This is a genomic window from Arthrobacter sp. Y3221157, assembly GCF_059089865.1.
Map to the genome: position 1 here is coordinate 1 of NZ_JBNHFD010000019.1, position 49,759 is coordinate 49,759.

Here is a 49,759-nt window from a genome sequence, read left to right on the forward strand (position 1 = left end):
ACCGCGGTGGGTGCGGCCTGCCGGCCTGCGAGCTCGACGACGGCGTACCCGCGGTCGAGCGTCTTCTGCGGCGACAGCGCCCGCACCTGCGCCTTGAGATGTTCCAACTGGTCCGCGGCCCGGACAACCGTGGAGTTCACGGCAGCCGACGACCGCCGCAGCAGCCGTTCGATCTCCTCGGCCCGGACGGTGACCAGTCCTTCCGGAGATGCCAGGACGGGGCGGGAGCGCAACGAGGCCAGCCTGTCCGATTCCCGGTCCACCAGGCGTTCCATGCAGCGGCGCAGCTGTTCCCGTGCCTGCCGGACGCCTGCCAGCTCCTCGGAGACCTCGGGAACAATCCGCTTGGCTGCGTCCGTGGGCGTGGAGGCACGCAGATCGGCGACGTCATCCAGCAGCGGCCGGTCCGCCTCATGCCCGATGGCACTCACCACAGGGGTGGCCGCCGCCGCCACGGCGCGGATCAGTTCCTCGCTGTTGAACGGGAGCAGGTCCTCGAGCGCGCCACCGCCGCGTGCGATCACAATGACATCCACCACGGGGTGGGCATCGAGCTCGCGGAGGGCACGGACCACCTGAGAGACAGCGGCGTTGCCCTGGACGGCCACTTCCCTGATTTCAAACTCCACCGCAGGCCAGCGCAGCGCAGCGTTCTGCAGGACGTCCTTCTTGGCGTCCGAGTCTCGGCCGGTGATCAGGCCGATCCGGTGCGGCAGCAGGGGGAGGGGTTTTTTGCGGGAATCGGCGAAAAGCCCCTCGGCGGAGAGGGCCTGCCGGAGCCGTTCGATCCGGGCCAGCAAGTCTCCGAGGCCCACCGGCCGGATATCCCGGACCAGCATGTTGAGCCGGCCGGTCTTCATCCAGAATTCGGGCTTCAGCAGGGCCACCACGCGGGAGCCGCGTTCAAGGGGCAGGTTCTGGCGTTCCAGTATTTTGGTCCAGACCGAGGCGGGCAGGGAAACCTCCGCATCAACATCCCGCAGCGTCAGGTAAGCGTTGCTTCCGCGCCGGTTCAGCTCGATGACCTGGCCTTCCACCCACGCGGACGGGGTCCTGTCGATGTGGGCTTTGAGCTTTTGCGAGAGCAACTGCAGCGGCCAGGGGTTGTCCGGGGTGGTTTCAGCAGCCGTCGCGGGCAGCGTCGAGGGTGCGGTGCCGGGAAGGGAAGCCTGGTCAGACATGCAAACGCCCTTGCGGGGCTGGAGCTGCGGGCATGGGGTCCTTCGTCTGTCGTACGGCGGTCATTCAACCTTATCCATAAGCTGTAGCATGCGGGACTGACAGAATCCCGCCGGGATCGTTGCCTAGGATGGGTCTACCGCCAACAACGACGAAGGACCTGCTGTGCGCACTTTTGTTTCCGCCGTTGCCACCGTGCTGGGTGTCCTGCTGGCAGCCGTGGCCGTCCCGGCCATCTGGCTTGACCGCAACCTCGTCCAGGAGGACGGTTTCGTGGAACTGGCGGCTCCGCTGGGAAGGAACTCGGAGTTCCAGCAGCAGCTGGCCACGGCGGCCGTAGGAACCATTGACACCAGCGCAGTCCCCGGGTTCCTCGCTGACCTTGTCCAGCCGGTGCTGGAGGACGCCGCCACATCACTGGCCGGCCTGCCGGGGTATCCGGCGGCCTGGGAAGAGACCCTTCGCAAGAGCCACCGGCTAAGTTTTCCGCAGGCTCCTGCTGACCCCGGCGCTACCGGATCCGTGTCCTCCCTGACCCTGGACGTAGCACCGCTGGTGGCACTGGGGGTTGAGGAGATCTCGCGCGCCACCAGGCTGCCGCTGGATCCGCCGGGGGAGACGCTGATCAACGTTGGCCAGCCCGAACAGCGGGAATGGACGGAGCGGCTGGCTACGTACACCCCCATGGGCTACCTGCTTGCAGCAGGCTCGGGCATCGCCTTCCTCCTTGCCCTTGTCGCGGCCCGCCGGCGCTGGACAGTACTGGTGGGCGCCGGGCTCGGCGGGTTGGTGCTCGCGGGGCTGTGGGCCCTCGGTGCGCAGATAGGTTCGGCGCGGGCACTGGCCACGGACACCGGCAACGACGTGGCCAACATGTTCCGGAACGAATTCGTGGCCGCGGCCACCGCAGACTTCACGGGCTGGACCGTTGCTGCAGCCCTCGCCGGCGGCGTGCTGGTGCTGCTTGGCGCTGTGGCCGGGATCGCATCGCGGAGCCGCTCGGGGGCAACCCGGTAGCATGGAGAAATGACCTCCTCAGCTGTTTCCCTTTCGATGCCCACCATCCCGCGTCGGCGCCGCTCCCCGGAGGAAGTAGCAGCTGCAGCCCCCGTGCTCGGAAACAAGAAGGTGCTGCTGGCCGCGCCCCGCGGTTACTGCGCGGGGGTGGACCGCGCGGTCATCGCCGTCGAAAAGGCCTTGGAACACTACGGCCCGCCGGTGTACGTGCGGAAGCAGATTGTGCACAATGTCCACGTTGTCAGCTCCCTGGAGGAAAAGGGCGCCATCTTCGTGGATGAAACCGATGAGGTGCCTGAGGGCGCCCTGGTCATCTTCTCGGCGCACGGTGTTTCTCCCGCGGTGGTCGAGTCAGCCGAGGAGCGCGGGCTGCGCACCATCGATGCCACCTGCCCGCTGGTGACCAAGGTCCATAAGGAAGCCGTGCGGTTTGCCAAGGATGACTTCGACATCCTCCTGATTGGCCACGACGGGCATGAGGAAGTGGAAGGCACGGCGGGCGAAGCGCCGGAGCACATCCAGATCATCAATGGCCCGCACGAGGTGGACAAGGTCACCGTGCGGGATCCGGAAAAAGTCATCTGGCTCTCGCAGACCACCCTCAGTGTGGACGAGACCATGGAGACGGTCCGGTTGCTCAAGGAGCGCTTCCCCACGCTCCAGGATCCGCCCAGCGACGACATCTGCTACGCCACCACCAACCGGCAGGTGGCCATCAAGAAGATCTCGCCGCAGGCGGATCTGGTGATCGTTGTCGGCTCCGCCAATTCCTCCAACTCCGTCCGGCTCGTGGAGGTGGCCCTCGAATACGGTGCCAAGGCTTCCTACCGGGTGGATTTCGCCAACGAGGTTGACGAGGCCTGGTTCGAGGGCGTGGCTACCGTGGGCGTAACCTCCGGGGCATCCGTTCCCGAAGTCCTGGTGCAGGACGTGCTCCGGCTGCTGGCCGAGTACGGCTACGGCACAGTGGAGGAAGTAGTCACCGCTGAAGAGGACCTCTTGTTCTCGCTGCCCAAGGAACTCCGCGCAACACTCAAGCAGGCCGGGGATGTCAGCCGTGCGCTGGGCGGGCGCAGGCCGCGCAGCTGAACAACGGCGCTTGAAAGAATAGAGCGGGCTCCGCAGCTTACAGCTGCGGGGCCCGCTCCGGTTCTTTTGCCTTTCCCAGGCTGCCTTGCCCTTTCCTAGGCTGCAGCCTCATCCTGCTGAAGCTCAGGAGCCGAGAGGGCACGCGGCGTGGCTTCCACCGCCGGCGGAGCAGCCAGGCCGGACTCCTCCAGGGAGTTCAGCTTCCGTGCTGTAGGCAGCACCCGCGCCTCGAGGGTTCCCACCATCGCGTTGTAGCGGTCCACCGACGATTTCAGGGATGAGCCCAGCTTGCTGACGTTTTCGCCGAGCGTTCCCATCCGGTCGTAGAGCTGCCGGGCAAGGTCGAACAGTTCCCGGGCGCTGTCCGTCAGGACATCCTGCCGCCACGTGAAGGCAACTGATTTCAGGACAGCCAGAAGGGTGCTGGGGGAGGCCAGAACCACGTTCCTGGACAAGGCATGGTCCAGGAGTTCCGCGTCCGCGGCCAGGGCAGCTGCCAGGATGGATTCAGCCGGGATAAAGCAAATCACCAGTTCGGGCGAGTTGCCCGGGATATCCCAGTACTTCTTGTTGCTAAGGGCATCCACGTGCGCACGGAGGGCCTTCGCGTGGGCAGCCAGCAGCGCCTGCTGCGACCGGCCATCCGCCTGCACCGTCCGCCCCTGTTGCCCGGGCCGGGAATCCACGGCACCCAGCTGCTGGGCCTCCAGGTAGGACGACAGCGGAACCTTGGCGTCCACCACCAGCTGCTTTTCGCCGGGAAGCTGGACCACAAGGTCAGGGCGGACAGACGAATCGCTGCCGGCGCTGTGAAGCTGCTCAACGAAGTCGACATGGCGGAGCATCCCCGATGCTTCCACCACCCGCCGCAGCTGCACCTCGCCCCATTGTCCGCGGGCGCTGTTTGAGCGCAATGCCGACTCGAGCGCGTGCGTGGACCTGATCAGCTGTTCATCCGAGTGCCGGGCCTCCCGCAGCTGCTGCGCAAGCTGGCCGTACTGTTCCACCCGGTCGCGCTCCAACAGGGCCACCTGCTGCTGTACCGCCGACAGCTTCTCCGCCACCGGCGCAAGCGCGCGCAGCACGCTGCCGTCCTGCGTCCGTGCCTCGCCAAGCTCCCGGTTCTGTGCCGCCAAAAGCCGGCGCTCGGCGTCGGCCGCTGCGAACTGCGCGCTGACCTCTGAGAGCCTGGACGAGACAGCGTCGAAGTCCGCCTCCAGGGCATGGGAGCTTTTCCGCAGCACAAAGTAGGTGGCAGCAGCACCGGCAAGGGCGCCGAGCAGCAGCATGAACAAGGCCAGAATCAACGCAAAAACATCCATGCCCTCACTGTGGCATGGGGGTCGGACAATCGAGGGCAGTGACATCCGCGGGTACAGGCGGGGGACGCCCTGCGGGTAGAATCAATGCTCGTGGCTCTTACTATTGGCATCGTCGGACTGCCCAACGTCGGCAAATCAACCCTCTTCAACGCACTTACCCGCAACCAGGTCCTGGCCGCGAACTATCCGTTCGCCACCATCGAACCGAACGTCGGCGTCGTGAACCTGCCCGACCCCCGCCTCGACAAGCTGGCCGGCATCTTCGGTTCGCAGCGTATCCTGCCCGCAGCAGTCTCCTTCGTGGACATCGCCGGCATCGTCAAGGGCGCGTCCGAAGGCGAAGGCCTCGGCAACCAGTTCCTGGCCAACATCCGTGAAGCCGAAGCAATCGCCGAAGTAGTCCGCGTCTTCGACGATCCCGACGTCGTCCACGTCGACGGCAAGGTGGACCCGCGCTCGGACATGGAAACCATCAACACCGAGCTCATCCTCGCCGACCTGCAGACCATCGAGAAGGCCATCCCCCGGATCGAAAAAGAGGTCAAGATCAAGAAGCGGGAGGCCGCAGAGCTCGCGGCAATAAAGGCTGCCCAGGCAGTCCTTGAACGCGGCGACACCATCTACTCCTCGATCAAGAGCGACAAGCTGGAGATGGAACACCTCAAGGAGCTCGGCCTGCTGACGGCCAAGCCCTTCATCTACGTATTCAACGCGGACGAGGCAATCCTGGGCAGCCCGGAAAAGCAGGAGGAACTCCGTGCTTTGGTTGCCCCAGCAGACTGCATCTTCCTGGACGCCAAGCTCGAGGCCGACCTTGTGGAACTGGACGAGGAAGAAGCCCGGGAAATGCTGGAAATGAACGGCCAGGACGAGTCCGGCCTCGATCAGCTGGCACGGGTGGGTTTCCACACACTGGGCCTGCAGACCTACCTCACGGCGGGCCCCAAGGAAGCACGCGCCTGGACCATCAAGCAGGGGGACACCGCGCCGCAGGCAGCGGGCGTCATCCATTCGGACTTCCAGCGCGGCTTCATCAAGGCCGAAGTGGTCTCCTTCGAGGACCTCGTCGAGGCGGGTTCCATGGCCGAGGCCAAGTCCCGCGGCAAGGTGCGCATCGAAGGCAAGGAATATGTCATGGCCGACGGCGACGTGGTGGAGTTCCGCTTCAACGTCTGAGCCGGTCCGGCGTCTGCCTGGGCGGACACCTTATCCTGACTATGTAGGGCGTGATCCTGGCAGCTCCAGGTCCCCTTCCCCCGGAGGGAAAACACAAGGAGGCGGCATGCCGGTCGGGCGTCTGATGCGTTATGTCACTTCAGCCCTTGCGGCTGTGGTGGTGCTTTCGGGCTGCTCCGGCGGCGGCGGCACTGCCCCTGTGATCGTGGGGGAGGCGAAGCGGGGCGGCGTTGCCACGGTGGCCGAAGTCAACGCGTTCTCTTCCTTCAACCCGTACAGCGCCGACGGCAACACGGACATCAATTCCAAGATCGGCTACATCACCCACTCCGGGTTCTACTACCTGGACGACAAGGCCGCGGTGGTGCGCAATGACAAGTTCGGCCGGTTCGAGAAGGTGTCGGACGAGCCCCTCAAGGTGAAGTACACCGTAAACGAGGGCGTCAAATGGTCCGACGGCGAGGCCATCGATGCCGGTGACCTCCTTCTCAGCTGGGCGGCAGGTTCGGGCTACTTCGACGACGCCGACCCCATATCGGGCACCGGCACCAGGTACTTTTCCACTGCATCGGACACCAGCGGGCTGGCCGGCACGGTCTTTCCCGAACTGGGGGGAGACGGGCGGTCGATCACCCTCGAGTACGCCACCCCCTACGCTGACTGGGAAGTAGCCTTCGACGTCGGCCTCCCGGCTCACGTCGTTGCCGCCAAGAGCGGGCTGAACGATGAGGAAGACCTTGTTGAACTGATTCGCGACTCACCGCGGGGGGATCCCAAAAAGCCCGCGGTCAACACGGAACTGAAGGCGGTCAGCGATTTCTGGAACTCGGGCTTCGACACCAAGGCCCTTCCCGAAGATCCCGCCCTGTACCTCTCCAGTGGCCCGTACATCGTGGTGGACATCGTTCCCGAAGCCTCCATGAGGCTTGTCCGCAACCGGGATTACGTCTGGGGATCAGAACCGTGGCTGGATGAGATCAATGTCCGGTTCACGGGTGCCCTCCCGGCGGCGGTCGACGCCCTGCGAAACGGGCAAGCGGACATTATCTCGCCTCAGCCCTCAGCCGGAAACGAGGATGTGTTCGCAGGCCTGGCGGAGCAGGGCAATACCCTCGAACGGTACGACCAGTCCGGCTATGACCACCTGGACCTCAACTTCTCCGGCCCGTTTGCCAGGCGGGAGGTCCGTGAGGCATTCCTCAAGACCGTCCCGCGCCAGGCCATCGTCGAAGCCGTGGTGGGGAACCTGCAGCCGGACGCAAAGCCGCTCGACTCCCATGTCTTCCTGCCGGTGCAGCCCAAGTATGAGGACACCGCCAGGAACAACGGCTCCTCGGAATTCGCCGAAGTGGACATCGAGGCCGCAAAGGACCTTCTGGACGGGGAAACACCCACCGTTCGGATCCTCTACAACCGGGACAACCCCAACCGCGCCCAGGCATTCGCATTGATCCGGGACTCGGCGGCGCTTGCAGGATTCCGGGTGGAGGACGGCGGGCAAAGCAGCGCCGACTGGGCCCGGTCCTTGGGCGAGGACGGCCACGACGCCGCACTGCTGGGCTGGATCGGCAGCAGCGCCGGTGTGAGCCGCGTGCCACAAATCTTTCGGACGGGCGCAGGGAGTAACTTCAACGGCTTCTCGGACGCCGACGCCGACAAGGCCATGGCAGAGCTCGCACGGACCACTGACCTCGGCAAGCAGGACGAACTGCTCGCAGAGATCGACAAGCAGATCTGGGAGAACGCCTACGGGCTCCCGCTCTACCAAACCATCGGCACCACCGCCTTCGGCCCCCGAATCACCGGCGTGAAATCAAGCTCCGGCCCGCTGGGCGTCTGGTGGAATGTGTGGGACTGGCGCCTGGCCGGATAGTTGCGGCGAGTTGGATAGCCTTTCCTCGCCGCCTAGTTGTGAGCGCTCACTAAACCGATTAGCCGGAAGGGCTACTCGCGAGTAGCATGTGACTTGCACAACTTCCGTTTACCGGGCACCGCACTGGAGCGCCCCGGTCACGGTTTGGCAACGGAGTACCAGTATTTGGACTTCGTGCAGTTAGGCTAATCGTCATATGTAGGCTGCGTCACAGTGTGAAAGCTGCGTCCGACCTGCGGGGAAGCACAAGAATTCCCTCGACATCTCCCACAACTCATAGGAGGCGGAATGCGTTTCACGCGCACTTCCAAAGCACTGGGCATCATGGCAATCGCCGCTCTTGCCCTGACCGGGTGCGGCGCTGGAGGCGGCACCACTGAAGGTGGCGGCGACTCAACCGGCGATCCCAACAAGGTGATCACCGCCTACAGCAACGAACCACAGAACCCGTTGCTGCCGGCAAACACCAACGAAGTGTATGGCGGCCGCGTGGTCGAGCTGCTCTTCGAAGGCCTGCGGACCTACGACGCCGAAGGCAAGCCGGTCAACGCCCTGGCGGAATCCATCGAATCCGATGACGCCCAGAACTGGACCATCAAGGTCAAGCAGGGCCAGAAGTTCACTAACGGCGAGGAAATTACTGCCAAGACCTTCGTGGACTCCTGGAACTACGCCGCAAACTCGAAGAACCTGCAGAACAACGGCTTCTTCTTCGAGTCCATCGAGGGCTACGAGGAAGTCTCCGCCGTCACCCAGGAAACCAGTGCGGACGGCAAGACCACTACCACCCCGGCCCCCACCGCCGAGACCATGTCCGGGCTGGTGGCAAAGGACGACTCCACCATCACGGTGAAGTTGGCCCAGCCTGAGGCTGACTGGTCGCTGCGCCTTGGCTACTCGGCATTCTTCCCGCTTCCCTCTGCCGCCCTTGCCGACCCGAAGGCTTTTGGTGAAAACCCGGTGGGCAACGGTCCGTACAAGATGGAAAAGGAAGGCGCCTGGGTTCACGACCAGTCCATCTCGCTGGTGAAGAACCCTGACTACAGCGGTCCCCGCGAAGCGAAGAACGGCGGCGTCACCTTCAAGTTCTACACGGATCCGGGCCCGGCCTACACCGACCTGCAGTCCGACAACCTGGATGTCACCGACGTTCTTCCGTCCAACGCGCTGAAGACCTACGTCACCGACTTCCCGGACCGAAACGCCACCAAGCCCGTGGCCACCAACTCCACACTGAACATCCCGCCGTACAACCCGAACTTCCAGGGTGAAGCCGGCAAGCTCCGCCGCCAGGCACTGTCCTACGCCATCAACCGTGAGGAAATTGCCAAGGTAATCTTCAACGGCACCCGCACCCCGGCCAAGGCTTTTGTTCCGCCGGTGATCGAAGGTTTTGAAGAAGGAATCAAGGGCAGCGAAGTGCTGAAGTTCGACGCTGCCAAGGCCAAGGACCTGTGGGCACAGGCCGAGAAGATCCAGCCGTACGACGATTCCAAGCCGCTCCAGATTGCCTCCAACACCGACGGCGGCAACAAGGAATGGATCGACGCTGTAGCCAACGGCTTCAAGAACAACCTGGGCATCCAGGCTGAAATCCAGCCCTTCGCGAAGTTCGCAGAGGTGCTGAACCTGCGCAAGTCCCAGCAGCTTCCCGGCCTGACCCGCGCCGGCTGGCAGGGCGACTACCCGTCGCTGTACAACTTCCTGGGACCCGTGTGGGCCACGAACGCCTCCTCCAACTACGAGAAGTACTCGAACCCCGAGTTCGACAAGCTGCTCAAGGACGGCCTCGCCGCCAAGACCACGGAAGAAGCAAACGCCAAGTTCAACGAGGCACAGGCGATCCTCTTTGAGGATCTTCCGGGCCTGCCGCTCTGGGACCAGGCACGGCCGATCGTATGGAGCAACAACGTTGTGAAGGCCGAGACCGGTTGGAACGGCGGTATCCGCTACTTCGATATCACGGCTAAGTAGTTCCAGAACTCACTTGCCGCCAGGCAGATGGGGGTCCGGTCACGGCCGGGCCCCCATTGGCTTGCACGGCAGGAAGGCACCCATGAACTTGTTTACTTCCCTTCCCGAAGGCTGGTGATCCCGTGGTCCGCTTTATCCTGCGCCGACTGCTCCAGGTGATCCCCGTCTTCCTCGGCACCACACTTCTCGTTTACTACATGGTGTTCGCACTGCCCGGCGACCCCATCGCGGCGCTCTTCGGCGACCGCCAGCCACCGCAGGCAGTCATTGATACCCTGCGCAGCCAGTACCACCTGGACGAACCCTTCTGGGTCCAGTACGGCCTCTTCCTGAAAAACCTCTTCACCTTCAACCTGGGCAACGACTTCACCGGCCAGCCCATTGCGGCAAGCCTCGCCAGGGTCTTTCCTGTCACGGCGATGCTCGCCATCGAGGCCCTGGCGATCCAGGCGATCTTCGGCGTCGCCTTTGGTGTTTTCGCAGGCCTCCGCCGCGGCGGCTGGTTCGATTCCACCGTCCTGGTGGCGTCCCTGGTTGTCATTGCAGTTCCCACCTTCGTGCTGGGCTTCGTCTTCCAGCTCGTTTTCGGTGTCCAGCTGGGCTGGGCCAAACCGACAGTCGGGGCGAATGCGGACTGGGGCAGCCTGCTGCTGCCCGCCGTCGTCCTGGGCCTCGTGTCCTTTGCCTACGTCCTCCGCCTGACCCGCGCTTCCGTTAGTGAAAACATGAACGCGGACTATGTCCGGACTGCCACCGCCAAGGGCCTTTCCCGGCCGCGGGTGGTCATGGCCCATATCCTGCGCAACTCGCTGATCCCTGTCGTCACCTACCTCGGCGCCAACCTTGGCGGCCTGATGGGCGGCGCTATCGTCACTGAAGGCATCTTTAACGTTCCGGGTGTCGGCAACAAGCTCTACCAGGCAGTCCTGCGCAGTGAAGGACCCACCATCGTCTCCATTGTCAGCGTGCTGGTGCTGGTGTTCGTGGTGGCCAACCTGCTCGTCGACCTCCTGTACGCCTGGCTTGACCCGAGGATCCGCTATGACCAGTAACAACAGCCACTTCGTGGCTCCCATCGATGAAACGCCGCTCCTGGCAACTGACGCCGTCAAGACTGACCAGGCACCGCTCAGCCTGTGGGCGGATGCATGGCGCAAGCTCCGCCGTCGTCCGCTCTTCATCATCTCGGTGCTGCTCATCCTGGCACTGACCGTGGTGGCCCTTTTCCCCGGTCTCTTCACTTCAGTGCCGCCCAACGAGGGCTGTGAACTGGCCAACTCGGAGGGCGGTCCCACCGCCGGACACCCGTTCGGCTTCACCTTCCAGGGCTGCGACGTCTATTCACGGGTCATCCACGGAACGCAGGCGTCCCTGTCCGTTGGCATCCTTTCAGTGCTGTGCGTGCTGGTCATCGGCGTCACCATCGGTGCGCTGGCCGGGTACTACGGCGGCTGGCTGGATTCGGTCCTTGCCCGCCTGGGTGACATCTTCTTCGCGCTGCCGCTGATTCTGGGCGCGCTGGTGATCACGCAGCTGCCCTTCTTCCGCGAGAACAAGAGCGTCTGGACGGTGGTGTTCGTTATCTCCCTCCTGGCATGGCCGCAGATGGCCCGCATCACCCGCGGCGCTGTCATCGAAGTGCGCAACGCGGACTTCGTCACCGCCGCCCAGGCGCTGGGGGTCTCCAGGTTCGGAGCGCTGGTGCGGCACGTGCTGCCCAACGCCCTGGCCCCGATCATCGTGCTGGCAACGCTCGAACTGGGTGTCTTCATCGTGGCCGAGGCAACCCTGTCCTTCCTGGGCATCGGCCTGCCGCAGAGCATCATGTCCTGGGGTAATGACATTGCAGGGGCGCAGGCCTCTATCCGGACCAGTCCGGAGATCATGCTGTATCCGGCAGCGGCCTTGTCCATCACGGTGCTCAGCTTCATCATGCTCGGTGACGCCGTCCGTGACGCCCTCGATCCCAAGAGCCGCCAGCGATGAGAGATAAAGAGATGACTACTCCAGACGTCCGCATCGAAGAGGCCGCCACCACGGGGACTAAACCGCTGCTGGAAATCCGCGACCTCGCCATCACATTCAAGACCAGCGGCGGCGACGTCCAGGCTGTCCGCGACGCGCACCTGACCATCATGCCGGGCGAGACAGTTGCGATCGTGGGGGAGTCCGGCTCCGGCAAGTCGACCACTGCACTGGCCGCCATCGGGCTGTTGCCCAACAACGGCCGGGTCTCCGGCGGCCAGATCCTGCTCGACGGTGAGGACATTGCCCACGCCAGCGAGCAGCGCATGATCGAACTTCGCGGCAACACCATCGGCATGGTTCCGCAGGACCCCATGTCCAACCTGAACCCCGTGTGGAAGATCGGCTACCAGGTCCGCGAAACGCTCCGTGCCAACGGACGGCCCAGCGGACCGGAGGACATCGCCAAGGTGCTGTCCGAGGCCGGCCTGCCGGACGCCAAGCGGCGTGCGAACCAGTACCCGCACGAGTTCTCCGGCGGCATGCGGCAGCGCGCCCTGATTGCCATCGGTCTGTCGTGCCAGCCGCGCCTGCTGATCGCCGACGAGCCGACGTCCGCGTTGGACGTCACGGTGCAGCGCCAGATCCTCGACCACCTTGAAACCATGACCACCGAACTGGGCACGTCGGTGCTGCTCATCACCCACGACCTGGGCCTGGCGGCAGAACGGGCGGACAAGGTGGTGGTGATGTACCAGGGCCGGGTAGTGGAGGCAGGTCCGTCGCTGGAACTGCTCCGCAACCCGCGGCATCCCTACACCAAGAGACTGGTGGAGTCCGCTCCGTCGCTGGCCAGCCGCCGCATCCAGGCGGCGAAGGAACAGGGTGTGGAGGCATCGGACCTGCTGGCTCCTGCTGCAGAGCCAGCGGCAGCGGACAACGTCCTGGAGATCCAGGACCTGCGCAAGGTCTACAAACTCCGCCAGGGGTTGGGGAAGTCCACGGACTTCGCGGCCGTGGATGGGGTCAGCTTCGACGTCCAGCGTGGAACCACGACGGCGATCGTGGGGGAGTCCGGATCCGGCAAGTCCACTGTGGCCAAAATGGTGCTGCAGCTGGAAAAGCCCACGGATGGGCGGATCCTGTTTGACGGCGTGGACACCTCGAAGCTCAAGGCGGCAGAGCTGTTCAAGTTCCGCCGCCGGGTTCAGCCGATCTTCCAGGACCCCTACGGCTCCCTGGATCCGATGTACAACATCTTCCGTACCATCGAGGAGCCGCTGCGGGTCCACAAGATCGGCACCAGTGCGAGCCGGGAGAAGAAGGTCCGGGAGTTGCTGGACCAGGTGGCGCTGCCACAGTCAGCCATGCAGCGGTATCCGAACGAACTCTCGGGCGGGCAGCGGCAGCGTGTCGCCATTGCCCGCGCCCTGGCGCTGGACCCTGACGTCATCATCTGCGACGAAGCGGTGTCCGCCCTGGACGTGCTGGTCCAGGCGCAGGTCCTGAACCTGCTCGCGGACCTCCAGTCGAACCTCGGGCTGACCTATCTCTTTATCACCCACGACCTCGCCGTGGTCCGCCAGATCGCAGACCATGTGTGCGTCATGGAAAAGGGACGCCTGGTGGAGACCGGTTCCACCGACGAGGTCTTCGAATCGCCGCGGGAGGACTACACCAAGGCCCTCCTCAACGCCATCCCGGGCGCGAAGCTGATGCTGCCGCCCGAAGTGGCGTAGCGGTCGGATTGACTGGGCTGATGCCGCCGTTTCCAAGCGGCATCAGCCCATCGGTTCAGGGTCGCCCGAACGGGCGGACACGGTGCCCTTGGTTGCCGCAAGGTCCCGGATTTTTAGTTCCCTCAGCCGCTGTGCCAGGAGGACTCCAAGGGCGTTGTGTCCCTCGACGCTCATGTGTACTGCATCTGCCAGGCGACTGGTCAACTTGTACCTGCTCACCCAGTCGCCCACACTGACAAATGTGAGGCCGTGCTGGGCAGCAATGGTTCCCAGCAGCGCATCGACCTGGGTTCGTCGCCCGCCGCCGTTGCCCGCGCCGCGCCCCAGCGTCCCTATTACGACGATTTGCGTGGCCGGATACCTGGACTTCAAGGCGTGGAGAAGCCTGTTGGCGTTGCCGGTAATCTGGGCGTCCGTTGCCCCGCTCCCGGCATCGTTCCCGCCGCCTTGGACAACCACCAGGGCCGGCGTGCCCACCGGGAGCAGCCAGTCACCACGCTCGAGGGCGTCGATATAGTTGCCGACGCCGCCATTTGCCTTGACGTAACCTGTCCCGCCTAATCCGGCAAAGTGGACCTGGTAGCCCAACGCCGCGAGTGCCTGCCTTGGCCATCCGTGCGCCGGCGCCGACTGGGAGTCGCCTATGAGCACAGCAGTCCTGCTGATGTTCGGCACAACCACCTCGTTGCGGCCACTGATGGGATTCCGGTAGATGGAGCCGGGCAGCGGGATCGCCATTCCTTCGACGAACTTGGGCAAGTCCAGATGCGGCCGGTATGGAGCGGCGGCCGGCTGGCCGGGAACCGGCACGGCCCTAAGCAGTCGGGGCGGCGTGCCCTCGGGCATTGCACCGGTTTGAACTGCGACCCGCACACCGCCGGGGATTGCGGGGACGGGCATCGACGGCTGTCCCGGTGCAACGAGGACAATCGTGGCGGCCAGTCCGAGGACTACAGAGCGCCCCAGCGCCCGGCGCAGGAGGGACCTGCCTCTCCCGGGACTCTCGTTGCTCATCAACAGTAATCATGCGGCATGTACGCGGGTTAATCCAATCACTTTTGATGCCGCGGCCGGTAAGGCATCCGGTACGTGTTTGGATACTGTTCCGGTTGGCCAGCTTTCCCTTTTAGGCCAATAAATGCTGGTGCCGGTAAGATAGGGGAAGGCGCCCTGTGCAAAGGGCCTGATCCGTCGTGCGTTCCGGTTAGGAATTGGCGCGATACAACAGCTGACTCCACTGAATCGAGCCATTACGCATGTCTGAAACCACCACCAACACCGCGGTAGCCACTGCATCGCGCAGTGACCTGCGCAACGTCGCGATTGTGGCCCACGTTGACCACGGCAAGACCACCTTGGTCGACGCCATGCTCAAGCAGACCAACTCCTTTGCCGAGCACAACCACCTTGAAGACCGCGTGATGGACTCCGGTGACCTGGAGCGCGAAAAGGGCATCACCATCCTGGCCAAGAACACCACCGTGGCCTACAACGGTCCGTCCTCCAACGGTGAGACCATCACCATCAACGTCATTGACACCCCGGGCCACGCCGACTTCGGCGGCGAAGTGGAGCGTGGGCTGTCCATGGTCGACGGCGTTGTGCTGCTCGTGGACTCCTCCGAGGGCCCGCTGCCCCAGACCCGCTTCGTGCTCCGCAAGGCCCTTGCCGCGCACCTGCCGGTCATCCTCCTGGTCAACAAGACCGACCGCCCCGACGCCCGCATCGACGAAGTGGTCCACGAATCCATGGACCTGCTCCTGGGCCTGGCATCGGATCTCGCCGATGAAGTTCCTGACCTGGACCTGGACAAGGTCCTTGAAGTTCCCGTGGTCTACGCCGCTGCCAAGGTTGGCCGCGCTTCCCTCGAGCAGCCCGCCAATGGTTCCGCTCCGGACAATGAGGACCTGGAACCGCTGTTCAAAACCATCATTGAGCACATCCCGGCCCCCACCTACAACCCGGAAGGTGTCCTGCAGGCGCACGTCACCAACCTGGACGCCTCGCCGTTCCTGGGCCGCCTCGCCCTGCTTCGCATCTACAACGGCACCCTCCGCAAGGGCCAGCAGGTTGCCTGGGCCCGCCAGAACGGCGAGCTGAAGACCGTCAAGATCACCGAGCTCCTGGCCACCAAGGCGCTTGAGCGCGTCCCGACTGAATCCGCAGGCCCCGGTGAGATCGTCGCCGTCGCAGGCATCGAGGACATCACCATCGGTGAAACCCTGACCGACGTCGAGAACCCGCAGCCGCTGCCGCTGATCACCGTGGATGATCCCGCGATCTCCATGACCATCGGTATCAACACCTCCCCGCTGGCCGGCAAGGTCAAGGGTGCCAAGGTCACCGCCCGCCAGGTGAAGGACCGCCTGGACAAGGAACTGATCGGTAACGTCTCCATCAAGGTGCTCCCCACCGAGCGCCCCGACGCGTGGGAAGTCCAGGGCCGTGGCGAGCTCGCGCTCGCCATCCTGGTTGAGCAGATGCGCCGCGAAGGCTTTGAGCTGACCGTCGGCAAGCCGCAGGTTGTCACCAAGACCATCGACGGCAAGATCCACGAGCCGATGGAGCACATGACCATCGACGTGCCCGAAGAGTACCTCGGCGCAGTCACCCAGCTCATGGCAGCCCGCAAGGGCCGCATGACCAACATGGCCAACCACGGCACCGGCTGGTGCCGCATGGAGTTCATTGTTCCGGCCCGTGGCCTGATCGGCTTCCGCACCAAGTTCCTCACGGACACCCGCGGTGCCGGCATCGCGGCGTCCATTTCCGAGGGCTACGAGCCGTGGGCCGGCCCCATCGAGTACCGTACGAACGGCTCCATGGTTGCTGACCGCGCCGGCGTGGTCACCCCGTTCGCCATGATCAACCTGCAGGAGCGCGGCTCGTTCTTCGTCAAGCCCACCTCCGAGGTGTACGAGGGCATGATCGTGGGCGAGAACTCCCGCGCCGACGACATGGACGTCAACATCACCAAGGAAAAGAAGCTCACCAACATGCGTGCCGCTTCCTCCGACACCTTCGAGAACCTGACCCCGCCGCGTGACCTGACCCTCGAAGAGTCGCTGGAATTCGCCCGCGAGGACGAGTGCGTTGAGGTAACCCCGGAGGCCATCCGCATCCGCAAGGTCATCCTGGACACCAACGAGCGCGCCAAGGCCAACCGCGCCCGCGCCAAGGCCTAAGGAGTTTTGTCCAGATACGGCGACCCGGCGGTTTAGTCCGCCATATCTGGACAAAAACTCTGTAACGGAAATGCCGGGACGGCAGGCGGTAATACCGCCGCACGTCCCGGCTTTTCCGTTTTAATCCGGTCACCCCGCCATCCCAGCACGACGGCGGCGTGAGGATGCCTTAGGCGCGGGGCTTGCGGCGTTCAGGCGCCGGGGGCACCTGCTTGGCAGCCACCACAAGGTCAAGGGGAATCACGACGTCGGCCTGCCGGGTACGGACTGTACAGGCGCCGGCGTCGCAGGAGACCAGGTGACCCAGGGCGTCCGTCAGGCCGTCCTCGACCCGGTAGCGGACCACCACCCGTGTTCCGGGTTCGGCTGCGGCAAGGAACCCTGCAGGGGTAGGCGGCTGACTCACCAGTTCATACTAGGGGTCCCGGCTAGGTTCGCGGGAACGGGCTGGGAGATAATAGGCTCAGATGTCAAGAGTCCGGCCGCAGCTGCCGGATGCAAGAACCGGCGGGTTGCCGGAACCAACGTGGAGAGGCCAGGGACGTGACGTACGTAATCGCGCAGCCGTGTGTAGATGTCAAAGACAAGGCATGTATTGAAGAATGCCCCGTCGACTGCATCTATGAGGGTGAGCGTTCGCTGTACATCCATCCGGACGAATGCGTCGACTGCGGCGCCTGCGAACCCGTATGCCCCGTTGAGGCAATTTACTACGAGGACGACACTCCGGACGAGTGGGCCGACTACTACAAGGCCAACGTGGAGTTTTTCGACGACCTCGGTTCCCCAGGCGGTGCCGCCAAGATCGGCAACACCGGCAAGGACCACCCGATGATCGCCGCCCTGCCGCCGCAGAACCAAGACCACTGACGCCCGCGGGAAGGTGACTGCAGCAGTGAATTCGTTCGGCCTTGACCTGCCCGATTATCCGTGGGAGGCCATGGCGCCGTACCTCGCGAAGGCTTCGGAGCACCCTGGCGGAGTGGTGAACCTGTCCATCGGGACGCCGGTGGACCCCACTCCGGCACTTATCCAGGATGCGCTGAAGGCTGCTGCTGACGCACCGGGATACCCCACCGTCCACGGCACGCCCGCGCTGCGGGAAGCCATCGCGGGCTGGTTCGAGCGCCGCCGCGGAGTGGCCGGGCTGGACCCCCGCAACGTCATGCCCACGGTCGGTTCCAAGGAACTCGTCGCGTGGCTGCCGCTGCTGCTTGGCCTGAAGCAGGGGGACGTCGTCGTGCGCCCCAGGGTGGCATACCCGACGTACGATATTGGTGCAACGCTGGCAGGGGCGTCCTCTGTGGCGTCGGACAACCTGGACGAGCTTGACGACGCCACCCGCTCGCGGGTGCGCCTGGTCTGGGTCAATTCCCCCGGAAATCCCACCGGCAGTGTACGCGACGCCGACTCCCTGAAGGCGCTCGTGGCGCAGGCGCGCGAACTGGGCGCCGTGGTGGCGTCGGACGAATGCTACGCCGAACTGGGCTGGGGAACCTGGGACGTCCAGCGCGGCGGCCAGCCGGTGCCCAGCATCCTGGACCCGCGCGTGGCAGGGGGCTCGCACCAGGGCCTCCTCGCCGTCTACTCGCTCAGCAAACAGTCCAACCTTGCAGGCTACCGCGCCGCCTTTGTGGCCGGCGATTCGGACTTGATGCCCAACCTCGTCAACAGCCGCAAGCACGCTGGCATGATCGTTCCCTATCCCGTGCAGGAAGCCATGCGGGTGGCGCTTGGCGACGACGCCCACGTCGAGGCCCAGAAAGACCTGTACCGCGGACGCCGGGAGCGGCTGGTTCCTGCGCTCCTGGACTTCGGCCTGGAGATCAAGGATTCCGACGCCGGGCTGTACCTCTGGTCCACGGCGGGGGAGAACACGTGGGATACCGTGGCAAGGCTGGCTGAGCGCGGCATTGTGGTGGGGCCCGGGGTCTTCTACGGCGATGCCGGTAACGGCTATGTACGGGTTGCACTGACCGGAACCGATGAACGGATCGACGCTGCGGTGGACCGCCTCCGCTAGGCGGGAGCGCATCCAGTCCCCGTAACAATCGTGTGACTCGCGCCACATCGTGGGCATTTTAGGGGAAATCGGGTTGTCTCGGATTAGTGACACCCGCCAAGGGGCGGTACTTTTTAACTGATCAATGGTGGCTTTCTACAAGAAGGCAGCCCGGGTGTTGGAACCTGTGTCCTCAGGGTCAGTGCGCGGCTCACCTGATATTGGATCAAGCTTTCGACAGAGGCCCAGAAGCCTCATGAAGGGGACTCCATGACTGAGACCAACAACGCTGCGACCCTGCTGCACGCAGGTGGAGAGCTTAAGCTCCCGCGCATCCCGGTTATTGAAGGAAACGAAGGATACGACGTTTCCAAGCTGCTGAAGCAGACGGGTGCAGTCACCTTTGACCCCGGCTTCATGAACACCGCGGCAACCACCTCGGCCATCACCTACATCGATGGCGACGCGGGCATCCTGCGCTACCGCGGATACCCCATCGAGCAGTTGGCGGCGCACTCCAGCTTCCTCGAGGTGTCCTACCTCCTGATCTACGGCAACCTGCCCACCCCCACGGAGCTGGAAGAGTTCGACCAGAAGATCCGCCGCCACACCCTGCTGCATGAGGAATTGAAGGGCTTCTTCGGCGGATTCCCGCGCGACGCCCACCCGATGCCCGTCCTGTCCTCCGCCGTGTCCGCGCTGTCCACGTTCTACCAGGACTCGCTGGATCCGTTCAACGCCGAGCAGGTGGAAGTATCCACCATCCGGCTCATGGCCAAGCTGCCGGTCATCGCCGCCTACGCGCACAAGAAGTCCATCGGCCAGCCCATGCTGTATCCGGACAACTCCCACAACCTGGTGGAGAACTTCCTGCGCCTGAGCTTTGGCCTGCCGGCCGAGCAGTACGAAGTTGATCCAATTGTGGCCAAGGCCCTGGACCTGCTCCTGATCCTGCATGCGGACCACGAGCAGAATTGCTCCACCTCCACCGTTCGCCTGGTGGGCTCGTCCAACGCCAACCTTTTTGCCTCCGTCTCCGCAGGCATCAACGCCCTCTTCGGTCCGGCCCACGGCGGTGCCAACGAAGCCGTACTGAAGATGCTCCGCCAGATCCAGGCCGAGGGGCTCAAGCCCGAGGACTACATGGAGAAGGTCAAGAACAAGGAAGACGGCGTCCGCCTTATGGGCTTCGGGCACCGTGTCTACAAGAACTACGATCCGCGCGCCAAGATCGTCAAGGCCACCGCGCACGAGATCCTCAGCAAGCTCGGCGGCAATGACGAACTGCTGGACATCGCCCTCCGCCTGGAAGAGAAGGCGCTCAACGATGATTACTTCATCCAGCGCAAGCTCTACCCGAACGTGGACTTCTACACCGGCCTGATCTACAAGGCCATGGGCTTCCCGGAGAAGATGTTCACCGTTCTGTTCGCCATCGGACGCCTGCCCGGCTGGATCGCCCAGTGGCGGGAAATGATCAGCGATCCCAACACCAAGATCGGCCGGCCGCGCCAGCTGTACATCGGCGAACCGGCCCGGGACTACCCGGCACGCTAGTCCCCACCGGCTCCCAAACCTCGCAAGCTCGGTTCGGGTCCCGCGCCGGTGTGGGCCCATCCACCGGCTCCCAAACCTCGCAAGCTCGGTTCGGGTCCCGCGCCGGTGTGGGCCCATCCACCGGCTCCCAAACCTCGCAAGCTCGGTTCGGGTCCCTCGCCGGCGTGGACCCATTAAGACGGCGGCCGCCCACCTCTCCAGGTGGGCGGCCGTTTCGTTGTGCTGCGGTAAGTCGGGCTGCGAAATCAGGACATGTAGCCGTTGGGGTTGTTCTTTTGCCAGCGCCAGTGGTCTTCGCACATTTCGTCGACGGTTTTGGTGGTGGACCAGCTGAGGTCGGCCAGTGCCGAGGTGGCGTCTGCCCAGAAGGCGGGCAGGTCCCCGGCGCGGCGGGCGGTGATTTCGTAGGGGATGGGCTTGCCGACTGCCTTCTCGAAGGAACGCAGGACTTCCAGGACGGAGGAGCCCTTGCCGGAACCCAGGTTCCAGCGGAAGACGCCGGCGCGGTCTGCGACGTGGTTCAGGGCTGCGACGTGGCCTTGGGCGAGGTCCACCACGTGGATGTAGTCGCGCAGGCAGGTGCCGTCCGGGGTGTCGTAGTCGCCGCCGAAGACCATCAGCTTCTCGCGCCGGCCGACAGCGACCTGGGCGATGAACGGGACGAGGTTGTTGGGGATGCCCTGCGGGTCTTCGCCGATACGGCCGGAGGGATGGGCGCCGACGGGGTTGAAGTAGCGCAGCAGTGCTATGTGCCAGCGCGGGTCCGCGGCGCCGAGGTCGGAGAGGATGTCCTCGATCTGTTCTTTGGTGCGGCCGTAGGGGTTGTTGGCGCCGATTTCCATTTTCTCGACGTAGGGGATGGGGTTGTGTTCGCCGTAGACGGTCGCGGAGGAGCTGAACACGAAGGAGCGAACGTCGTGCCGGTCCATGACCCGGATCAGGTTCAGGGTGCCCACCAGGTTGTTGTAGTAGTACTTCAGCGGTTCCTGGACTGATTCCCCCACGGCTTTCAGGCCGGCGAAGTGGATGACGGCGTCGATGGCGCTGCCGGCGAAGACACGTTCCACGGCGGCTTCGTCCACCAGGTCGACGTGGTGGAATTCGGCGGCCTTGCCGCTGAGTTCGGCCACCCGGCGCAGGGACTCTTCGCTGGAGTTGACCAGGTTGTCGATGACCACCACGTCATGGCCGGCTTCCTGCAGGGAAAGAACAGTGTGGGAACCGATGTAACCGGTTCCCCCGGTAACCAGAATTTTCATGCCTCCACGCTATCCCACGGGGCATGCTGCCGGCGTCGCGTTCCGGATTCGGGCAGGCCAGGTCCCGCCGGTCATCTTGGAAGCACAAGTGTGCTACATAAGAGGGATGCCTAAACTTGTGGACGCCCATGCCCGCCGCCAGGATGTTGTGGAAGCGGTCCTGCGGATCATCGCAGTGGACGGGCTGGAACGGGCATCGCTTCGAGAAGTTGCGGACGAGGCCGGCCTGGCCGTCGGCTCGGTGCGGCACTACTTCGCTAACAGTGACGAACTGCTCGCGTACTCCTTCGGCACGGTGGTGGACCGCATCGTGGGGCGGCTGCGAAACGGCCAGGCCCACCTCGCGGCTGCGGCCCATGGCAGCAGCGGGCAGCGTGCGGCGGTACTGGCCCTGCTTGGCGGCGCCCTGCCCCTTGACGAGGCACGGGCACTCGACGCCTGTGCCTGGCTTGCCTTCCGCAACGCCGCCAGGATCAGGCCTTTCCTCGCCCCGGTTGCGGACCGGAGCCACCGGGAAGTGGCCGCCATCATTGGCCAAGTGGTGGCCACTCTGGTGCCGGAGGGGGAAGCGGAGGACAGCCTGGTGCTGGAAGCCGAGCGCCTGCTGGCCACCCTTGACGGGCTGTGCCTGCACGCCCTGCTCCACCCCGGGTGGATGACCGCGCAGATGGTCGGCGGCGTTTTGGAGCGGCACCTTGACGGGTTGGAAGCCCAGGGGCGTTAACGTGGGCAGGGAGCGGGAATAGACTGATAGCCGGGAGAGGGCGCAGAACCGGATCACCAGACCCGGCAGAGGCGCGTCAGGGAAGGGATTTGGGATGCATCAGGCAACGGGTACAGGCTGGCGGATCACCACGGACACGTCCGGGCCCATGATGATCGCACTGTACGTCCGCGATACCGCTGGACTGAACGGCGCCGGCCACCCGGCACTGTCGCATGCCTCGCCCAAGATCCGTCCCGCTGACCATACACACCTGACGGCTGACGTGGGTGGCATCAGTGCGCTCAAGACGGAGTGGGAGGCATGGTGGGAGCAGCTCCTCAAGGCCTACCCCCAGACTTCGCCCGAACTCACGCCGCCCGACTTCGCCGCGTTTGGCAACTCACCGGCACTCCAGCGCGTCCTGCAGGCACATTTTGGCGCAGCCCTCACCTGGGCCCGCGAACGGCGGAGCGAATACGCGGAGCTGGAGGCGGAACGGGTTGCCAGCGGAACCAACCAGCTGCTGGAGGACATGGTGGACGACCGACTCCTGGAGGTGGGCCGGGATTCACGTGACTTCACGCTGAGCATCATTGAGCTGCCGCTCAACGAGGACCGCGCGTGGTACCTGGAACCGGACAAGATCATCATGAGCCGCAAGCTCATGAGCCAGCCGGAGCTCTTCCGGAGCTACGTGCAGCCCGTGGTCGAAATTCTCGTTTAGCCGGGGTGGCCGAAGTTTAGCCGGAGCGGCTGGAGCTTCACGCGTCCTGCGCCGCCACGGTGATCCGGACCTCGCCCTCGGAGGCCGCAGATTCCTGCCAGCCGTTGCGTTCCGCGCGGTCCCAGCTGCGTCCTGCCACTTCCACTTGGGTTACCTCCAGGCCCTTGGCGTTTGCCACCGCCCAGTGTGCCACGGACCAGGCCTGGCTGCCGGTGGCTTCTACCACCACGGTTTGCCCCTCAACCTTGCTGCCCAGGAAACCATAGGCACGGTCCAGTTCGGCGGAGACAGCTGTGGCGTCACCGGCTGATTCGGTGGAACGCAGCGTGCAGTGCACAGCCTGCGGTGTCTGGCCGGACAGGCCCGAGGCGAAAAACCTGCCCATGTCCTCGTGCTGGGCGTAGGCGGTGGGGTACGCGGAACGCTGGACCTGCTGCGCGGCGTCGGTGATTTCCATGGTTTCGTAGCCCGGAATCCGGACCAGCGCGTCATAGAAGGCGTTGACGGCGTAGTAGGGGTCCATGACTTGTTCCTCAGTGCCCCAGCCCTGCGACGGCCGCTGCTGGAATAGCCCCCGTGAATCCGGACCGGCCTGGTCGCCGTGGCCGATGTTCCGCAGCTTGGACTCCTGCATGGCCGCGGCCAGGGCAATGCTTGCCGCCCGCGGCGGCAGCCCGCGCTGGACCGCGACGGCGGTGATCAGCGAGGCATAGACAGCCTGGTCGGGAGCCAGCTCAGCCCTCCGCTCGCCCACCACGGCAGTGCAGCGCTCCGAGACGAGGGTCTCGGAGCGCTGCACGAAGAACACAGCCGAGTAGATGCCGCCGGCCACCAGGGCGAGGACCAGCAGGAGTACCGCAAGGCGGTGCAGGCCGCGTCTGCGTGCCACCGGGATGTCAGTTGGCGTGGAGTGCGTCGTTCAGTTCCACCGTCTGGCCCTTGCGGGGAAGGACCTCCACGGCACCGGTGGTGGAGTTGCGGCGGAACAGCAGGTTAGGGACCCCGGAGAGTTCCGCGGCCTTCACGATCTTGGTGGTGTCCTCACCCACCTCGTCCTTGGGACCCGGTACCCGGACGCGGGTTCCTGCCGTCACGTACAGTCCGGCCTCCACCACGGAGTCGTCACCAATGCTGATTCCGACGCCGGAGTTGGCGCCCAGCAGCACCCGCTCGCCAATGGTGATCTTTTCCTTGCCGCCGCCTGAGAGCGTGCCCATGATGGAGGCACCGCCGCCCACGTCGCTGCCGTCACCGGTGACAACGCCTGCGGAAATGCGGCCCTCCACCATGGAGGTGCCCAGTGTTCCGGCGTTGAAGTTCACGAAGCCCTCGTGCATGACCGTGGTGCCAGCGGCGAGGTGGGCGCCGAGGCGGACGCGGTCGGCGTCGGCGATGCGGACACCCGCGGGGACCACGTAGTCCACCATGCGCGGGAATTTGTCGATGCCGTAGACCGTGACGGGGCCGCGGCGGCGGAGCCGGGCGCGGGTCAGTTCGAAGCCCTCCACTGCGGCGGGGCCGAAGTTGGTCCAGACGACGTTGGGCAGCTTGCCGAAGATGCCGTCCAGGTTGATGGTGTTGGGCCGGACGAGGCGGTGTGAGAGCAGGTGGAGCCGGAGGTAGGCGTCGGCTGTGTCGGCAGGAGCCTCGTCGAGGTTGACCTGGACGAAGACCACTTTCTGCTCTGTGCCGCGGTCCTCGTCGGCGCCGTTTTCCGCGATCTGCGTCAGGGCCTCGTCGGCGTTCTCCACTGAACGCAGGTTTTCGGCGGCAACGCCGAGGGCCGGTGCGGGGAACCAGACGTCCAGCACCGTTGCCTCGCCGTTGGCGGTGGCGACGGTGGCCACGCCGAAGCCATAGGCGGAGCGTTCGTCGGTGGGGGAGTTCAGGGTTTCGGGCACGGCGGAAGAAGCGGTCTCAGTCATGTGCTCCAGTCTATCGAGGGCCGGGCTCCGGGTTCGAACTAGACTGGCTTCGTGACTGCCGAAACCGCTCCGGACCCCGCTTCCACCCTCTCCACCAAGGAATCCCGCCGGCAAGTTGTGCCACCCCGGCTGGATCTGCGGCAGGACGTGGCGCTGCTGACCGCGGCCATCATGGACATAGACAGCGTCTCCGGGAACGAGAAAGAACTCGCGGACGCTGTCGAAGCGGCCCTCCTGCAGGTCCCCCAGCTCACCGTTGTCCGCGACGGTGATGCCATCATCGCCCGCACCGAGCTGGGGCATTCCGAGCGGGTCATCCTTGCCGGGCACCTGGACACCGTCCCGCTGCCGCTTGCCGAGGGCGCGAAAGGCACGGTGCCTTCCACCTGGGAGTCCGGCGTCCCGGGGGTGGGGGTCCTGTACGGCCGCGGTGCCACCGACATGAAGGGCGGCGTTGCGGTGCAGCTTGCACTGGCAGCAACCATGTTCGACGGCGGCGCTCAGCCCGGGCGGGACGTCACCTTCGTCTTTTACGACAACGAGGAAGTGGAAGCAGTGAAGAGCGGCCTGGGCCGCCTGGTCCGCAATCACGGACCGCTGCTGCACGGTGACTTTGCCATCCTGCTGGAACCCACAGACGGCACGGTAGAAGGCGGCTGCAACGGTACCAGCCGCTTCGAAGCAACAACCGTGGGGGAGGCGGCGCACTCGGCCCGGGCGTGGATGGGCAGCAACGCCATCCACGCCGCGGCGCCCATCCTGGCCCGGCTGGCAGCTTACGAGCCGCAGACCATCACCGTTGACGGGCTTGACTACCGCGAAAGCCTCAACGCCGTGAGGATCAACGGGGGAACCGCCGGCAACGTCATCCCGGACCGGTGCGTGGTGGAGATCAACTACCGGTTTGCCCCGGACAAGACGCCCGACCAGGCGGAAGCGGTGGTGCGCAGCCTGCTGGAGGGCTTCAACGTTGTCCGTACCGATGCCGCGGCAGGCGCCCGGCCGGGACTCCAGCATCCGGCCGCGGCCTCCTTCATTGCCGCCGTGGGAGGCGAACCCAAGCCCAAATACGGCTGGACCGACGTCGCACGCTTCAGCGAGCTGGGCATCCCGGCCGTGAACTTCGGCCCGGGGGATGCGCTGCTGGCGCACAAGGACAATGAACACGTCCATGCCGACGCCATCCGCAAGTGCCTCGCGGCGTTGCAGGATTGGCTGGCGGGGCCAAGCGCGCGATAGAAGCCTTCCGGGTTAAACGGGAATGGCCCGGACCTGCTGGTCCGGGCCATTTCGTTTGGAACTGTCAGGGAACCGGGGCTTCGGCCTTTTCAGGTTCAGCCTTGGCCACACCTCCGGCTGCCTTCTTGGAGCCGCGGCGCTCGATCCAGACGGCAAGCCTGGAGACGAGGATGTTGATGGCGATATAGATCGCCGCGGCAACAAAGAAGATGGGGAACAGGAACTGCGTGCCCAGGAAGTCCGCCATCACCTGCACGGCGCGCAGCAGCTCGCCGTATGCCACGATATAGCCGAGCGAGGTGTCCTTCAGGAGCACCACCATCTGTGCCACCAGGGATGGCATCATCCGGCGGATGGCCTGCGGAAGCTCAATGAGCATGCGCGACTTGAAGCTGGTCAGGCCGATGGCCAGGCCTGCTTCCCGCTGCCCCCGCGGCAGGGACTGGACGCCCGCACGGATGATTTCGGCGAAGACCGCTGCGTTGTACAGCACCAGTCCGGTGACCACTGCGATGAATGGTGACGTGCCAAAACCCAGCAGGACAAACAGCATCATCAGGACCACGGGCATGCCGCGGAGGAACTCCAGCACCACCCGGATGGGAATCCGGATGAAGGCTGCATCCGAAATCCTGAGCAGGCACAGCAGCAGGCCCAGCGGGAATGCGATCACGGCCGCCAGGGCAGCAGCGCTGAGTGTTGCGCCCAGGCCGTTGCCCAGGAGCGTCCAGACGTCGGCGCGGGTGAAGATCTGCCAGCGCCTGCCTTCGAAGATGCCCTGCTGGGCAAGGGTCATGACGATCCACGCCAGCAGGCCCAGGATCAGCAGCGAGCCCACGATGGACCCGATCAGGGAAATACGGCGGGCCTTGGGACCCGGAACGTCGTAAAGGACGGAGCTCATCGGGCGATCGCCACCTTTCGTTCCACCGTGCTGGCCAGGATGCCCAGCGGAACGGTGAGGAGCAGATAGAAGAATGCAGTGCCCAGCAGGACGGCGATCACGGCGTCACCGTTGGCGTTGGCCAGCTGGCGTCCGTAGCCAAACAGCTCGAGGACGAAGAATGCGCCGGCCACCGAGGAGTTCTTGACCAGGGCGATCAGGATGTTGATCAGCGGCGGGACCACCGTCCTCAGTGCCTGCGGCAGGATGATGAGGTTCAGGACCTGGCCGAACTTCATCCCGATGCTGCGGGCGGCTTCCGCCTGCCCCACCGGGACGCTGTTGACACCTGAGCGGACAGCTTCGGCGATGAACGCTGCGGTGTAGGTACTGAGCGCAATGATTGCGGCGATTTCGAACTGTTCGAACTTGACCCCGAGCCGGGGGAGGACGATCGCTGCGAAGAAGAAGGCAATGGTCAGTGGAGTGTTGCGGAGTACCTCCACGTAAACCGTGCTGAAGCCACGGAGCGCAGCCACCGGGGAAACCCTGGCTGCCGCGAGCAGGGTGCCGAGCACCAGCGCGATGACCCCGGAAACGGCGGAAAGGAAAAGTGTGCGGAGAAAACCGTTCCAATACAGAGGGAGGTTTTCAAGAATGACGTCCATTGGATCCTTCGGCTGTGGGCGTGGACGGGAAAGCGGACGTTGCCGGGGCCGGCAAGCGGCCCCGGCAACGGGCGACTGGTTTAGTAGCGGTCAATCTCAGGCAGGTCGGGAGCCGTCTTGATGACGGAACCTGCCGTTGCTTCCCAGGCCTCTTCGTAGGAGCCGTTCTCCTCGAACTTTTCCAGCTGGTCGTTGATCCAGTTGCGGAACTCGGTGTCGCCCTTCTTCAGGCCGATGCCGTACGGCTCCTTGGTGAAGGTCTCGTCCGAGGCGAGCTTGAAGGCGTCCGGCTCCTTGTCCACGAAGCCGGCCAGGATCACGTTGTCCGTGGTGATCGCTTCCACCTGCTTGTTGCGCAGCGGTTCAAGGCAGGCTGAGTAGGTTGCCGCCGGAACGAGTTCTGCCCCGTACTTGTCCACGATGGTGGCGGCGGGGGTGGAACCGGTCACCGAGCAGACCTTCTTGCCCTTGACGTCCTCGGGGGTCTTGATGGTGTCGTTGTCCTTGTTGACCATCAGGGCCTGGCCGGCTTCGTAGTACGGGCCGGCAAAGTCGACAACCTGCTTGCGCTTGTCGTTGATGGTGTAGGTGGCGATCACCAGGTCAACCTTGCCCTGCTCGATGAAGGGTTCGCGGTTGGCGGATACGGTCTCGGACCATTCGATCTTGTCCGCGGGAATTCCCAGCTCTGCGGCGATGAGCTTTCCGATTTCGACGTCGAAGCCGACGGGCTTGCCGTCAAGGCCCACCTGGCCGAACAGCGGCTGGTCGAACTTGGTGCCGATCTTGATGCTGCCGGCCGTCGACAGCTTTTCCATGGTAGTGCCGGCTGCGAAAGTTGGCTTTTCCGCCACAGTGGGATCAGCAGTGGTCCCGGTGCCGCCGCCCCCACAGGCGCTCAGGGACAGGGCGAGGGCAGCGGTAGCCGCCACGAAGAATGACTTCCGCCTGGTAAATGCCTTCATGACATTCCTTTCATTGGTGGCCGTGGTCACGGCCTGGGTGCGAACTTGAGTGTGGTGGTTCGGGTGTTGGGTGGCGCAGATGTCAGTGCGTCAGGAGCTTGGAGAGGAAGTCCTTGGCGCGGTCGCTCTTGGGGTTGGTGAAGAACTCCTCCGGGGTGTCGTCCTCGACGATCTGGCCGTCGGCCATAAAGACAACGCGGTCCGCGGCTTTGCGGGCGAAGCCCATCTCATGGGTGACAACGATCATGGTCATGCCCTCCTTGGCGAGCTGGATCATGACGTCCAGGACCTCGTTGATCATCTCGGGGTCCAGAGCCGACGTGGGCTCGTCAAAGAGCATCACCTTGGGCTTCATGGCCAGTGCACGGGCGATGGCAACACGCTGCTGCTGGCCGCCCGAGAGCTGGGCCGGAAGCTTGGGCGCCTGATGCCCCACGCCCACGCGTTCCAGGAGCGCCATGGCGTCCTTGTCCGCAGTGCCCTTGGGAACGCCCTTGACCTTGATGGGACCCAGCGTGACGTTCTCAAGGATGGTCTTGTGGGCGAACAGGTTGAACGACTGGAAAACCATTCCGACGTCGGCCCGGAGCTGGGCGAGTTCCTTGCCCTCCTCCGGAAGCACCTTCCCATCAATGCTGATGGTCCCGCTTTCGATGGTTTCGAGGCGGTTGATGGCGCGGCACAGGGTGGATTTACCGGAGCCGGACGGCCCGATGACCACAACAACCTCGCCCTTGCGGACCTGGAGATTAATGTCCTTCAAAACGTGCAGCTGGCCGTAATGCTTATTGACGGCCTGCAGGGAAACGAGGGTATCGCCGGGCACAAGAGTAGTCATAGGAAGAATCTAGCGAACTGCGGGTGGTTATGACGGGAATCACCCCAGGTTCCTGCGGATCGTGATTCAAGAGATACCTGCCACGGGAGGTTAGCCTAGGGGAATGAGCATCAATGCAGATCCGGCCAAGAATTCCCAGCCGCGCCGTAAGGGGCCCCTCGAGTTGCGCCGCAAGCAGGCAGCGGTGGAGATGTCGGACCAGCACCTGCTTGATACCAAGGGGCCCGGGCAATTCGTCCATACGGATCCGTGGCGGGTCCTGAGAATCCAGAGCGAGTTCGTCGAGGGGTTCGGTGCGCTGGCGGACATCGGCAAGGCGGTGAGCGTCTTCGGGTCGGCCCGCACCAAACCGGGCAGTGCCTACTACGAGATGGGCGTCGAGGTCGGCCGGAAGCTGGCGGAGGCCGGCGTCGCCGTCATCACAGGCGGGGGACCCGGGTCCATGGAGGCCGCCAACCGGGGCACGGTTGAAGGCAACGGCGTTTCCGTGGGGCTGGGCATTGAGCTTCCCTTCGAGCAGGGCCTGAACCAGTGGGTGGACCTGGGCATCAACTTCCGGTACTTCTTTGCCCGCAAGACCATGTTCGTCAAGTACGCCCAGGGGTTCATCGTGCTCCCCGGCGGCCTGGGAACCCTTGACGAACTGTTCGAGGCAATGGTGCTGGTGCAGACCCGGAAGGTGACGTCCTTCCCCATCGTGCTGCTCGGCGTCGAATTCTGGGGCCCCATGATCGACTGGATCCGCGGAACCCTGGTGGCCGAAGGAATGGTTTCCGAGAAGGACCTGGACCTGATCCAGCTCGTGGACGATCCCGCCGAAGCCGTGAACCGCGTCCTGCAGGCGGGCATTACGCCGTCCCTGAACGGCGAGCAGCGGCCGGAGTAGCTTTCCAAGCAGTCCAGTACGGCGGGCCCGGTCTGGCACGATGGAACAGTGAGCTTCTTTCTGGTTTTCCTTGCCATTGTGCTGGTGGGGGCAGTTGCCTGGGCCAGCCTGGGGCGCCGTGCCAAGGGTGCCGGCGGCCGGCCGTTGCCGGTGCTGCTCGACGGCGGGTTCGAGCAGCCGCCGGCCAATCTTCCCCCGGTGCTTTTGCCGGCCGGTGCCGCCCCCGAGGACGTGGACCGCGTCCGCTTCTCGCTGGGCCTCCGCGGCTACCGGATGGACCAGGTGGACCAGGTCCTCGACGAACTCCGCGACCAGCTGGCAGCCAGGCAGCAGGAGGTGGAGGAGTTGCGCGCCCGGTTGCAGGCGTATGAGCAGCGTCCCGTCGGCGACGGGGGACCGGACGTCGCCGGGTCCGCCGGAGCGCCCGACGGCGGGAAGGCTACATCCCCCGAGGGCACCCTGTGAGTACCGTGGCGCGGCGCAGGACGGGCATCGCTTCTTCCGCCCAGGCGCTCGCGGGCCGGGCCGGAGCAGCCATGCGCAGCTGGCCCTGGTGGGCCCAGGTCTCGGCCATCTACATCAGTGCCAGGCTGGCCAGCGCCTGCATCTTCATGGCGGCCGCACTCCACCAGGGGCCCAACCCCTGGTTCGCGGCCAAGCCGGACTACTGGAACTTCATCAACATCTGGGATGCCCGGTGGTATGGCGAGGTGATCGCCAACGGCTATCCGTCGGTCCTTCCCACAGACACCACCGGCGATGTGCAGCAAAACGCCTGGGCTTTCTACCCCCTGTTTCCCGCACTCGCAGGAGGGTTGGGGCGCCTCACTGGATTGAGCCCGGCTGCCTCACTCACCGTCATTGCCATGCTGGCCGGCTGGGGAGCGGCACTGCTGGTCTACACCCTGTTCCGCCACAGGGCCTCCCACGCGGCTGCGCTGTGGGGTGTTGCCTTCTTCGCCACGTTCCCGGTATCGGCAGTGCTGCAGGTGCCGTACGCGGAGTCGCTGTCCCTGCTGCTCCTGGCGGGCGCCTTGCTGCTGGTGGTGCGCCGGCAGTACCTGTGGGCGGTTCCGGTGGTGGTGCTGCTCTGCCTGTCGCGTCCCGTGGGCGTTCCCTTCGCGCTCATGCTTGGGCTGGTACTGTGCTTCCGGTTCCTGCAGCGGTTTCCCCTCCCCGTGCGTTCCCGCGGAGCGAATTCGCCCGGAAGTGCAGGGGAAGCGCACTCCGCGGGGGACCTGGCGGCGCTGGCTGTCCTGACAGCCGTTGCAGGCGTCGCGGCCCTGGCCTGGCCGGCAGCGGCGTGGGCCGCGACCGGCGACTTCGGGGCCTACACCAAGACCGAAACGGCCTGGCGGGGACACGACCTGGTGCCGTTCAAGCCATGGTTCGATACCGGCGTCGACCTTTTCGGTCCTGTGCTGGGGCTCCTGGCGCCGTTTGTTTTCGTTGCCCTGTTCGGGCTGATGCTGTTCCTTCCGCCCGTGGTGCGCCTCGGCGCCGAACTCCGGCTGTGGTGCGCCTGCTACATGGGCTACCTTCTGGCATTCCTGCATCCCCAAACCAGTACCTTCCGCATGCTGCTTCCGCTGTTTCCGCTGGCGCTCGGGGCGGTGCTGCTGTCCAGGTCAAGGGCCTACCGGGGCGCGGTGGTCACCATGTTCCTGCTGCTCCAGATCGTATGGATCGTCTGGCTGTGGGCCTGGGCGCCATTGCCGGGCGGCGGCGACTACCCGCCCTAGTTCCGGAAACTCCCTGCAGGTCAGAACGGGAATATGGGCTTGCCGAAAATGTCCATCGATTAGCTACGTGCGGGTAATTCCGCGATAATGATAAGTAAGCAAGGACAAAAAGCATTCAGAATACGCGCAGCCTTGGCGGTAAAAGCAACCCGCCATAGCGGCTTGATCGACATGCGGACACAGCCCGCCCGGGCTGATCAGTCCTGGGACAAATTGGAGGGGAATTCCTCATGGCGGCGATGAAACCACGCACCGGCGACGGCCCAATGGAAGTCACCAAGGAGGGCCGCAGCCTGATCATGCGCGTCCCGCTCGAAGGCGGCGGGCGCCTTGTGGTCGAACTGAACGCTGCCGAAGCGGCAAACCTCAAGGAATGCCTGGTAGGCGTTACCGAATAATCGTGCCGGACAGGGTCCGCAGCTCCGGGCTGCGGACCCTGTCCTTTCCTTTGGGTCTGTCCCGGACGCTATTTCTTGACGGCCACCAGCAGGCCGTCTCCCGTGGGAAGCATTGCCGAGGCCAGCCGTTCGTCATCGCGGATGGCCTTGCCCACCTGCCGGAGGACCACCGTGGTTGCCTCACGTCCGGCCGGATTCGCCACTTTGTCCTTGTCCAGCGCATCGTTGATGATCAGCAGTCCGGACCGCTTCAGGAGCCGGACGGCCTGCTCCACGTATCCGGGCAGGCCCGGCTTGTCCGCGTCAATGAACACCAGGTCGTAGGCCGCGTCTGTCAGCCGCGGCAGCACGTCACCGGCGCGGCCCGAAATGGTCCGGGTGCGGTTGGCGGGGCTGCCGGCCTCAGCGAAAGCCTCACGGGCAGCCTTGAGGTGTTCGACGTCGACGTCGATGGTGGTAAGGACTGCCTGCGGCCCCAGCCCGCGAAGGAGGCACACGCCGGACACCCCTGCGCCGGTGCCGATTTCGACGGCGGTCTGCGCCTTGGAGGCGGCAGCGAGGACGGTGAGGACAGCACCGACACCCGGCCCGATGGCAGTGACCCCCAGTTCGAAGGAGCGCTCCCGTGCCCGAAGCATGACCTCATCCTCAGCGGGCAGATCTTCTGCATAGGACCAGCTGATGGACTTGTCGGCGCTCATGAATATTCGCTTTCTGGGCGGAAGGGGGGAATGTCTCCTACAGCCTACTGTGTCCCGGCGAAACGGCAGTGGAACCGGGCTGTTGCGCCCACGGCTGAAATGTCCGGCAGTCAGGAAATTCCCAGCCAAGTTTGAAATGATTATTATCCGGTCATCCAAAAGGTGATCGGCGCCGAATCAGTGATGTCAACAGTATCCGGGCGTTAGCATTCCACGAGGGGAGTGGACGATGTCATCTTCAGTTGTGGCACCTGTCCCTGCAACAAACAATCCCGACACCGAGTGGGTCCGTCCCACCTGGGAAGAGGTAGTCACCAACCACTCGGCCAAAGTGTATCGGCTTGCCTACCGCCTGACCGGCAACAAGTTCGACGCCGAAGACCTCACCCAGGAGGTGTTCGTTCGTGTGTTCCGGTCGCTGGACAACTTCAAGCCTGGAACACTCGACGGCTGGCTGCACCGCATCACCACTAACCTGTTCCTTGACCAGGCACGGCGCAAGACCCGCATCCGGTTCGATGCGCTGGCCGAGGACGCGGAGTCGCGCCTGCCGGGGCGAGAGCCGGGACCGGAGCAGAGCTTTGAGCTGAACAACCTGGACCTGGACGTCCAGGCCGCGCTGGAAGAACTTCCGCCGGACTTTAGGGCCGCCGTGGTCCTGTGCGACTTGGAGGGGCTCTCTTACGACGAGGTGGCGGAGGCGCTCGGCGTGAAGCTCGGAACCGTCCGGTCCCGCATCCACCGCGGCCGCACCATGCTGCGGGAAAAGCTTGCCCACCGGGACCCGCGTCCGCAGCAGACGCGGCGCAAGCTTTCCATGCCGCGCATAGCGGGCATCCTCTGATCGGCGCATGAGGTCCCGTTTCCCCCTCGGCGGCAGGCACCAGAGAACCCCCGGCCATCTTTCGGAATGCCAGGAGTGTGCCTCGGCCATGCGCCGCGAACGCCAGTACCTGGAGCGGCTGCGCCAGGCACCCATCCCCCCGGCCAGCGAGGACCTGACGGCGCGCCTGCTGGCCCGCACATCGGTGCTGGCTGCAGAGCCACTGCCTGCCGCCGCGCACATTCCTCCGCTCCGGACGGCAGTCCGGATGCTGGCCGTGACGGCCGGAAGCACCGTCGCCGCCGCCGGAGTCCTCGCCGTGGGCGCCTTTGCTGCCGCCGGGGACCCTGAAACCGCGGCACAGGCAGCTACCTCGGCGGCGCTTTCCCAGGTCTCCTCGCAGACGCCCGCGGATGGCCGTACGCTCACAGAGGAACAGCTCGGCAGGTTGCGGGCCGAGGGCTGGGCCTGCCCGGAACTGGAGGCAATGGGTTTCCAGCTGGAATCGGCCAGGGCCGTGGTCATCGACGGCCAGCCCGCTGTGTCACTTCGACTCACCGACGGATCGCACTACGCCACCGTCACCGAGCAGCACGCTGCCGGCGCTCAGGGCCAGGCTGTATCCAGCCAGCTGGACAGCCCGCTGCAGCTGGGCGGGACCTCCCCGTGGACGGCGACCTACAGGACACCCGCCCGCACCTTCACGTACGAGTCCAACCTTCCGGCAGACCAGGCGGACGACGCCGTGCCGATCCTGCAGCGGCTGGCCAGCCAGTCCACTGCCGGGGTGGCCGCCGCGGCCCACGAAACGGACGGGTCCGGGGCGGAGGAGTCCCTGGGCGCCCGGATGCAGCGCGGGATCAACAACATCGTGGCCCTCTTTACCCGGTGACACAGGCATGGCCTGTACCCGCGGGACGGAAATCGTCACCGGCAGCCCGGAGAGGGTAATCTTCCTAAAGTGTTTGGAATCAACGGCCCGGAGTTTTTTCTTCTGCTGCTCATCGGCATCCTGGTGATCGGCCCCCAAAGGCTGCCCGAATACACCCAGAAACTGGCGAACCTGGTAAAGGAAGTCCGCCGCATGGCGTCCGGCGCCCGTGAGCAGATCAAGGAAGAAGTGGGCATCGACATCGACGATGTCGACTGGAAGAAGTACGATCCCCGCCAGTACGATCCCCGGCGCATCATCAAGGAAGCGCTGCTCGAGGACGATTCCAAACCCGTCAGCGCAGGAGCACCCGCCGCAGTGGCTGCTGTCTCAGGGGCGGCCGCCGTTGCCGCCGTGGATGGGGCTCCGGCACGGCCGCAGCGAGTGGTGCAGTCCCTCCCCGCAGGCGAAGCTGCGCCGTACGATACCGAAGCCACCTAGGAATCCACCCGCGCGCTGCCCTTGCCAGGGCCAGGAACCGGCCAGCCGGTCAGCGCGGCTGAAGCCCGAGTTTCATGCCGGCCAGGCCCCGCGGCACCGATGCCAGCCGGCCGGCGATCCCTGACAGCGCAGCAGCCGCAGGAGTTCCGGGCTGGCCGATAACGATCGGAACACCCGTGTCGCCGCCTTCACGGAGCTGGATGTCCAGGGGAATCTGTCCGAGCAGCGGCACCTCCGCACCCACGGTGGCCGTCAGCCTTTCGGTGAGGACCGCGCCGCCGCCGCTTCCGAACAATTCCATCCGGCCGCCGTCAGGCATCTCCAGGTAGGACATGTTCTCGATGACGCCCGCCACCTTCTGGCCCGTCTGGGTGGCGATGGCGCCGGCGCGTTCCGCGACGTCCGCTGCAGCGGCCTGGGGAGTGGTGACCACCAGGATCTCAGCCTTGGGCAGCAGCTGGGCCACCGAAATGGCGATGTCCCCGGTGCCCGGCGGAAGGTCGAGGAACAGCGCATCCAGGTCGCCGAAGTAGACGTCCGTGAGGAATTGCTCCAGGGCGCGGTGCAGCATGGGCCCGCGCCAGGCCACGGGCTGGTTGCCGGTGACGAACATGCCGATGGAGATCACCTTCACGCCGTAGGCGACGGGCGGCAGGATCATGTCGTCCACGCGCGTGGGCGCCTGGCTGATTCCCATCAGTGCAGGAACGGAAAAGCCGTAGACATCCGCGTCCACGATGCCCACCCGCAGGCCCTGCGCGGCCATGGAACAGGCAAGGTTCACAGTGACAGAGGATTTCCCCACACCGCCTTTTCCGCTTGCCACAGCGAAGACCTTGGTGAGGGACTCGGGCTGGTTGAAAGGGATGCCACGCTGACCGCCGGCGCCGCGGAGCTTTTCCTTCAGTGCGTCCCGCTGCGCCTGGTCCATCACTTTCAGGTCCACGTCGACGGCGGTGACACCCGCTACAGCACCCAGCGCCTTTTCGGAGTCGGCGGTGATGGTATCCCTGAGGGGGCAGCCGGCAATCGTGAGCAGGACGGTCAGGCTGACCCGGCCGTCGTCGGAGACCTTCACTGAGTCCACCATTCCCAGTTCCGTGATGGGACGCCTCAACTCGGGGTCGATGACGGTGGAAAGCGCAGCCGTGACTGCTTCGGCCAACCCGGGGCTGGCGGTACGTTCATTCATTAACGGTCCTGGTTGGAGTGGCCGGGTTTGATCCTGGGGATCTGCTGCGTCCTGGGATTGCGCTGCCGGTCGCGCTGCTCCCGCAGCTTGTCCTTCGGGGACTCGTGGTTGCCTGGGCCCGTCTGGTCGTGGCTGCGCAGTTCTTCCTGCGCGTCCAGGATGTCTTCGAGCAGCGATCGCAGCTCGGCCCGGACGTAGTCGCGGGTGGCCACCTCACGCAGTGCGATCCGCAGCGACGCCAGTTCCCGGGTGAGGTACTCGGTGTCGGACAGGTTGCGTTCGGCACGCTGGCGGTCCTGCTGCAGGGAGACCCGGTCCCGGTCGTCCTGCCGGTTCTGGGCCAGCAGCAGCAGCGGCGCCGCGTACGAGGCCTGCAGCGACAGCATCAGGGTCAGCAGGGTGAACCCGAGGTCCTTGGAATCGAACTGCCACTCCAGGGGAGCCCACGTGTTCCAGGCAAGCCAGACGACGACGAACACCGTCATGTACACCAGGAACTGCGGCGTTCCCATGAAACGGGCGAAACCTTCGGTGGCATGGCCGAAAGCGTCCGGATCCGGGGAGAACTTGGGCAGGATCCGCTGGCGTCCGCTCAGCGGCGTGTCCAGGCTGCCGCCCTTTGCCGCACCGCGGCCTGGGCCCCTCTGGTTGGGGTTCTTTGGAGCGCTGTTGTCAGCCAATGCGTCCACCGAGCTTTCTTATCGGGGCTTCGCCATCATAGGCGCGCCAATCATCCGGCAACAGATGATCAAGGACGTCATCAACAGTCACCGCCCCCACAAGGCGGCCGGTGTGGTTGACCACCGGGAGGGAGTTCAGGTTGTAGGTTGCCAGGGTCCGGGCCACCTCGCTGATATGTGCCTGGTCGGACAAAGGCTCCAGGTTCTTGTCCACCAGGTTTCCCAAGGGCTCGTACGGGGGAAAGCGAAGCAGCTGCTGGATGTGCACCACGCCCAGGAAACGTCCGGTGGGGGTTTCCAGCGGCGGCCGGGAAATGAAGATGGAGGAGGCCAGGGCCGGAGACAATTCCTCCCGGCGGACATGGGCCAGCGCCTCTGCCACGGTGGCCTCCGGTGGCAGGATGACGGGCACCGGCGTCATCAGGCCGCCCGCGGTGTCCTCGTCGTATTCCAGCAGGCGCCGGACGTCCTCGGCGCCCTCCGGCTCCATCAGCTGGAGGAGTTCCTCCGCCTGCGCGGAGGGAAGCTCGCCTAGAAGGTCGGCGGCGTCATCCGGGTCCATCTCCTCCAGCACATCGGCGGCGCGCTGGACGTCCAGGGCGGAGAGGATCTCCACCTGGTCGTCTTCCGGCAGTTCCTGCAGGACGTCGGCCAGGCGCTCGTCCTGAAGCTCGCTGGCCACCTCGAAGCGGCGTTTGTCGCTCATTTCCTGGAGGGCCTCGGCGAAGTCCGCGGGCTTGAGGTCCTCGTGGTTTGCCACGAACTGGGTGGCGGCCTGCGGCTCCGTGCGCGGGCCCTGCAGCGCGTCTGCCCAGTCAATGATCAGGGTCTCGTTGCGGCGCAGCCGGCTGAGGGGGGACAGCGAATGTCCACGCCGGACGAACAGTTTGCTGACGAACCAGTCACCGGAACGGCTCTGGTCCATGGCGATGTCTTCGATGGTGGCATCGCCGCTGCCGTCACGCAGAGTAACGCGGCGGTCGAACATCTCGGCCACCACCAGCGTTTCCGCGCCGCGCTGCTCAAAGCGCCGCAGGTTCACCAGGCCGGTGCAGATGATTTGGCTTTGGTCGATGGAGGTAATGCGCGTCATCGGAACGAACACACGCTTCTTTCCCGGAACCTCCACCACGATGCCCACCACGTGCGGGGCTCCCTGGGTTCCGCGGGACAGCACAACAACATCGCGCAGCCGGCCCAGCCGGTCACCCAGCGGGTCGAAGACGTCGAGTCCCAGCAGGCGCGCAACGAAGACTCGGGTAGGTGTTGTGCTCACTCCTACAGGCTACCGAGTCTGCTCTCTTTTAGCTGAATTCCCAGGCAGCATCCATGGTGATGGGCAAGAATGGGGGTATGGCAAACATTTTTGGTGCTCCCAAGGCAGGTGGCCCCAACGGCATGGACGAAGCCAGGGCCGTTCCCACCGGCGACACCGTCGGCTCCTACACCTCTTACCTGGATGCCCAGAAGGCGGTGGACTACCTCGCCGACCAGCAGTTCCCCGTTCAGATGGTATCCATCGTGGGCAACGAACTGAAGATGGTGGAGCGGGTGACAGGGCGCCTGAGCTACCCCCGGGTGGCTCTCTCAGGGGCGCTGAGCGGTATGTGGTTCGGCCTGTTCGTCGGTGTGCTGCTGTCCTTCTTCGCGCCGTCGCCGGGGTACTTCTCCATCCTTACCTCCGTGCTCATGGGCGCCGCGTTCTTCATGCTGTTCGGCATCGTCACCTACGCCATGCAGCGCGGCAAGCGGGACTTCACGTCCACCAGCCAGGTGGTTGCCACCAGTTACGACGTCATTGTTTCGCCGGAGGCCGCCCATGAGGCCCGCCGGCTCCTGCAGCAGCTCCCGATGACCCGTTCCGATGCGGCAGCGGGCAGCGGACCGTACAGGCAGCGTGACTACTACAACCAGCCGTACCAGCAGGACCAGCACCACCAGCAGCCGGGGCAGGGGCCTGCGCGCCCGTCCGGCTGGCAGGACCCGTACGGCCAGTCCACGGGGTCTTCCGCGCAGAACGGCGGCTACCCCGGCGGCCAGCAGCAGGGTGGCCAGAATTACGACGGCGGCCCGCGCCAGGAGGAGACGCCCGCCCCTGCGCCTGCGCGTTCCGTCCGTTACCCGGACCTGCCGGATGGCCGGCCCCAGTACGGCGTGCGGCTGCCCCAGGCTCCCGCCGCCGAACCGGGTACCGCTCCCGTGTCCGGGCACCCTGACGGAACAGCCCAAGGTGAGAACCTGCCGGGCACCGAGGGCAGCCAGGGCAGCCAGGGCGCCGAGGGCCCGCAGCGGCCGGCGGATCCGCGCCAGTAGGCCCGTCCCGTTAGCAAGAAGCGGGGGCCCCCGGTGAAGGACTGATCCAGTCCCCGCCGGGTGGCCCCGCTTTTGTTGATCGGTGCTACTGGCCGCTTTCCGCTTCGCGGTAGATCCCGGCCATCCAGTCCTCCACGTCCTCCGGCTTGCGGGGCAGGGCGGCGCTGAGGTTGACCGGTCCGTCGGCGGTCATCAGGATGTCGTCCTCGATCCGGACACCGATGCCGCGGTATTCTTCCGGGATCGCCAGGTCTTCGGCCTTGAAGTACAGGCCGGGTTCGATGGTGAACACCATGCCTTCGGTGAGGATGCCGTCCAGGTAGAGTTCCCGCTTGGCCTGGGCACAGTCGTGGACGTCCAGACCCAGGTGGTGGCTGGTGCCGTGCGGCATCCAGCGCCGGTGCTGCTGGCCTTCGGGGCTGATGGCCTCTTCCACGCTGACAGGCAGAAGGCCCCACTCGGACAGTCGTTCGGCCAGCACGGTGGTGGCGGCCGTGTGGATGTCGCGGAACTTGGTGCCGGGCCGGGCCGCGGCGAACCCTGCATCCGCGGCGTCCAGCACTGCCTGGTAGACCTTGCGCTGCACGTCGCTGAAAACCCCGCCGGCCGGCAGCGTGCGCGTGATATCCGCTGTGTACAGGGAATCCACCTCCACGCCCGCGTCCAGCAGCAGCAGTTCGCCGGCGTGGACCTTCCCGGTGTTGCGGGTCCAGTGCAGCACGGTGGCGTTGTTGCCGGATGCCGCGATGGTGTCGTAGCCCAGTTCGTTGCCCACCTCGCGTGCCCGGGCGAAGAAGGCTCCCTCCACCACCCGTTCACCCCGGGCATGGGTAAGGGCGCGGGGCAATGACTTCACCACTTCCTCGAAACCTTCAACGGTGGCTGCCACCGCAGTCTTCATCTGTTCGATCTCCCACTCGTCCTTGAGCAGGCGCAGCTCGGAGAGGGCCTCACTGAGCTTTTCGTCCAGGGCGTCAAACACGCCCAGATCCAGGTTTTCCGGATCCCTGGCGGTGTTGTACCGGGCGGTGTCCACAAGCGCGTCAATATTTTCATCCACTTTGCGAACCAGCCGGATGGAGATGCCGCCGATTTCCGGGGCGCCAACATCCTTGGTGACGGCCGTCTCCAGCTGGTCGATGTGGGCCGTTGCCAGGCCCAGGCGTGCCTCAAACTCGGCCAGCGTGGGCCGGGCGCCGATCCAAAATTCCCCGGACCGCGCGTCGGCATAGAACTGCTCCGTGTCGCGGCCGGCCAACGGACGGAAGTAGAGCGTGGCACTGTGGTGCCCGCCGTCGTCGCCCTTTCCCTCCTCAACTGGTTCAAGGATCAGGACGGCGTCCGGCTCGTGGTCCAGGCCCAGGCCCGTCAGGTGGGCGAAACCGGAATACGGGCGGAACCGGTAGTCGCAGTCGTTGGAGCGGACCTTCAACGGGCCCGCGGGGATCACCAGGCGTTCGCCCTTGAACTTGGCGGAAATGGCCTTGCGGCGGGTCGCGGCATAGGCAGCAACAGCATCACGGTCCGGCAGCTCCTCGCTGGCCGGTGCCCAGTTGCTGGCCATGAAGGCCTTGAAGGCGTCGGAACTGGGCCGCTGCGAGCGGTTGTTGACACGCTCTTCCAACGGCTGGGAAGCAGAGTTCAGGGTGTTATCGGCATCGTTCACGGGACCATCGTCTCACCAGCTCCGCGGCGATGCGAACGGGCTTCCGCCGGGGGCGGCGCCGGGTCTACTAGTCTGGACAGGTGAGGATTGACCTGCATGCCCACTCCAATGTTTCCGACGGCACGGAGAAACCCGCCGACGTGGTGGCCTCCGCCGCCCGCGCCGGGCTGGACGTGGTGGCACTGACTGACCACGACTCCACGGACGGATGGGAGGAAGCATCCGCGGCGGCCGTTGAGCATGGCGTGGCCCTGGTGCCCGGGATGGAGGTGTCCTGCCGGACCGCTGAAGGCATCAGCGTTCACCTCCTGAGCTACCTGCACGACCCCGCACACGCCGGCCTGCTGGAGGAAATCACCAAGGCCAAGGACGCCCGCCTCACACGTGCCGAGCGGATGGTCACGCTCCTCGCCGAGGACTATCCGCTCACCTGGGACGACGTCATCCACCATGTGGCGCCTGGCGCCACCCTCGGGCGTCCCCACATAGCCGACGCCCTCGTGGCCGCCGGTGTGGTAGAGGACCGCTCCGACGCCTTCGCCACCATCCTCACCTCGCGGTCGCGCTACTTCATCCAGCACTACGCGCCCGACCCCGCCACCGCCGTCGAACTCGTCCGCGCCGCCGGCGGCGTCCCGGTGTTTGCCCATCCGGTGGCGACCGCTCGCGGCAGGACCGTGGGGGAGCGCACCTACCTGGAGATGATCGACGCCGGCCTGGCAGGCCTGGAGATCGACCACCGCGACAACGCGGAGGAAGGGCGGGCCTTCCTCCGGCGGCTGGCGGCGAAGCACGACCTGCTGGTGACCGGTTCCTCCGACTACCACGGCACCGGCAAACCCAACCTGTTGGGCGAGAACCTCACGTCCCCGGAAGCCCTGGCCAGGATCGAGGAACTGGGTACGGGGACCGCCGTCGTCCGTTCCTGACGCTTAGCCGGGCTGCCGGCTGACGAGCGTGGCGTGCGCGCCCAGCCGTTTGGCCATGATGTCCACCGCGGGCTGGTTCTGGTCCACGCAGACGAACTTGCGGCCCAGCTTGGCCGCCACCGCGCCCAAGGTTCCAGAACCGGCGAAGAAGTCCAGGCACCAGTCGCCCGGACGGCTTGAAGCGGCGACGACGCGGCGGACCAGGCCCTCCGGCTTCTGCGTGGGGTAGCCGGTTTTTTCCTTGCCGGTGGGGGAGACGATGGTGTGCCACCAGACGTCCGTGGGCAGCTTGCCCAGTTCCCGTTTGGCGGGGGTGACCAGGCCGGGAGCCATGTACGGTTCCCTGTCCACCTCAGCACTGTCAAAGTGGTACTTGGCGGGGTTCTTGACGTAGACAAGGATGTTGTCGTGCTTGGTGGGCCAGCGGTTTTTGGCGCGGGCGCCGTAGTCATAAGCCCAGATGATCTCGTTCAGGAAGCATTCCCGGCCGAAGATGGCATCCAGCATCACCTTGGCGTAGTGGACCTCTCGGTAGTCGAGGTGCAGGTACAGCGTCCCGTCCTCCGCCAACAGCCGCCACGCCTCCACGAGCCGCGGCTCCAGGAAGGACCAGTAGTCGCTGAACGCGTCGTCGTAACGGTGCAAAGCACCCTTGATGGTGTCGTAGGAGCGGCCCTTGAAGCCCACGCGGTCGCCGCCGCCCTCGGCGTTGGCCACCATCCTGGTTTCCTGGCGCCGTTGTGGCCTGCCGGTGTTGAAGGGCGGATCCACATAAATCAGTGTGAAGGCGCCGTCCGGCAGCGTGGGGAGGTACTCCGCGTTGTCCGCGTGCACCACCAGGCTGCCGCCGTCCGGCGCCCAAACAGTGTCAGTCATAGGGGCAGTTAGCCCTCGGTGCCAGGCTGTGCGCCCTTGTCAGTGCCGGCAACCACTTCGCCGTTGCGGCGGCGGGTGCGGGTACGGGTGCGGCGGGCACGCGTGGGCTGCTCGCCGTCGTTCTGTCCAGCTTCGCCGGCGGGCGCGGATGCTGCCGCCGGGCCTGACGTACGACGACGGCGCTCACCGGAGCGGCCGGCGGGCTCGCCGCCACGGCCACCTTCACGGCCATCTTCGCGGCTGCCGGAATCCTGGCGTCCGCGCCCGGCACGGTCACGGCCGTCCCCGCGGCCGCCGCCGCGGCTGTTCTTCTTCCCGGTTTCGCCCAGGTCCTCCAGGACCTCGGCGTCCACACCGGCAAGGGTGCGCTTGTCGCGCGGCAGCCGGCCCTTGGTGCCTTCGGGAATGTCCAGGTCCGTGTAGAGGTGCGGCGAGGAGGAGTAGGTTTCGACAGGCTCGGGCACGCTCAGCCCCAGGGCCTTGTTGATCAGTCCCCAGCGCGGCATGTCGTCCCAGTCCACGAATGTGACGGCGGTGCCCTTGTTGCCGGCGCGGCCGGTGCGGCCCACCCGGTGCAGGTAGATCTTTTCGTCTTCGACGCACTGGTAGTTAATGACGTGGGTGACGTCTTCGACGTCGATGCCGCGGGCCGCGACGTCGGTGGCCACCAGGACGTCCACCTTGTTGTTGCGGAAGGCGCGCAGGGCCTGCTCGCGGGCCCCCTGGCCCAGGTCGCCGTGGATGGCGGCGGCGGCGAAGCCGCGGTCCACCAGTTCCTCTGCCACTTTTGCGGCCGTGCGCTTGGTCTTGGTGAAGATGATGGTGCGTCCGCGGCCCCGGGCCTGCAGAATGCGGGCCACCACTTCGGTCTTGTCCATGCTGTGAGCGCGGTAGATCAGCTGGCGGATATCGCGCTTGGTCAGCCCCTCGTCGTCCGGATCGGCGGCGCGGATGTGGGTGGGCTGCGTCATGTAGCGCCGGGCCATGGCGATGACCGGGCCGGGCATTGTGGCGGAGAACAGCAGCGTCTGCCGGACGGCCGGGGTGGCGGCGATGAGGGTCTCGACATCGGGCAGGAACCCGAGGTCCAGCATCTCGTCGGCCTCGTCCAGGACCACGATCTTGACGTTCTTCAAGCTCAGGTGCTTCTGCTTGTACAGGTCGATCAGGCGCCCGGGGGTGCCCACCACAACCTCCACGCCCTGCTTCAGCGCTTCCACCTGCGGCTCGTAGGCACGGCCGCCGTAGATGGTGGCGATCCGGGCGTTGCGCTTGCGGGATGCGGTCTGCAGGTCGTTGGCCACCTGGACTGCCAGTTCGCGGGTGGGGACAATCACCAGTGCCTGCGGTGCACCCGGGACCGCCAGCTTGGCATAGCCGGGGTCGTCCTGGCCGATGACGCGCTGCAGGGCGGGGATGCCGAAACCGAGGGTCTTGCCGGTGCCGGTCTTGGCCTGGCCAATGATGTCGTGCCCGGACAGTGCCACCGGCAGGGTCATGGCCTGGATGGGGAAGGGGTGGGTGATCCCGGCGTCGGCCAGTGATTCGACGATGTCCTCGCGGACGTTGTAGTCGGAGAAGGACTTCTCCGCGATTTCGTGCGGCTTCTCGTCCGAGATGATGGTCTCTTCCGGCTCAATCACCTCGGTGCCGGTCTCGTCCGTCAGAAGCTGGTGGGTATGCAATTCACTCACAGGGAGTTTCCTTATTCATTTGGGCATTGGCGCTGCCTGCTCGACGGGCCGGCCGCAAGGCCGGTCCGGAGCACGCTCGGGCGCACAAGCATTTCCAGTGGAAGCCGATCGCGGGCTATCTAATGCTGGCACTGGTGACCAGCGGGCAAATCTCAAGATCGCGTAGGGGCGGGCTTGTTGGTTTCAAATCAAGGAAATCAACGACCGGGCATCCATTTCTACTTCTCCAGTCTAGCCGTACAGGGCCGCAATACCGGCTTTTGCACCCTTCGGGGCGGGAAGCCGGGCCCGCAACGGGTGTCAGCCGACCAGTTCGAAGTGGACCTCGCGGGTGGCAATATCGGAGGAAAGCAGGCGGACGCGGACCTTGGTGCCGGACTCCAGGTCGCCGGCGCAGCGGGCTGTTACGGCAGGTTCGGCGATCTGGATGATGCCGGAACCGCCGTTGCCGTTACCGTTCTTCCCGTTTCCGTTCTTCCCATTCCCATTGCGGGGGCTGCCGCCGTTGCCGTTGTCCTTTTGGGGCTTCGAGCCGGAGATGACGATGGCATCGAACTCCTGGCCCACATGGTTGACCAGCAGCGCGGCCTCCACGGTATCCAGCGCCATCCGCTCCATCCGGGACGCCAGCTGGTCCGAGCCGGCCATGATCTCGGGAAGCGACGGCAGGGCCTGCCGCACCCAGCCAGGAACGTTGCCGCCGTTACTGAGAGCCTCGCAGATCACCAGCACAAAGCGGTCCACCAGCCGGCGCAGGGGAGCGGTGGTGTGCGCGTAGGCCGCACCGATGGCGGCCTGCACAGCAGCCTCCGGTACGCTGCCGTCAAAAGCGGTGTAGGAGGCTCCGCGGAACAGCATCCCCGCCGAGTGCATGATTGCCAGCTGCCGCGGTTCGGTGGGGTCCAGGCTGCGCAGGTACTCGCCGTAGCTGACCTCGCCGTCCCACGGTTTCCCCAGCACCTCCGTCTGGAGTTTGAAGTGGTTCAGGGAGCGATCGTCCGGCGCGGGCATGGTCCGCAGGATGCCCACCTTGCCGTCCAGCATGAGCTGCGCGGCAGCCATGCCCGTCATGAGCGAAATCTGGGCGTTCCAGTCCTCCACGGGCAGCTGCGGCGCGGCGGCGATGCGGTATCCGCCGTCGGGGAGCTGGACGATCTCCTGCTCCGGCATATTCAGGCTGGCGCCGTCACGGGCGCGTTCCAGCTCCACGCGCTTGAGGCCAACCTCTTTCAGCAGCTGCAGGACCGGGGATGCGGTACCGGTGTCCAGTTGGGCCTGCGCGCCCTTGTAGCTCAGCTTGGCGCGGCTGCGCATCCGTGCCCGTCTGACTGTGGCAGAGGTGACTTCGGCATTGCCGTCCAGGCGGAAGTCCCAGACGAAGGCCGGGCACTCCTGGCCAGGCAGCAGGCTCCCCGCCCCTTCACTGATGACCTCCGGATGCAGCGGAATCCGTCCGTCGGGGGCGTAGAAGGTCTGCCCGCGGCGCCGCGTTTCCTGGTCCAGCGGTCCGCCCGGCTTCACGAAGGCCGGAACGTCGGCGATGGCGTACAGCACGTGGTAGCCGCCGCCGTCGGCCTCTATGAACAGCGCCTGGTCCAAGTCCGTGGACGAGGCCGGATCGATGGTGATGAATTCGACCCCGGTCAGGTCGTGGGACGGAAGCTCCAGCGCGGCCACGGCCGCTTCGGCGTCCCGGACCGCGTGCTCCGGGTATGGCCCGGGCAGCTCCAGCTCGGTCCGCAGCGCGCCCAGGGCCTCTTCCAGCGCGTTGTTGTGCTCATGGACGTTGGGAGCCAGCCGATGGTGTGACACGAAAATCAGCCTAGCCCGAAGACCGCCGAATATGCAGGCCATTGGCGGGATAGAAGGCAGGGCCGTGTTGCCCTGCCGGCAGGTCAGGACGCGGGAGCGTCCAAAACGGCCAGGAGTGAGGCCGCCGCCGCGGCGGGATCCGCCGCTTCGGTGATGGCCCGCACCACCACAATCCTCCGGGCTCCCGCTTCCACCACCTCGCTGATATTGGAGTGGTCGATGCCGCCGATGGCGAACCACGGCACCTCGTTGCCGGCTTTGGCCGCGGCTGCCGCAGCGTATTTCACCAGCTCCGGTCCCACGGCCGCCCGGCCCGGTTTGGTGGGGGTGGCCCAGACCGGCCCCACGCAGAAATAGTCCAATCCGGCAGGCCCTGCGGCGGCAACAAGTGCGGCATCCACCTGTTCCGGGGTGTGGCTGGAGAGTCCAATGGCGGCGTTGCCGTTCAGCAGGGTGCGTGCCGCGGGCAGGGGGAGGTCCTTTTGCCCGATGTGGAACACCGGCGCGCCGGACAACACCGCGACGTCGGCGCGGTCATTCACTGCCCACAGCCGGCCATGGCGCTGCGCAGCCTCCCTGAGTACGGCCAGCAGTTCCAGCTCCTCGGCAGCCTCGATGGTCTTGTCGCGGAGTTGGATAATGTCCACTCCGCCGGCGAAGGCGGCATCCACGAAATCCGCGAAGTCGCCGCGGTCAGCGCGGGCGTCAGTACACAGATAGAGGCGGGCAGACTTGAGCCCTGCGGTTCCCTCGGCGGTGGTGAAGGCATCGGTTGCGGAGGCGCCGGCAGCGGCAGCGGAGTGGGACACATTCATGGCTGCAAGCCTAGTTCCTCTACACTTGCCTCGTACTGCGGGAGCCTGCGGCAGCTGTCATAAAGCGCCGGGCTGAGAGGGCGTCAGAGCCGACCGCTTGACCTGATCCGGGTAATTCCGGCGTAGGGAAGGAGACACATGGGCACCCCCAACACAGCACCCCCGCAACCCCCCAACGGCACCATCAGGGCCGACGTCGCAGTCATCGGCGGCGGAGTGGTGGGCCACGCGATCGCCTGGGAAGCACAGCGCTCAGGCCGCAGCGTCGCGCTGATCGATGACGCACCCGGCTCCGGCGCCAGCTGGGCGGCCGCCGGGATGCTCGCACCGGTGAGCGAGCTGCACTACCAGGAAGAGGACCTCCTGGACCTGATGCTGGCCTCTTCCGCCCGGTGGCCCGGCTTCATCGCGGACCTGGCCTGTGCGTCCGGGGAGAAAACCGGGTACCTGACGACGCCGACCCTCGCCGTGGGTGCCGACGCCGCCGACCGTAGGGCTTTGATGGACCTGCGCGCGGTCCAGCAGGCCAATGGCCTGGCTGTTGAGCCGTTGACCGTCCGCGAGGCGCGGCGGCGGGAACCTTTGCTCAGCCCCGCCATCGCGTGTGCCCTCGACACCCCTGCGGACCACCAGGTGGACCCCCGGCTGCTGGTGTCCTGCCTTCGCAACGCCCTCGCCGGGGAAGCCGCCGGCCGTGGCCCCGCAGTTGCGGGCGCAGTGGACGGCTACGCGGTGCCGGACAGGGCCTTGGGCCTGCTGTGGGCTGATGGCACTGTTGCGGGAGCCCGGCTCGCCGGCGGCGGCAAAGTGCTGGCCGGAGAAACCGTGGTTGCCAATGGACTGGATGCCGCTGCGCTGATGGACTTGCCCGCGGGCCTGCACCTGCCGCTGCGGCCGGTCTACGGGGACATCCTCCGCCTCGCCGTACCGCAGCGCCTCCGGCCGCTGGTGACGGCCACCGTCCGCGGCCTGGTCCGCGGCGTGCCGGTGTACATCGTTCCCCGGGAGGACGGAACGGTGGTGATCGGAGCCACCCAGCGTGAGGATGCCCTCGCCGGGGCCGGTGCCGTACCCCCGCAAGCCCTCCGGTCCGCTGCCGGAACGGTGTCCGCAGGCGGCGTCTATCAGCTACTCCGGGACGCGCAGGTCCTGGTCCCGGCCGTGGCCGAGCTGGAAATGCTTGAATGTACGGCGCGGGCCCGGCCGGCGACCCCGGACAACGCCCCGCTGCTGGGCAGGGTGCCCGCCGCTCCGGGCTCCAACCCGGGCGGGCACATCGCCGGCCTGATCATGGCCACCGGATTCTTCCGGCACGGCGTCCTCCTGTCACCCGCAGCCGGCGCCATCTGCCGGGACCTGATGGACGGCACCGCGGACCCCTGCTGGGAAACGTTCAACCCTGGCCGCTTCTCCGGCCGCGAAACCTCCGCTGCAAGCGTCAACACCAAGGAGACAGCATGAACATCACCCTGAACGGAAACCACCATACGGTGGCTGAGGGGGCCTCCATCACCACCCTCATCAGCGAGGTCACCGGCCGTACCGTTGGGGCTGACGGCCAGGCCAAGGACGGGAACAGGCTGGGTGTCGCCGTGGCGCACAACGCGCAGGTGGTTCCCCGGAGCCAATGGTCCGCCACCGCGCTCGCCGACGGTGACGACGTCGAGCTTGTCACGGCAGTGCAGGGAGGCTGACACGATGATCGAATCCGATACCCTGACCACCACGGCCGTGCCCAGCCTGGACGATGCCCTGGTTATTGACGGGGTGCCCCTGGCGTCCCGGCTCATCATGGGGACCGGGGGCGCCCCGAGCCTCGACGGGCTTGGCGCAGCACTCCTGGCCTCCGGCACGTCCCTGACCACCGTGGCAATGCGGCGCTACTCCACCGCGGAGACGGGCTCGCTGTTCCAGCTCCTGGTGGACCACGGCATCCGGGTACTGCCGAACACCGCCGGCTGCTTCACCGCCCGGGACGCCGTCCTCACTGCCGAACTCGCCCGCGAGGCGCTGGAAACGGATTGGGTGAAGCTCGAGGTCATTGCCGACGAGCACACCCTCCTTCCCGACGCCGTCGAGCTGGTGGAGGCCACCGAACAGCTGGTGAACCGCGGCTTCAAGGTGTTTGCGTACACCAATGATGACCCGGTCCTGGCGCTGCGGCTGGAGAACCTCGGCGCCACCGCCGTGATGCCGCTGGGAGCGCCCATCGGTACGGGACTGGGAATCCTGAACCCGCACAACATCGAGCTGATCGTCTCCCGCGCCTCCGTCCCGGTGGTCCTGGACGCCGGGATCGGTACGGCCTCCGACGCCGCCCTGGCCATGGAGCTCGGTTGCGACGCCGTGCTGCTGGCCACGGCGGTCACGCGGGCGCAGAATCCGGCCCTGATGGGGGAGGCATTCAAACACGCCGTCATCGCCGGTAGGCTGGCGAAAGCGGCGGGCCGCATTCCACGCCGCGAACACGCGCTGGCATCGTCGGCCAGATCATCCCCTGGAACTTCCCCATCCTGATGGCAGTCTGGAAGCTGGCCCCGGCACTCGCCGCCGGCAACGCCGTCGTCCTCAAGCC

General features: G+C 65.6%; 47 protein-coding genes, 1 pseudogene and 1 riboswitch. Of the genes and pseudogenes, 28 read left to right on the top strand and 20 right to left on the bottom strand.

What is annotated here, in order from left to right:
- On the bottom strand, positions 1-1,181 hold a 1,181-nt coding region (gene xseA, locus AC5RTT_RS07655; protein ID WP_494144680.1), incomplete at its 3' end, for an exodeoxyribonuclease VII large subunit.
- A 163-nt stretch (positions 1,182-1,344) separates the two neighbouring features.
- Here xseA and AC5RTT_RS07660 point away from each other — a divergent pair.
- Positions 1,345-2,196: a hypothetical protein gene (locus tag AC5RTT_RS07660; protein WP_494144681.1), complete on the top strand. Its 852-nt coding sequence runs from the start codon at positions 1,345-1,347 to the stop codon at positions 2,194-2,196.
- A gap of 9 nt (positions 2,197-2,205) precedes the next feature.
- Positions 2,206-3,285: a 4-hydroxy-3-methylbut-2-enyl diphosphate reductase gene (locus tag AC5RTT_RS07665; RefSeq protein ID WP_494144682.1), complete on the top strand. Its 1,080-nt coding sequence runs from the start codon at positions 2,206-2,208 to the stop codon at positions 3,283-3,285.
- A gap of 95 nt (positions 3,286-3,380) precedes the next feature.
- Here AC5RTT_RS07665 and AC5RTT_RS07670 read toward each other — a convergent pair whose 3' ends face one another.
- A complete protein-coding gene (locus tag AC5RTT_RS07670; RefSeq protein ID WP_494008832.1) occupies positions 3,381-4,607 on the bottom strand; it encodes a DNA recombination protein RmuC in 1,227 nt (408 codons plus the stop codon).
- A 90-nt stretch (positions 4,608-4,697) separates the two neighbouring features.
- Between AC5RTT_RS07670 and ychF the strand changes: the two genes are divergently transcribed.
- The 6 genes from ychF (at position 4,698) to AC5RTT_RS07700 (ending at position 13,334) form a co-directional block, all read left to right on the top strand.
- On the top strand, positions 4,698-5,783 hold the full coding sequence (gene ychF, locus AC5RTT_RS07675; protein ID WP_494008831.1) for a redox-regulated ATPase YchF: 1,086 nt from the start codon (positions 4,698-4,700) through the stop codon (positions 5,781-5,783).
- 106 nt (positions 5,784-5,889) lie between these two features.
- Positions 5,890-7,656, top strand: a complete 1,767-nt coding sequence (locus AC5RTT_RS07680) for an ABC transporter family substrate-binding protein (protein WP_494144683.1) — start codon at positions 5,890-5,892, stop codon at positions 7,654-7,656.
- A 288-nt stretch (positions 7,657-7,944) separates the two neighbouring features.
- A complete protein-coding gene (locus tag AC5RTT_RS07685; protein ID WP_494144684.1) occupies positions 7,945-9,630 on the top strand; it encodes a peptide ABC transporter substrate-binding protein in 1,686 nt (561 codons plus the stop codon).
- Between the two features lie 122 nt (positions 9,631-9,752).
- Complete coding sequence (locus AC5RTT_RS07690; RefSeq protein ID WP_354175254.1) at positions 9,753-10,682, top strand: ABC transporter permease; 930 nt, start codon at positions 9,753-9,755, stop codon at positions 10,680-10,682.
- Positions 10,672-11,616, top strand: a complete 945-nt coding sequence (locus AC5RTT_RS07695) for an ABC transporter permease (protein ID WP_494144685.1) — start codon at positions 10,672-10,674, stop codon at positions 11,614-11,616. Before AC5RTT_RS07690 ends, AC5RTT_RS07695 begins: the two co-directional genes overlap by 11 nt.
- Before the next feature lie 11 nt (positions 11,617-11,627).
- Positions 11,628-13,334 (top strand): dipeptide ABC transporter ATP-binding protein, encoded by a 1,707-nt coding sequence (locus AC5RTT_RS07700; RefSeq protein ID WP_494144686.1) that lies wholly within the window; start codon positions 11,628-11,630, stop codon positions 13,332-13,334.
- A 42-nt stretch (positions 13,335-13,376) separates the two neighbouring features.
- Here AC5RTT_RS07700 and AC5RTT_RS07705 read toward each other — a convergent pair whose 3' ends face one another.
- Positions 13,377-14,348 carry an SGNH/GDSL hydrolase family protein gene (locus AC5RTT_RS07705; RefSeq protein ID WP_494144687.1) on the bottom strand — a complete coding sequence of 324 codons (972 nt, stop codon included), beginning with the start codon at positions 14,346-14,348 and terminating at the stop codon, positions 13,377-13,379.
- 242 nt (positions 14,349-14,590) lie between these two features.
- Here AC5RTT_RS07705 and typA point away from each other — a divergent pair, with 242 nt between their 5' ends.
- Entirely contained in the window at positions 14,591-16,519 is a 1,929-nt protein-coding gene (typA, locus tag AC5RTT_RS07710) for a translational GTPase TypA (RefSeq protein WP_494144688.1), read from the top strand.
- Positions 16,520-16,688: 169 nt separating this feature from the next.
- On the opposite strand, the gene AC5RTT_RS07715 is transcribed toward typA, so the two are convergent.
- Positions 16,689-16,925 (bottom strand): putative acetyltransferase, encoded by a 237-nt coding sequence (locus AC5RTT_RS07715; RefSeq protein WP_494144689.1) that lies wholly within the window; start codon positions 16,923-16,925, stop codon positions 16,689-16,691.
- 137 nt (positions 16,926-17,062) lie between these two features.
- Between AC5RTT_RS07715 and fdxA the strand changes: the two genes are divergently transcribed.
- The 3 genes from fdxA (at position 17,063) to AC5RTT_RS07730 (ending at position 20,078) form a co-directional block, all read left to right on the top strand.
- Positions 17,063-17,389 carry a ferredoxin gene (fdxA, locus tag AC5RTT_RS07720; RefSeq protein WP_009356972.1) on the top strand — a complete coding sequence of 109 codons (327 nt, stop codon included), beginning with the start codon at positions 17,063-17,065 and terminating at the stop codon, positions 17,387-17,389.
- Between the two features lie 13 nt (positions 17,390-17,402).
- Entirely contained in the window at positions 17,403-18,542 is a 1,140-nt protein-coding gene (gene dapC / locus AC5RTT_RS07725) for a succinyldiaminopimelate transaminase (RefSeq protein WP_494144690.1), read from the top strand.
- A 249-nt stretch (positions 18,543-18,791) separates the two neighbouring features.
- Positions 18,792-20,078, top strand: a complete 1,287-nt coding sequence (locus AC5RTT_RS07730) for a citrate synthase (RefSeq protein ID WP_494144691.1) — start codon at positions 18,792-18,794, stop codon at positions 20,076-20,078.
- Between the two features lie 245 nt (positions 20,079-20,323).
- On the opposite strand, the gene galE is transcribed toward AC5RTT_RS07730, so the two are convergent.
- On the bottom strand, positions 20,324-21,337 hold the full coding sequence (galE, locus tag AC5RTT_RS07735) for a UDP-glucose 4-epimerase GalE (RefSeq protein ID WP_494144692.1): 1,014 nt from the start codon (positions 21,335-21,337) through the stop codon (positions 20,324-20,326).
- Between the two features lie 106 nt (positions 21,338-21,443).
- Here galE and AC5RTT_RS07740 point away from each other — a divergent pair, with 106 nt between their 5' ends.
- Positions 21,444-22,061, top strand: coding sequence for a TetR/AcrR family transcriptional regulator (locus tag AC5RTT_RS07740; RefSeq protein ID WP_494144693.1), 618 nt, complete (start codon positions 21,444-21,446; stop codon positions 22,059-22,061).
- 94 nt (positions 22,062-22,155) lie between these two features.
- Entirely contained in the window at positions 22,156-22,767 is a 612-nt protein-coding gene (locus AC5RTT_RS07745) for a hypothetical protein (protein WP_494008819.1), read from the top strand.
- Positions 22,768-22,804: 37 nt separating this feature from the next.
- On the opposite strand, the gene AC5RTT_RS07750 is transcribed toward AC5RTT_RS07745, so the two are convergent.
- Both AC5RTT_RS07750 and dapD read right to left on the bottom strand, forming a co-directional pair.
- The gene (locus AC5RTT_RS07750; RefSeq protein WP_494144694.1) at positions 22,805-23,656 is read right to left on the bottom strand and encodes a hypothetical protein; all 852 of its coding nucleotides are present in this window, start codon (positions 23,654-23,656) and stop codon (positions 22,805-22,807) included.
- A 7-nt stretch (positions 23,657-23,663) separates the two neighbouring features.
- Positions 23,664-24,692 (bottom strand): 2,3,4,5-tetrahydropyridine-2,6-dicarboxylate N-succinyltransferase, encoded by a 1,029-nt coding sequence (gene dapD / locus AC5RTT_RS07755; protein ID WP_494144695.1) that lies wholly within the window; start codon positions 24,690-24,692, stop codon positions 23,664-23,666.
- A gap of 51 nt (positions 24,693-24,743) precedes the next feature.
- Between dapD and dapE the strand changes: the two genes are divergently transcribed.
- Positions 24,744-25,931 (top strand): succinyl-diaminopimelate desuccinylase, encoded by a 1,188-nt coding sequence (gene dapE / locus AC5RTT_RS07760; RefSeq protein WP_494144696.1) that lies wholly within the window; start codon positions 24,744-24,746, stop codon positions 25,929-25,931.
- Between the two features lie 64 nt (positions 25,932-25,995).
- On the opposite strand, the gene AC5RTT_RS07765 is transcribed toward dapE, so the two are convergent.
- The 4 genes from AC5RTT_RS07765 to AC5RTT_RS07780 form a co-directional block, all read right to left on the bottom strand.
- A complete protein-coding gene (locus AC5RTT_RS07765; protein ID WP_494144697.1) occupies positions 25,996-26,835 on the bottom strand; it encodes an amino acid ABC transporter permease in 840 nt (279 codons plus the stop codon).
- Positions 26,832-27,482, bottom strand: a complete 651-nt coding sequence (locus tag AC5RTT_RS07770) for an amino acid ABC transporter permease (protein WP_494144698.1) — start codon at positions 27,480-27,482, stop codon at positions 26,832-26,834. Before AC5RTT_RS07770 ends, AC5RTT_RS07765 begins: the two co-directional genes overlap by 4 nt.
- Before the next feature lie 80 nt (positions 27,483-27,562).
- Positions 27,563-28,447, bottom strand: coding sequence for a glutamate ABC transporter substrate-binding protein (locus AC5RTT_RS07775; protein WP_494144699.1), 885 nt, complete (start codon positions 28,445-28,447; stop codon positions 27,563-27,565).
- Between the two features lie 82 nt (positions 28,448-28,529).
- Positions 28,530-29,285: an amino acid ABC transporter ATP-binding protein gene (locus AC5RTT_RS07780; RefSeq protein ID WP_035752578.1), complete on the bottom strand. Its 756-nt coding sequence runs from the start codon at positions 29,283-29,285 to the stop codon at positions 28,530-28,532.
- A 103-nt stretch (positions 29,286-29,388) separates the two neighbouring features.
- On the opposite strand from AC5RTT_RS07780, the gene AC5RTT_RS07785 reads away from it, so the two are divergent.
- The 4 genes from AC5RTT_RS07785 to AC5RTT_RS07800 all read left to right on the top strand — a co-directional run bounded on the left by AC5RTT_RS07785 (position 29,389) and on the right by AC5RTT_RS07800 (position 32,311).
- Positions 29,389-30,171 carry an LOG family protein gene (locus AC5RTT_RS07785; protein ID WP_494008811.1) on the top strand — a complete coding sequence of 261 codons (783 nt, stop codon included), beginning with the start codon at positions 29,389-29,391 and terminating at the stop codon, positions 30,169-30,171.
- Positions 30,172-30,219: 48 nt separating this feature from the next.
- On the top strand, positions 30,220-30,636 hold the full coding sequence (locus AC5RTT_RS07790; protein ID WP_494144700.1) for a DivIVA domain-containing protein: 417 nt from the start codon (positions 30,220-30,222) through the stop codon (positions 30,634-30,636).
- Positions 30,633-31,913, top strand: coding sequence for a hypothetical protein (locus AC5RTT_RS07795; protein WP_494144701.1), 1,281 nt, complete (start codon positions 30,633-30,635; stop codon positions 31,911-31,913). Before AC5RTT_RS07790 ends, AC5RTT_RS07795 begins: the two co-directional genes overlap by 4 nt.
- 230 nt (positions 31,914-32,143) lie before the next feature.
- Positions 32,144-32,311 (top strand): DUF3117 domain-containing protein, encoded by a 168-nt coding sequence (locus AC5RTT_RS07800; protein WP_009357720.1) that lies wholly within the window; start codon positions 32,144-32,146, stop codon positions 32,309-32,311.
- 68 nt (positions 32,312-32,379) lie between these two features.
- Here the strand turns inward: AC5RTT_RS07800 and AC5RTT_RS07805 are convergent, their stop codons facing one another.
- Positions 32,380-33,012, bottom strand: a complete 633-nt coding sequence (locus AC5RTT_RS07805) for an O-methyltransferase (RefSeq protein ID WP_494144702.1) — start codon at positions 33,010-33,012, stop codon at positions 32,380-32,382.
- Positions 33,013-33,241: 229 nt separating this feature from the next.
- Between AC5RTT_RS07805 and sigE the strand changes: the two genes are divergently transcribed.
- The 3 genes from sigE to AC5RTT_RS07820 all read left to right on the top strand — a co-directional run bounded on the left by sigE (position 33,242) and on the right by AC5RTT_RS07820 (position 35,207).
- A complete protein-coding gene (gene sigE, locus AC5RTT_RS07810) occupies positions 33,242-33,856 on the top strand; it encodes an RNA polymerase sigma factor SigE (protein WP_494008807.1) in 615 nt (204 codons plus the stop codon).
- Between the two features lie 88 nt (positions 33,857-33,944).
- Positions 33,945-34,727 (top strand): anti-sigma factor, encoded by a 783-nt coding sequence (locus AC5RTT_RS07815; protein ID WP_494144703.1) that lies wholly within the window; start codon positions 33,945-33,947, stop codon positions 34,725-34,727.
- A 69-nt stretch (positions 34,728-34,796) separates the two neighbouring features.
- Positions 34,797-35,207: a twin-arginine translocase TatA/TatE family subunit gene (locus AC5RTT_RS07820; RefSeq protein WP_494144704.1), complete on the top strand. Its 411-nt coding sequence runs from the start codon at positions 34,797-34,799 to the stop codon at positions 35,205-35,207.
- A 49-nt stretch (positions 35,208-35,256) separates the two neighbouring features.
- Here the strand turns inward: AC5RTT_RS07820 and AC5RTT_RS07825 are convergent, their stop codons facing one another.
- The 3 genes from AC5RTT_RS07825 to AC5RTT_RS07835 are packed head-to-tail and all read right to left on the bottom strand — an operon-like array spanning position 35,257 to position 38,355.
- Positions 35,257-36,399: an Mrp/NBP35 family ATP-binding protein gene (locus AC5RTT_RS07825; protein WP_494144705.1), complete on the bottom strand. Its 1,143-nt coding sequence runs from the start codon at positions 36,397-36,399 to the stop codon at positions 35,257-35,259.
- The gene (locus AC5RTT_RS07830) at positions 36,399-37,088 is read right to left on the bottom strand and encodes a DUF1003 domain-containing protein (protein WP_494144706.1); all 690 of its coding nucleotides are present in this window, start codon (positions 37,086-37,088) and stop codon (positions 36,399-36,401) included. Before AC5RTT_RS07830 ends, AC5RTT_RS07825 begins: the two co-directional genes overlap by 1 nt.
- Complete coding sequence (locus AC5RTT_RS07835) at positions 37,072-38,355, bottom strand: magnesium transporter MgtE N-terminal domain-containing protein (RefSeq protein WP_494144707.1); 1,284 nt, start codon at positions 38,353-38,355, stop codon at positions 37,072-37,074. The genes AC5RTT_RS07830 and AC5RTT_RS07835 overlap by 17 nt, the downstream gene beginning before the upstream one ends.
- A 77-nt stretch (positions 38,356-38,432) precedes the next feature.
- On the opposite strand from AC5RTT_RS07835, the gene AC5RTT_RS07840 reads away from it, so the two are divergent.
- Entirely contained in the window at positions 38,433-39,392 is a 960-nt protein-coding gene (locus AC5RTT_RS07840) for a YflT domain-containing protein (protein WP_494144708.1), read from the top strand.
- A gap of 85 nt (positions 39,393-39,477) precedes the next feature.
- On the opposite strand, the gene AC5RTT_RS07845 is transcribed toward AC5RTT_RS07840, so the two are convergent.
- On the bottom strand, positions 39,478-41,058 hold the full coding sequence (locus AC5RTT_RS07845; protein WP_494144709.1) for an aminopeptidase P family protein: 1,581 nt from the start codon (positions 41,056-41,058) through the stop codon (positions 39,478-39,480).
- A gap of 80 nt (positions 41,059-41,138) precedes the next feature.
- On the opposite strand from AC5RTT_RS07845, the gene AC5RTT_RS07850 reads away from it, so the two are divergent.
- Positions 41,139-41,987 (top strand): PHP domain-containing protein, encoded by an 849-nt coding sequence (locus AC5RTT_RS07850; protein ID WP_494144710.1) that lies wholly within the window; start codon positions 41,139-41,141, stop codon positions 41,985-41,987.
- Positions 41,988-41,990: 3 nt separating this feature from the next.
- Here the strand turns inward: AC5RTT_RS07850 and AC5RTT_RS07855 are convergent, their stop codons facing one another.
- From AC5RTT_RS07855 to thiE, 4 genes are all read right to left on the bottom strand, one after another.
- Positions 41,991-42,863: a DNA-methyltransferase gene (locus AC5RTT_RS07855; RefSeq protein ID WP_494050883.1), complete on the bottom strand. Its 873-nt coding sequence runs from the start codon at positions 42,861-42,863 to the stop codon at positions 41,991-41,993.
- Between the two features lie 8 nt (positions 42,864-42,871).
- Positions 42,872-44,557: a DEAD/DEAH box helicase gene (locus AC5RTT_RS07860; protein ID WP_494144711.1), complete on the bottom strand. Its 1,686-nt coding sequence runs from the start codon at positions 44,555-44,557 to the stop codon at positions 42,872-42,874.
- 300 nt (positions 44,558-44,857) lie between these two features.
- Positions 44,858-46,369, bottom strand: coding sequence for an RNB domain-containing ribonuclease (locus tag AC5RTT_RS07865; RefSeq protein ID WP_494144712.1), 1,512 nt, complete (start codon positions 46,367-46,369; stop codon positions 44,858-44,860).
- An 83-nt stretch (positions 46,370-46,452) separates the two neighbouring features.
- Complete coding sequence (gene thiE / locus AC5RTT_RS07870; RefSeq protein WP_494144713.1) at positions 46,453-47,184, bottom strand: thiamine phosphate synthase; 732 nt, start codon at positions 47,182-47,184, stop codon at positions 46,453-46,455.
- 27 nt (positions 47,185-47,211) lie between these two features.
- Positions 47,212-47,330, top strand: a riboswitch (TPP riboswitch).
- On the opposite strand from thiE, the gene thiO reads away from it, so the two are divergent.
- The 4 genes and pseudogenes from thiO to AC5RTT_RS07890 form a co-directional block, all read left to right on the top strand.
- Positions 47,323-48,645 carry a glycine oxidase ThiO gene (thiO, locus tag AC5RTT_RS07875; RefSeq protein ID WP_494144714.1) on the top strand — a complete coding sequence of 441 codons (1,323 nt, stop codon included), beginning with the start codon at positions 47,323-47,325 and terminating at the stop codon, positions 48,643-48,645. It overlaps the preceding riboswitch by 8 nt.
- Entirely contained in the window at positions 48,642-48,878 is a 237-nt protein-coding gene (gene thiS / locus AC5RTT_RS07880) for a sulfur carrier protein ThiS (protein ID WP_494144715.1), read from the top strand. Before thiO ends, thiS begins: the two co-directional genes overlap by 4 nt.
- A gap of 4 nt (positions 48,879-48,882) precedes the next feature.
- Entirely contained in the window at positions 48,883-49,701 is an 819-nt protein-coding gene (locus AC5RTT_RS07885) for a thiazole synthase (RefSeq protein ID WP_494144716.1), read from the top strand.
- A pseudogene (locus AC5RTT_RS07890) lies at positions 49,659-49,759 on the top strand (aldehyde dehydrogenase family protein); the annotation flags it as partial. The gene AC5RTT_RS07885 and the pseudogene AC5RTT_RS07890, both read left to right, overlap by 43 nt.

What these genes read in the sequence shown, in the direction of transcription:
- AC5RTT_RS07695 (WP_494144685.1), top strand. Translation starts at nt 10,672, where the DNA reads ATGACCAGTAACAACAGCCACTTCGTGGCTCCCATCGATGAAACGCCG.
- AC5RTT_RS07775 (WP_494144699.1), bottom strand. Translation starts at nt 28,447, where the DNA reads ATGAAGGCATTTACCAGGCGGAAGTCATTCTTCGTGGCGGCTACCGCT.
- AC5RTT_RS07785 (WP_494008811.1), top strand. Translation starts at nt 29,389, where the DNA reads ATGAGCATCAATGCAGATCCGGCCAAGAATTCCCAGCCGCGCCGTAAG.
- AC5RTT_RS07745 (WP_494008819.1), top strand. Translation starts at nt 22,156, where the DNA reads ATGCATCAGGCAACGGGTACAGGCTGGCGGATCACCACGGACACGTCC.
- AC5RTT_RS07840 (WP_494144708.1), top strand. Translation starts at nt 38,433, where the DNA reads ATGGCAAACATTTTTGGTGCTCCCAAGGCAGGTGGCCCCAACGGCATG.
- AC5RTT_RS07705 (WP_494144687.1), bottom strand. Translation starts at nt 14,348, where the DNA reads ATGAGCAACGAGAGTCCCGGGAGAGGCAGGTCCCTCCTGCGCCGGGCG.
- thiE (WP_494144713.1), bottom strand. Translation starts at nt 47,184, where the DNA reads ATGAATGTGTCCCACTCCGCTGCCGCTGCCGGCGCCTCCGCAACCGAT.
- AC5RTT_RS07815 (WP_494144703.1), top strand. Translation starts at nt 33,945, where the DNA reads ATGCGCCGCGAACGCCAGTACCTGGAGCGGCTGCGCCAGGCACCCATC.
- AC5RTT_RS07855 (WP_494050883.1), bottom strand. Translation starts at nt 42,863, where the DNA reads ATGACTGACACTGTTTGGGCGCCGGACGGCGGCAGCCTGGTGGTGCAC.
- AC5RTT_RS07770 (WP_494144698.1), bottom strand. Translation starts at nt 27,482, where the DNA reads ATGGACGTCATTCTTGAAAACCTCCCTCTGTATTGGAACGGTTTTCTC.
- AC5RTT_RS07685 (WP_494144684.1), top strand. Translation starts at nt 7,945, where the DNA reads ATGCGTTTCACGCGCACTTCCAAAGCACTGGGCATCATGGCAATCGCC.
- sigE (WP_494008807.1), top strand. Translation starts at nt 33,242, where the DNA reads ATGTCATCTTCAGTTGTGGCACCTGTCCCTGCAACAAACAATCCCGAC.
- thiS (WP_494144715.1), top strand. Translation starts at nt 48,642, where the DNA reads ATGAACATCACCCTGAACGGAAACCACCATACGGTGGCTGAGGGGGCC.
- AC5RTT_RS07885 (WP_494144716.1), top strand. Translation starts at nt 48,883, where the DNA reads ATGATCGAATCCGATACCCTGACCACCACGGCCGTGCCCAGCCTGGAC.
- AC5RTT_RS07730 (WP_494144691.1), top strand. Translation starts at nt 18,792, where the DNA reads ATGACTGAGACCAACAACGCTGCGACCCTGCTGCACGCAGGTGGAGAG.
- typA (WP_494144688.1), top strand. Translation starts at nt 14,591, where the DNA reads ATGTCTGAAACCACCACCAACACCGCGGTAGCCACTGCATCGCGCAGT.
- AC5RTT_RS07670 (WP_494008832.1), bottom strand. Translation starts at nt 4,607, where the DNA reads ATGGATGTTTTTGCGTTGATTCTGGCCTTGTTCATGCTGCTGCTCGGC.
- AC5RTT_RS07780 (WP_035752578.1), bottom strand. Translation starts at nt 29,285, where the DNA reads ATGACTACTCTTGTGCCCGGCGATACCCTCGTTTCCCTGCAGGCCGTC.
- AC5RTT_RS07665 (WP_494144682.1), top strand. Translation starts at nt 2,206, where the DNA reads ATGACCTCCTCAGCTGTTTCCCTTTCGATGCCCACCATCCCGCGTCGG.
- AC5RTT_RS07825 (WP_494144705.1), bottom strand. Translation starts at nt 36,399, where the DNA reads ATGAATGAACGTACCGCCAGCCCCGGGTTGGCCGAAGCAGTCACGGCT.
- AC5RTT_RS07680 (WP_494144683.1), top strand. Translation starts at nt 5,890, where the DNA reads ATGCCGGTCGGGCGTCTGATGCGTTATGTCACTTCAGCCCTTGCGGCT.
- dapD (WP_494144695.1), bottom strand. Translation starts at nt 24,692, where the DNA reads ATGACTGAGACCGCTTCTTCCGCCGTGCCCGAAACCCTGAACTCCCCC.
- AC5RTT_RS07765 (WP_494144697.1), bottom strand. Translation starts at nt 26,835, where the DNA reads ATGAGCTCCGTCCTTTACGACGTTCCGGGTCCCAAGGCCCGCCGTATT.
- galE (WP_494144692.1), bottom strand. Translation starts at nt 21,337, where the DNA reads ATGAAAATTCTGGTTACCGGGGGAACCGGTTACATCGGTTCCCACACT.
- thiO (WP_494144714.1), top strand. Translation starts at nt 47,323, where the DNA reads ATGGGCACCCCCAACACAGCACCCCCGCAACCCCCCAACGGCACCATC.
- AC5RTT_RS07805 (WP_494144702.1), bottom strand. Translation starts at nt 33,012, where the DNA reads ATGAGCGCCGACAAGTCCATCAGCTGGTCCTATGCAGAAGATCTGCCC.
- AC5RTT_RS07800 (WP_009357720.1), top strand. Translation starts at nt 32,144, where the DNA reads ATGGCGGCGATGAAACCACGCACCGGCGACGGCCCAATGGAAGTCACC.
- AC5RTT_RS07740 (WP_494144693.1), top strand. Translation starts at nt 21,444, where the DNA reads ATGCCTAAACTTGTGGACGCCCATGCCCGCCGCCAGGATGTTGTGGAA.
- AC5RTT_RS07700 (WP_494144686.1), top strand. Translation starts at nt 11,628, where the DNA reads ATGACTACTCCAGACGTCCGCATCGAAGAGGCCGCCACCACGGGGACT.